At 61.8% G+C, this 56,360-nt stretch carries 51 protein-coding genes, 1 tRNA gene and 2 pseudogenes (1 of these 54 cut by a window edge); 34 read left to right on the plus strand and 20 right to left on the minus strand.

From position 1 onward, the window contains the following. Positions 1 to 9 precede the first annotated feature (9 nt). A complete protein-coding gene (gene rpmH, locus CGZ66_RS08805) occupies positions 10 to 144 on the minus strand; it encodes a 50S ribosomal protein L34 (protein ID WP_008833937.1) in 135 nt (44 codons plus the stop codon). Positions 145 to 422: 278 nt separating this feature from the next. Here rpmH and CGZ66_RS08815 point away from each other — a divergent pair, with 278 nt between their 5' ends. The 10 genes and pseudogenes from CGZ66_RS08815 to CGZ66_RS41700 all read left to right on the plus strand — a co-directional run. Then, entirely contained in the window at positions 423 to 1,913 is a 1,491-nt protein-coding gene (locus tag CGZ66_RS08815) for a sensor histidine kinase (protein ID WP_095083532.1), read from the plus strand. Positions 1,914 to 2,191: 278 nt separating this feature from the next. Next, positions 2,192 to 2,268: transfer RNA gene (locus CGZ66_RS08820), tRNA-Arg, on the plus strand. A gap of 877 nt (positions 2,269 to 3,145) precedes the next feature. Next, positions 3,146 to 3,832, plus strand: coding sequence for a hypothetical protein (locus CGZ66_RS08825; RefSeq protein WP_095083534.1), 687 nt, complete (start codon positions 3,146 to 3,148; stop codon positions 3,830 to 3,832). 325 nt (positions 3,833 to 4,157) lie between these two features. Further along, positions 4,158 to 5,084 carry a DUF3102 domain-containing protein gene (locus CGZ66_RS08830; RefSeq protein ID WP_095083539.1) on the plus strand — a complete coding sequence of 309 codons (927 nt, stop codon included), beginning with the start codon at positions 4,158 to 4,160 and terminating at the stop codon, positions 5,082 to 5,084. A 174-nt stretch (positions 5,085 to 5,258) separates the two neighbouring features. Next, a complete protein-coding gene (locus CGZ66_RS08835; protein WP_143748693.1) occupies positions 5,259 to 6,632 on the plus strand; it encodes a hypothetical protein in 1,374 nt (457 codons plus the stop codon). A 276-nt stretch (positions 6,633 to 6,908) separates the two neighbouring features. Next, a complete protein-coding gene (locus CGZ66_RS08840; RefSeq protein WP_095083543.1) occupies positions 6,909 to 7,160 on the plus strand; it encodes a hypothetical protein in 252 nt (83 codons plus the stop codon). A 159-nt stretch (positions 7,161 to 7,319) separates the two neighbouring features. Continuing rightward, positions 7,320 to 8,807 (plus strand): Rrf2 family transcriptional regulator, encoded by a 1,488-nt coding sequence (locus CGZ66_RS08845; RefSeq protein ID WP_143748694.1) that lies wholly within the window; start codon positions 7,320 to 7,322, stop codon positions 8,805 to 8,807. Positions 8,808 to 9,237: 430 nt separating this feature from the next. Further along, a complete protein-coding gene (locus tag CGZ66_RS08850) occupies positions 9,238 to 9,768 on the plus strand; it encodes a hypothetical protein (RefSeq protein WP_095083546.1) in 531 nt (176 codons plus the stop codon). Between the two features lie 237 nt (positions 9,769 to 10,005). Continuing rightward, a complete protein-coding gene (locus tag CGZ66_RS08855; protein ID WP_095083548.1) occupies positions 10,006 to 10,359 on the plus strand; it encodes a MobC family plasmid mobilization relaxosome protein in 354 nt (117 codons plus the stop codon). Positions 10,360 to 10,499: 140 nt separating this feature from the next. Next, positions 10,500 to 10,745 (plus strand): annotated as a pseudogene (locus CGZ66_RS41700) (relaxase/mobilization nuclease domain-containing protein); the annotation flags it as partial. On the opposite strand, the gene CGZ66_RS39810 reads toward CGZ66_RS41700, so the two are convergent. Further along, positions 10,710 to 11,198: a hypothetical protein gene (locus tag CGZ66_RS39810; protein ID WP_095083549.1), complete on the minus strand. Its 489-nt coding sequence runs from the start codon at positions 11,196 to 11,198 to the stop codon at positions 10,710 to 10,712. The pseudogene CGZ66_RS41700 and the gene CGZ66_RS39810 sit on opposite strands and share 36 nt — an antisense overlap. Here CGZ66_RS39810 and CGZ66_RS39815 point away from each other — a divergent pair. Further along, entirely contained in the window at positions 11,197 to 11,445 is a 249-nt protein-coding gene (locus tag CGZ66_RS39815) for a hypothetical protein (RefSeq protein ID WP_095083551.1), read from the plus strand. The two genes, CGZ66_RS39810 and CGZ66_RS39815, sit on opposite strands and share 2 nt — an antisense overlap. Before the next feature lie 974 nt (positions 11,446 to 12,419). Here the strand turns inward: CGZ66_RS39815 and CGZ66_RS08870 are convergent. Continuing rightward, positions 12,420 to 12,677, minus strand: coding sequence for a hypothetical protein (locus CGZ66_RS08870; protein ID WP_095083553.1), 258 nt, complete (start codon positions 12,675 to 12,677; stop codon positions 12,420 to 12,422). A 754-nt stretch (positions 12,678 to 13,431) separates the two neighbouring features. On the opposite strand from CGZ66_RS08870, the gene CGZ66_RS08875 reads away from it, so the two are divergent. The 3 genes from CGZ66_RS08875 (at position 13,432) to CGZ66_RS41325 (ending at position 14,812) form a co-directional block, all read left to right on the plus strand. Then, positions 13,432 to 13,785, plus strand: a complete 354-nt coding sequence (locus CGZ66_RS08875) for a DUF2958 domain-containing protein (protein WP_095083555.1) — start codon at positions 13,432 to 13,434, stop codon at positions 13,783 to 13,785. Between the two features lie 145 nt (positions 13,786 to 13,930). Continuing rightward, positions 13,931 to 14,494, plus strand: coding sequence for a hypothetical protein (locus CGZ66_RS08880; RefSeq protein WP_143748696.1), 564 nt, complete (start codon positions 13,931 to 13,933; stop codon positions 14,492 to 14,494). A gap of 189 nt (positions 14,495 to 14,683) precedes the next feature. Next, complete coding sequence (locus tag CGZ66_RS41325; protein WP_280952791.1) at positions 14,684 to 14,812, plus strand: hypothetical protein; 129 nt, start codon at positions 14,684 to 14,686, stop codon at positions 14,810 to 14,812. A 201-nt stretch (positions 14,813 to 15,013) separates the two neighbouring features. Here the strand turns inward: CGZ66_RS41325 and CGZ66_RS08885 are convergent, their stop codons facing one another. The 5 genes from CGZ66_RS08885 to CGZ66_RS08905 all read right to left on the minus strand — a co-directional run bounded on the left by CGZ66_RS08885 (position 15,014) and on the right by CGZ66_RS08905 (position 22,476). Next, positions 15,014 to 17,575 carry a class I SAM-dependent DNA methyltransferase gene (locus CGZ66_RS08885; protein ID WP_206073688.1) on the minus strand — a complete coding sequence of 854 codons (2,562 nt, stop codon included), beginning with the start codon at positions 17,573 to 17,575 and terminating at the stop codon, positions 15,014 to 15,016. Positions 17,576 to 18,138: 563 nt separating this feature from the next. Continuing rightward, complete coding sequence (locus CGZ66_RS08890) at positions 18,139 to 18,648, minus strand: hypothetical protein (RefSeq protein ID WP_095083559.1); 510 nt, start codon at positions 18,646 to 18,648, stop codon at positions 18,139 to 18,141. Next, positions 18,645 to 18,917: a hypothetical protein gene (locus tag CGZ66_RS08895; RefSeq protein ID WP_095083561.1), complete on the minus strand. Its 273-nt coding sequence runs from the start codon at positions 18,915 to 18,917 to the stop codon at positions 18,645 to 18,647. Before CGZ66_RS08895 ends, CGZ66_RS08890 begins: the two co-directional genes overlap by 4 nt. A gap of 17 nt (positions 18,918 to 18,934) precedes the next feature. Then, entirely contained in the window at positions 18,935 to 20,449 is a 1,515-nt protein-coding gene (locus CGZ66_RS08900; protein WP_095083563.1) for an anti-phage protein, read from the minus strand. Between the two features lie 314 nt (positions 20,450 to 20,763). After that, positions 20,764 to 22,476, minus strand: a complete 1,713-nt coding sequence (locus tag CGZ66_RS08905) for a site-specific integrase (RefSeq protein WP_095083565.1) — start codon at positions 22,474 to 22,476, stop codon at positions 20,764 to 20,766. Between the two features lie 188 nt (positions 22,477 to 22,664). Between CGZ66_RS08905 and CGZ66_RS40330 the strand changes: the two genes are divergently transcribed. Beyond that, entirely contained in the window at positions 22,665 to 23,249 is a 585-nt protein-coding gene (locus CGZ66_RS40330; RefSeq protein WP_206073689.1) for a hypothetical protein, read from the plus strand. Positions 23,250 to 23,257: 8 nt separating this feature from the next. After that, entirely contained in the window at positions 23,258 to 23,773 is a 516-nt protein-coding gene (locus tag CGZ66_RS40335; protein ID WP_206073690.1) for a hypothetical protein, read from the plus strand. A 709-nt stretch (positions 23,774 to 24,482) separates the two neighbouring features. On the opposite strand, the gene CGZ66_RS08920 is transcribed toward CGZ66_RS40335, so the two are convergent. The 4 genes from CGZ66_RS08920 to CGZ66_RS08935 form a co-directional block, all read right to left on the minus strand. After that, positions 24,483 to 25,730, minus strand: a complete 1,248-nt coding sequence (locus CGZ66_RS08920) for a flavin-containing monooxygenase (protein WP_095084344.1) — start codon at positions 25,728 to 25,730, stop codon at positions 24,483 to 24,485. A gap of 490 nt (positions 25,731 to 26,220) precedes the next feature. Next, positions 26,221 to 26,715, minus strand: coding sequence for a DUF302 domain-containing protein (locus CGZ66_RS08925; RefSeq protein ID WP_095084345.1), 495 nt, complete (start codon positions 26,713 to 26,715; stop codon positions 26,221 to 26,223). 68 nt (positions 26,716 to 26,783) lie between these two features. Continuing rightward, complete coding sequence (locus CGZ66_RS08930; protein WP_095083567.1) at positions 26,784 to 27,644, minus strand: alpha/beta fold hydrolase; 861 nt, start codon at positions 27,642 to 27,644, stop codon at positions 26,784 to 26,786. 143 nt (positions 27,645 to 27,787) lie between these two features. Further along, on the minus strand, positions 27,788 to 28,558 hold the full coding sequence (locus CGZ66_RS08935) for an alpha/beta hydrolase (protein WP_095083571.1): 771 nt from the start codon (positions 28,556 to 28,558) through the stop codon (positions 27,788 to 27,790). Between the two features lie 209 nt (positions 28,559 to 28,767). On the opposite strand from CGZ66_RS08935, the gene CGZ66_RS08940 reads away from it, so the two are divergent. Further along, a complete protein-coding gene (locus CGZ66_RS08940) occupies positions 28,768 to 29,730 on the plus strand; it encodes an AraC family transcriptional regulator (RefSeq protein ID WP_167392041.1) in 963 nt (320 codons plus the stop codon). Between the two features lie 263 nt (positions 29,731 to 29,993). On the opposite strand, the gene CGZ66_RS08945 is transcribed toward CGZ66_RS08940, so the two are convergent. Further along, entirely contained in the window at positions 29,994 to 30,551 is a 558-nt protein-coding gene (locus CGZ66_RS08945; protein WP_095083575.1) for a dihydrofolate reductase family protein, read from the minus strand. Positions 30,552 to 31,201: 650 nt separating this feature from the next. Then, the gene (locus CGZ66_RS08955) at positions 31,202 to 32,653 is read right to left on the minus strand and encodes a LuxR C-terminal-related transcriptional regulator (protein WP_095083579.1); all 1,452 of its coding nucleotides are present in this window, start codon (positions 32,651 to 32,653) and stop codon (positions 31,202 to 31,204) included. Between the two features lie 184 nt (positions 32,654 to 32,837). Here CGZ66_RS08955 and CGZ66_RS08960 point away from each other — a divergent pair, with 184 nt between their 5' ends. Next, positions 32,838 to 33,218, plus strand: coding sequence for a hypothetical protein (locus CGZ66_RS08960; RefSeq protein WP_143748697.1), 381 nt, complete (start codon positions 32,838 to 32,840; stop codon positions 33,216 to 33,218). A 122-nt stretch (positions 33,219 to 33,340) separates the two neighbouring features. Here the strand turns inward: CGZ66_RS08960 and CGZ66_RS08965 are convergent, their stop codons facing one another. After that, positions 33,341 to 35,269: an adenylate/guanylate cyclase domain-containing protein gene (locus tag CGZ66_RS08965; RefSeq protein ID WP_095083582.1), complete on the minus strand. Its 1,929-nt coding sequence runs from the start codon at positions 35,267 to 35,269 to the stop codon at positions 33,341 to 33,343. 345 nt (positions 35,270 to 35,614) lie between these two features. After that, on the minus strand, positions 35,615 to 35,827 hold the full coding sequence (locus CGZ66_RS08970) for a hypothetical protein (protein WP_095084346.1): 213 nt from the start codon (positions 35,825 to 35,827) through the stop codon (positions 35,615 to 35,617). Positions 35,828 to 36,023: 196 nt separating this feature from the next. On the opposite strand from CGZ66_RS08970, the pseudogene CGZ66_RS08975 reads away from it, so the two are divergent. Further along, a pseudogene (locus tag CGZ66_RS08975) lies at positions 36,024 to 36,578 on the plus strand (SDR family NAD(P)-dependent oxidoreductase); the annotation flags it as partial. Between the two features lie 110 nt (positions 36,579 to 36,688). Then, positions 36,689 to 36,778 carry a hypothetical protein gene (locus CGZ66_RS41330; RefSeq protein WP_280952799.1) on the plus strand — a complete coding sequence of 30 codons (90 nt, stop codon included), beginning with the start codon at positions 36,689 to 36,691 and terminating at the stop codon, positions 36,776 to 36,778. 672 nt (positions 36,779 to 37,450) lie between these two features. Here the strand turns inward: CGZ66_RS41330 and CGZ66_RS08980 are convergent. Beyond that, positions 37,451 to 38,152, minus strand: coding sequence for a GntR family transcriptional regulator (locus CGZ66_RS08980; RefSeq protein ID WP_095083584.1), 702 nt, complete (start codon positions 38,150 to 38,152; stop codon positions 37,451 to 37,453). Positions 38,153 to 38,396: 244 nt separating this feature from the next. Between CGZ66_RS08980 and CGZ66_RS08985 the strand changes: the two genes are divergently transcribed. The 7 genes from CGZ66_RS08985 (at position 38,397) to CGZ66_RS09015 (ending at position 46,757) form a co-directional block, all read left to right on the plus strand. After that, on the plus strand, positions 38,397 to 39,431 hold the full coding sequence (locus CGZ66_RS08985) for an extracellular solute-binding protein (RefSeq protein ID WP_167392081.1): 1,035 nt from the start codon (positions 38,397 to 38,399) through the stop codon (positions 39,429 to 39,431). A gap of 82 nt (positions 39,432 to 39,513) precedes the next feature. After that, positions 39,514 to 40,596, plus strand: coding sequence for an ABC transporter ATP-binding protein (locus CGZ66_RS08990; RefSeq protein ID WP_095084347.1), 1,083 nt, complete (start codon positions 39,514 to 39,516; stop codon positions 40,594 to 40,596). After that, complete coding sequence (locus CGZ66_RS08995; RefSeq protein WP_095083588.1) at positions 40,596 to 41,507, plus strand: ABC transporter permease; 912 nt, start codon at positions 40,596 to 40,598, stop codon at positions 41,505 to 41,507. The genes CGZ66_RS08990 and CGZ66_RS08995 overlap by 1 nt, the downstream gene beginning before the upstream one ends. Then, positions 41,504 to 42,304, plus strand: a complete 801-nt coding sequence (locus CGZ66_RS09000; protein WP_095084348.1) for an ABC transporter permease — start codon at positions 41,504 to 41,506, stop codon at positions 42,302 to 42,304. Before CGZ66_RS08995 ends, CGZ66_RS09000 begins: the two co-directional genes overlap by 4 nt. Before the next feature lie 29 nt (positions 42,305 to 42,333). Further along, positions 42,334 to 43,920 carry a gamma-glutamyltransferase gene (gene ggt / locus CGZ66_RS09005; protein ID WP_095083590.1) on the plus strand — a complete coding sequence of 529 codons (1,587 nt, stop codon included), beginning with the start codon at positions 42,334 to 42,336 and terminating at the stop codon, positions 43,918 to 43,920. A gap of 327 nt (positions 43,921 to 44,247) precedes the next feature. Next, positions 44,248 to 45,774 carry an acyl--CoA ligase gene (locus CGZ66_RS09010; RefSeq protein ID WP_095083592.1) on the plus strand — a complete coding sequence of 509 codons (1,527 nt, stop codon included), beginning with the start codon at positions 44,248 to 44,250 and terminating at the stop codon, positions 45,772 to 45,774. Positions 45,775 to 45,776: 2 nt separating this feature from the next. Next, positions 45,777 to 46,757, plus strand: coding sequence for a 2-dehydropantoate 2-reductase (locus CGZ66_RS09015; RefSeq protein ID WP_095083594.1), 981 nt, complete (start codon positions 45,777 to 45,779; stop codon positions 46,755 to 46,757). A 182-nt stretch (positions 46,758 to 46,939) separates the two neighbouring features. Here CGZ66_RS09015 and CGZ66_RS09020 read toward each other — a convergent pair whose 3' ends face one another. Beyond that, a complete protein-coding gene (locus CGZ66_RS09020) occupies positions 46,940 to 47,194 on the minus strand; it encodes a DUF1127 domain-containing protein (RefSeq protein ID WP_095083595.1) in 255 nt (84 codons plus the stop codon). Between the two features lie 253 nt (positions 47,195 to 47,447). On the opposite strand from CGZ66_RS09020, the gene CGZ66_RS09025 reads away from it, so the two are divergent. Next, positions 47,448 to 48,965, plus strand: coding sequence for a winged helix-turn-helix domain-containing tetratricopeptide repeat protein (locus CGZ66_RS09025; RefSeq protein WP_206073691.1), 1,518 nt, complete (start codon positions 47,448 to 47,450; stop codon positions 48,963 to 48,965). Between the two features lie 45 nt (positions 48,966 to 49,010). Here the strand turns inward: CGZ66_RS09025 and CGZ66_RS09030 are convergent, their stop codons facing one another. Next, positions 49,011 to 49,880: a helix-turn-helix domain-containing protein gene (locus CGZ66_RS09030; RefSeq protein ID WP_095083599.1), complete on the minus strand. Its 870-nt coding sequence runs from the start codon at positions 49,878 to 49,880 to the stop codon at positions 49,011 to 49,013. Between the two features lie 92 nt (positions 49,881 to 49,972). On the opposite strand from CGZ66_RS09030, the gene CGZ66_RS09035 reads away from it, so the two are divergent. Then, positions 49,973 to 51,517 carry a 4-hydroxyphenylacetate 3-hydroxylase N-terminal domain-containing protein gene (locus tag CGZ66_RS09035; RefSeq protein ID WP_095083601.1) on the plus strand — a complete coding sequence of 515 codons (1,545 nt, stop codon included), beginning with the start codon at positions 49,973 to 49,975 and terminating at the stop codon, positions 51,515 to 51,517. 6 nt (positions 51,518 to 51,523) lie between these two features. Further along, complete coding sequence (locus CGZ66_RS09040; RefSeq protein WP_095083603.1) at positions 51,524 to 52,033, plus strand: flavin reductase; 510 nt, start codon at positions 51,524 to 51,526, stop codon at positions 52,031 to 52,033. A gap of 29 nt (positions 52,034 to 52,062) precedes the next feature. On the opposite strand, the gene hpaR is transcribed toward CGZ66_RS09040, so the two are convergent. Further along, positions 52,063 to 52,458 (minus strand): homoprotocatechuate degradation operon regulator HpaR, encoded by a 396-nt coding sequence (hpaR, locus tag CGZ66_RS09045; RefSeq protein ID WP_245331082.1) that lies wholly within the window; start codon positions 52,456 to 52,458, stop codon positions 52,063 to 52,065. A gap of 222 nt (positions 52,459 to 52,680) precedes the next feature. Here hpaR and CGZ66_RS09050 point away from each other — a divergent pair, with 222 nt between their 5' ends. The 4 genes from CGZ66_RS09050 to CGZ66_RS09065 all read left to right on the plus strand — a co-directional run. Next, the gene (locus CGZ66_RS09050; RefSeq protein WP_095083607.1) at positions 52,681 to 53,067 is read left to right on the plus strand and encodes a 5-carboxymethyl-2-hydroxymuconate Delta-isomerase; all 387 of its coding nucleotides are present in this window, start codon (positions 52,681 to 52,683) and stop codon (positions 53,065 to 53,067) included. 11 nt (positions 53,068 to 53,078) lie between these two features. Continuing rightward, positions 53,079 to 54,596, plus strand: a complete 1,518-nt coding sequence (gene hpaE, locus CGZ66_RS09055) for a 5-carboxymethyl-2-hydroxymuconate semialdehyde dehydrogenase (protein ID WP_095083609.1) — start codon at positions 53,079 to 53,081, stop codon at positions 54,594 to 54,596. A 14-nt stretch (positions 54,597 to 54,610) separates the two neighbouring features. Next, positions 54,611 to 55,591 carry a 3,4-dihydroxyphenylacetate 2,3-dioxygenase gene (gene hpaD, locus CGZ66_RS09060; protein ID WP_095083610.1) on the plus strand — a complete coding sequence of 327 codons (981 nt, stop codon included), beginning with the start codon at positions 54,611 to 54,613 and terminating at the stop codon, positions 55,589 to 55,591. A gap of 232 nt (positions 55,592 to 55,823) precedes the next feature. Then, positions 55,824 to 56,360, plus strand: partial view of a fumarylacetoacetate hydrolase family protein gene (locus tag CGZ66_RS09065; RefSeq protein WP_095083612.1) — the 5' portion only. Its footprint extends 336 nt past the window's final position; the window shows 537 of its 873 coding nt (coding positions 1–537); its start codon is at positions 55,824 to 55,826; its stop codon lies beyond the right edge, outside the window.

Below are 56,360 nucleotides of genomic sequence, written 5' to 3' on the forward strand. Positions count from 1 at the left end.
GTCTTCCGTTCAGGCGCTGAGCCGCTTGCGACCGCGGTTGCGGCGAGCTGCGACGACGCCGCGACCACCCTTGGTGGCCATGCGGGCACGAAAGCCGTGCCGACGTTTGCGGACGAGTTTAGACGGTTGGTAGGTACGCTTCATTTGTTTTAATACCGCGGGGTGCGGCCCTTCTTGATTCTGTCACTGTGTAACAGGAGCTTTGCCGGGCCGGTTTTGGCGCGATCGAAACCGCGCCGGGACGAATGGCCCGAGCGTGAGCGGGCTTATAGAAAGAAGGGTTTTGGAAGTCAATCCGGAGTCGCCAGGCCGAAGCCGGTCGTCGTCCAGGCCGGTTTTTGTTTCCGGCCAAGGATGAAATTGGTAAAAAAGCCGTAATCGCCTAATCTGCGTTGATCAAGTGATCGTGAAGACATAGCCGCATGAGCGAAACCATACAGGCGGAGGAACGGATCGACACGGCGGCGCCAACCGCTGGGCGCACCGTGCCGCTGTCGCGCGGCCTGTCGACCAAGCTGCTGCTGCTCACCATCGTTTTCGTGCTACTGGCCGAAGTGCTGATCTTCCTGCCGTGGATCGCCAGCTACCGGCTGAACTGGCTGAAGGAGCGGTTGAGCACGGCTGCGGCGGTGTCGATCGTGCTGGTGCAAGGTGAATCCACCTCGCTGTCGCGTGCGGCCCAGAACGACGTGCTGATGGCGATCGGCGCCAAGGCGATCGCGGTGCGCGACGGCGGCGTGTCGCGGCTGCTGGTGGTGGCCGAGATGCCGCCGCAGGTCGACGAACACATCGATATCGCCTCGATCGGCATGATCAAGGGCATGACCGGCGCGCTCGACACGCTGTTTTTCGGCGGCCACAGGATGCTGCGCGTCTTCGGCCCGGTCGGCGACAGCGACAAGGAGTTCGAGCTGATCATGCCGGACAACAGTCTGCGCAACGCCATGCTGCGATATTCGCGCAACGTCGCCTTCGTCTCGCTGCTGATCTCGCTGTTCACCGCAATGCTAGTCTATGCCGCGATCGACCTGATCATGATCGGGCCGATCCGGACGATGACGCGCTCGATGCTGTCCTTCTCCGAAGCGCCCGACGACCCCGGACGCATCATCCATCCCGCCGCCCGCGCCGACGAGATCGGCGTCGCCGAGCGCGAACTGTCGCAGATGCAGGAGCGGCTGCAAAAGATGCTCTCCGAGCAGAAGCACCTTGCCGACCTCGGCCTGGCCGTGTCGAAGATCAACCATGACATGCGCAACATCCTGGCCTCGGCGCAGCTGATGTCGGACCGCCTGCGCCAGGTCAAGGACCCGACCGTGCAGGCCTTCGCGCCGAAACTGCTGCGCGCGCTCGACCGCGCCGTCTCCTACTCCGAAGGCGTGCTTCACTACGGCCGCACCCAGGAGCCGCCGCCTTCGCGCCGCAGGCTCAGGCTGCGCCAGCTGGTCGAGGACGTGCACGGCCTGCTCGACATCGAGCAGGGCATCGAGTTCGTCAATGCGATCGAGCCGGCCTTCGAGGTGGATGCCGATTCCGAACAGTTGTTCCGCGTGCTCACCAATCTGTGCCGCAATTCCGTGCAGGCCATGGCCGCAGACAATGAAAGCGCGCTGGTCCGACGCCTGGCGGTGTCGGCCGTGCGCCTGGGCAGCGTCAGCCGCATCGTCGTCACCGACACCGGCCCCGGATTACCACCCAAGGCACGGGAAAACCTGTTCGCGGCCTTTCGCGGCTCGGCCCGCAGCGGCGGCACCGGCCTTGGCCTGGCGATCGCGCACGAACTGATCCGGGCGCATGGCGGCACGGTGGAGTTGGTCGAAAGCATTGGCGGGCGCACCACATTCGCGGTCACCATCCCCGACCAGCCGGTCCGGCTCGACCAGGCCCGCAACGGCCTGCGCCGCCCGGCGTGATTGTTCGGGCGCTGTTTCGCCCGATGCTCTTCCCCTGCAGGCCCGGTGCCTATTTCCTCTGGGTCGGCGCTATTCCCTCCAGGAATCGCTTTTTAGCTCGGCTTCGGGCCCTTTTTAACATGGCGGAATCCTGACCGCCGTCGCCGGATGACATACTTGCGACAAAACTTTTGCCGGATCGGCTTGCTTTTCGGAAATTCAGTCGCTAGGGAACACGTCTCGTCGCGGCCGGTCGTTCACGATCGGCTAGCGGGGCCATGGAAAGCATGGCCTGTTGCGCGCCCGTAGCTCAGCTGGATAGAGCACCAGACTACGAATCTGGGGGTCAGGAGTTCGAATCTCTTCGGGCGCGCCATTCAATCCTTTGAAAACGCTGGGAAAATCGCGCCTCCCTGGGCCGGGCCCGGAAGGCGTTCATCGCAATTTTCCGTCCAGACCAAGTGCAGACCAAGTTTGTCTGATTTTCCTCGCCTTTTTCGCCCCCGCTAAAGCGGATGCTAAAAACACCGCCTAAGCCGCACGTTAAGGAGTCGGAAACCGAATCGACTCAGAAAAGAAACCGGGCGGCAATCCCGCGAAGAACAACCGCCCGGAAGCTCAGTAGCTAGGCTACCTTACTTTTTGATCGTTTCGACTACGTGAGTGCCGGGTTTGCTTTTCGCGGTTTTCACCGTGGTAAAGCGACCCGACTTCGCGCTGCGACCGATCTTGCGTGTGCCTTTGCTGGCCATCTGACACCACCTCCTTTCCGGGCTGTAGCCCTGCCTATAGCCGAGGCCCGTTGGGATGCGAATCAGATCACGCACGCGAAGAATAGCGCCTTAAAGCGATCTTTGCTTGCGCCTAGCAAGTAAGCGGCGTGCCTTCTGTCTGGGCGTTATCGGTTTCACCAATCCGCCGATTTCCGGCATTCCCGCCATTCTAAAGATCGCTCTTCGGGGTGGGTCGGTCCCGCGTCCCGGCTGGTCGCCGTCGCATACTGACGCTCCTACGGCACACCTGTTAACCGAGCTCGCGACCGCGAATTGGCCTCCACCTGCCATCCGGCTCCTGTTCCCGTTCAGGACGTCTGGCAGACTCCGCTTTATGCGCTGCTCTCTTGTTTGGGCGGGCATGGGACATCTTGACGATGCCGAGATCCCGAGCGACGATTTCATAACGCGTTACGAAATACGAAGGGCGGACAGATCAACGCAGAAATTCGTTACGCGTTACGAATAAGCGAGGGGCCGATGACGATGGCGTCGAAACCAGGAAAGCGGGGGCGCAAGCCAAAGGACGGCGCAGCGGCCATGTCGAACGCCGAGCGGCAGCGCCGTTACCGGGAGCGTGTCCGGCAGGGCGTCCAGCGCGGCGCCGGCGAGGCAGACACGGAGGCGTTGCGAAGGACGCAGGAGCAGATCGCTGCAAAGGCAGTGGACACGCTGGACCCGATCCACGGCTATGTCTTGGATGCTCGCTACGCCGCCACCGATGCCCTCATGTGGATGACCGGTCTGCGAGATGCCATTCTCGCCGGCCAGGACCATGTGCGCGGCCTCTCCCGTCAGGTCGCAAGGCGGGTCTTGGGGGTCGAGCAGATCTTAAGGAAGCTTGAGGCTGCTCTTGAAGAACAGGGGGCGGCGGTGCCCGCGCCGCCCTCATCAGTGGACCTGGAGACCTTGCAGGCCATCCTTGCGCACAGCCGGGAGCGGCTTGGTGTTGCGAACATGCAGGTTGAGTGGCTTCACGAGGGGATCACGCCGGACACGCCCGGTGAGATCACCGGCCCCGCGTGGCAGCTACGCTTCTCCATAGGGGACTGGAAGCAGACTGTCGATTTCGTGGGCGCTGTGCTGGATGGGAAGGGTGCGGAGGTGCCGGGCCACTGGACGCGTCAGGGCAAACCTGCCGCGAAGCGAAGGCGATCCGGGCGTTGACACCCTGATTCCCCGTGGCCCAGTACCCACGGCTACCCCGTCGAGGGTACTAAGTGGCCTTGCAGACACGACAGATTTTTGCCTGAGGACTCGAATTGGCGGGAATCCATCGTTTTACATCTGGCCATCATGGCGTGCTGGCATGCCATGATGGTATCCCAGTCGCCGCCGCGACGGGCGTGAGCCCTCCCATTGGGGAGGGCGGAGCCGGACCAAAGGTCCGGAGGGGGGAACGGGAGAGCGAGGATTCCAAATCCACAATCATTGTGGGTTTCCGCTAATCGTTTGCTGATAAATCGCTTCCGGGCCGTGGGGAGGAAACGCAATGGCGAGTTCAGTAGCGAAGGTCACGACGATGGATCGCGGGGCGGCGGTCGTGGGCTTCAGCTACGATGCTGTGCCCGTCGAGCATCGGGAAGCGGTGCGAGAGGACGCCCGCCAGATTCGAATGCGCCTGATCGAGACGGCCGAGGCGATGATGGACATCGGCGAGCGGCTGCATAGGTCGCGCGGGGCGCTGCCTCATGGCACCTGGCTGCCATGGCTTATTTCGGAAACCGGAATGTCCGAGCAGTGGTCCCGCGATTGCATGAATCTGTACCTTCGCTTCCATGACCAACCCACCCTCATCGAAGACCTCGACATCGCGCTTTCGCCAACCGCAATTGTCCGGCTCGCAAGCGCGCCGGAGGCGGCTTATGAGGACATCATGAGTCGTGTACAGGAGGGCGAGAAACTACGCGTGGTCGATGTCGAAGAGACGATCAAGGAGCACCGCGATCGGGAGCGTGGGATGAAGGGCAAGGGTCCGCGCGCCCGTGCCTTCGCCGAAGATGCCGCACCAGTCGGCGCGGATGCGCTCCAGCTACTTTTCGACCGTGCCAGGGACGAGTTAATCCCGCAGGTCATCGCGCGCGCCCAGGCGGTCCTTTGCGTCCTTGAGGACGCGGAAGAAGCGATGTCTTCCGGAAAGCGCGTCACGGCCAAGGAGTTGCAGAATCTCCGGTCGAACGCGCAATGGCTCACCGATGCGCTGGAGCAGCTCTCTCAGCGACGCGCCGGCGGACAGGCCAAGGTGGTCCATCAGACTTTCCTTGACCGCCCTCCGCTTGATGCTGGCCCGTGGTCCGACGCTGCGGCGTTCCTCCGGGACATCTCGTCGTCCGACGCGATTGTCGCGGCCTTGAAGGCTGGCGTGCCGGCCTTCGTGGAGCGTGGCGCAAAGGCGCTCCGGCTGGCGCTTTTCCGTTGAGCCAAAGGCGCGACCCGACCTTGTCGGTCGAGGTGGACATATCCCAGTGGATGGCAAGAAGGCGGCTGAATCAGGACGCCATGAGGTGCACCAAGGCAGTCGCAATGCGTCGCTGCTCCCGGCGGTCTATTTGTGATAGAGAGGAATCTCTTACCTCGGATGGACGGAGCCACCATGCGCGCGATCCTGATGACAGAAAGCGACGATCAGGGAAACATCTGGATCGATCTGATCCCCCCGGTGGAGGTGCGCACGGAGCATTCCTCACCGCACAGAATTGCTATTAAGGCAGGAGCGCTAAACACTGAGGACGCTCCCGATCCGGCGATCTGGTTGCGGACCACGCGAACTGAAGCTTACCGCTTGATCGATGACCTTAACGCCGCCTTACAGGAGGGCGACAGAGACGGGGCTGCCAAAACTATTAAGAAGACGACGATTATCTCGCCCGTGAACGGCGGAGTGAATTCGGAAACCGGCGAGATGGTTCTCCTTCTTAAGGGAGCATCGGGTCTCGAACAGCAAGTCGAGATACCCTTCGACCAAAGTGGCGCGATGCTGGAAATTCTCGAACGCGCCGCCTCGGCGGCGGGTAAATGGCATGATCAGCGATCAACCGTAACTGCGGACGGTCTCCAGACCATCGATATCCGGCCCCGCGAGACGGAATTCCTGATGCTCGGCGAAGACCCCGCGTCGAGCAGGCCCATTCTCGTCGCACGGCTCGTCGGCGGACATCAGTTCTCATTCGTTCTCGATCAGAAAATCGTCGAGCAACTGCGAAACAGGCCCCGTAAGAACGACGAGCAGGCAGCCCCGTCTACGCATCGATGGGCGACCGTGGCGGAGGATATCGAATGGTTTCAGAGGGAATGGTGCACGCTCTATGAGCCGCCTTCCGACTCAGACCTTCGGCGCGGAAGCGCAGCCTTGCGGCGGCTTCTTGTCGACAACATGTTGCATGCGGCCTGGCGACACTACGGCTTCCCAGACCAGCCGACCGTTACCGGGCCGGACCTCAAAGCTTTACTTGCTGAGCACAGAAGGCCTATCCGGCATGTAGTGTCGCTGATTGCGGGCGGCGCAACCCTCAACGGGATTCAGTTTGCAATGATCGGCGCGGCCCGGGCTGACAATGCAAATACGGGCGTTCCCGCCGACGCGGAAGAAGGCTTTGCGGTAGAGGTATTTAGCGTTTCACGGGATGCGCGCAACGGACCAGGTGACAGCGGGTTGGTCCATCTTACCGAGAAGTCTTTCCGGCTCAATGACTATCTCGACGCGCCGGGCGCGGTCAGGCGGGGGACAGCATTCAAGCGCCGGGACATTATCAAGTATTTTGCGAACTACGCCGGAGGGGTCCATCTGGACGGGGTAAAGATGCGCGGAAAGGAGGATGAATTTTACGAACACATTGCCGAACTCAAACAGAAAATTCACGCGGATACGATGGACGGGCTCTATTTCGAACTGCTGTCCATAGGACAGGCGCTCGGAAAATCCGTCGACCTTCAGGCGCTCGCGGCGAAAATCCGTTCGACCAAGTAGCGGTCGATTAAAGAGATTGGTTCACGGTCATCCGGCAGCCGCCAACGGCGAAGTTCCACCCGATTCAGACCTTCCCATTCTCCCTCCTGGAAGCCACTTCTTTTCCCTCGATTGTCGTGTCCGGCAAGGCCATTTCTCTGACCTTGGAGGCCCCTTTAATTCCATGGGGGTGGGGCGCAGCCCGTCACGGTGTCGGCGGTTGAAATTGGGTGAATTTCAAATTACGCATCCACTGACGGTTGCATATGTCAGCATCCGGGAAAGAGGATTGGAACTATGAAGGTCGAGGAAATTCCCGCCTTTGTGCAGGACGTCATCGACGCGGGGTGTGACATCTGTGCGATCGGACATGAGGGGTACGTCATCGGCGACGCTGATTTATCCGAAGCCGAATACAAGGTCGCTCGTCCGCAACTCGCTCGAATCAAACGCGTCTATGGGGACCGCGATCCTTTGCTCCCGGAGATCGTCGCTTACCTTCGCGCGCTGGGCCGATATATCGAGATTGGAAATTCCCGGGTCCACTGAGACAGGGCTTGACCTGTGCGCCGCCGGCTATGACCATCAATGTCAGCGCAATGAAAAACCCCGCGTCATAGGCCTGGCAGCCTCGGCGGGGTTTCACGAGAATGGTTCGATGTTGAGTTCACTCCTCGCCAGTGTCAATAGTCGACAGGCCCGCTCCAGGTGAGCGCGCGGCTGGCATACACGCCAGCCCTGACATCGCCGACATCCAAGCCAGAGTGTCAACAATTTGATATATCAGCGCCGCCGAAGGCCTTTGGTTCCGGCGGTCGCTACGAAGCCTTCGATGCGCTCTGGCACGTCCGAGCATTGCATCCGATGAACAGCCGCCTGGACGGCGGCCGCCGGACCGGCACGGTCTCTTTCGGGCAGCGCGTCGCGGACTACGAACGACCGTGGAAGGAATGGTCGACGGACATCTCGGAAGCCCCCTTCATCGCCAGGGACTTGGTCAGTCGGGGCGAAGCAACGGACCTTTACGTGTCCCAGAATTCTTTCCGGGGCTGGCGGCGGATCGCGCAGCTTTCCACGTTAGGCGCCCTGTATCAGGATCTGGATTATCAGAAGCGAAAGACCCACGCGGGTAAAGACCCGCGCGTCGTCGCTGAGGCGGCCTTGGAGGCCCTGGGCGAAGCGGGAATCCCCGCCCCCTCTTATGTGATGCGGACGGGGCGCGGCCTGTGCTTGGTCTGGCTGCACGAGCTGCTGCCCCGCGCCGCTCTGCCACGCTGGCAAGCAGTGCAAAAGTGCCTTGCCGAGCTTCTGACCCCTTTCGCCGCTGATAAGGCGGCATTGGATGCTGCGCGTGTCTTCCGCGTGTCCGGATCGATGAACTCCCGCGCGGATCCGATCGACGCGGAAGTCCGGATGATCTGGTGCAACGGCGACGTCGCCGAGCCGTTCCGACATGTGTTTTCAGACCTCGCCGACGAGGTGCTGCCGCATACTCGAGCCAAGCTTTTCAGTCTGTCGGCCGAGCGGGCGATCAGGAAAGCCCAAGGCCGTTGCCCGGGCGTGTCGGCTCGGTTGCTGACAGTTGCCACGTGGGCTGAGACGATGCTGTCGGACCTGCAGCGCCTGCGTGCCCTTCGCTATCCGGAAGGAGCGATCCGCGCCGGCGAGCGCGACAAATGGCTTTTCTGCGCAGCGACGGCCATGGCATGGCTTTGTCCCCAGCAGGTGCTGGAGCGAGAGCTTGCGGCACTGGCGCATGAGGCTGCCGGCTGGCAGGAGACCCAGACCCGCAGCCGCATGTCTGCTGCCCTTGGCCGCGCGCGGATGGCGGCAGCCGGGGTTAAGATCGAATGGAACGGCAAGGAAATTGATCCACGCTACCGCATGCGGGCAGCGACCGTCATGGAGTGGTTGGAGATCACTCCCGGCGAGATGCACGAAGCGGGCCTGCGTATGCTCGTTGATACCGACCGCGCCCGCGAGCTTGCGGCGGAGCGGCAGGCCAAGTCCCGTCGGCTCAAAGGAGCGGCAAGCCGAAGCGAGGGCCGCGCCGCCCGGATCGCGCTTGGTCGCCAGGCGATCTACGTCCAGGCAAGCGAAGGCGCGACGGTCGCGGACCTTGCCGAAAGGTTCGCCGTGTCGCCGTCACATGTCTCAAAAGCCATGGCAGAAGCCCGCAAGGCCGGGAGTCGCTGAAAACCTCAATGAAAACAGCATCTTTCCGGTTCGTCACGGTATATGGTGGCGTAGCCCTACCAGAACGAGCGAAGCGACCCGTCTGAAATAGAATTACTACCCCCGAAGGCATGGCTCGACGGGCAGTGCCGAGCGCAGCCCCCTTTCGCCGACATGCGGCGTTCGATTTAGGCTTGTTCCTAGACTTTTAAGGATTTCCTCCAGAGTTCGGAAAGCTCTGGTCTGTATAGGGAGCGCGACTTCACCGCCGCGTCCAATCGCGGCAACCAAACGGCACGCGACTAGGAAGGAGGGCGCTCATGAATACGACTGCAACATGCTGCGGCTCCTTCGGGACGTCCGGCCTCCTCACGGGACATGTCTCCCCTATCGGCCTCGGAATAGACCCGTTCAAGCGAATACGGGCTAACCGGACGAAAGGAGACATCACATGTCCGATAATAAATCTCCCAAATGGGCGCCGCAGGCTCCCGATGCTTGGGTTCAGCTGATCCCTGACACTGCCGAGGCGCTGGTCGCGCCGCATGGTGACGTGTTCGAGGCGGCTGTGTACGACTACCGCACGCAGCAGGTGGCTTGGCCGCTGGAGGGGGAGGAGAAGTTCTACCTCACTCTCGCCAGTGCCAAGCGTGGGGGTACGGCGGCTCTCAAGCGGCTTGGATATCTGCGGACCGACACCCCGCTGGCCGAGACTGAGGTCGACCAGGTTGAACACGAGCCGAGCGGGGTGCCGCCGGCTGGGCTGGGCATGCCTCAGTCAATCTGGTTGCCCACGGCTCTGCAAGCCGTGGTTAAGGGCAAGGGCATCGCCGTCACGTGCTTCGTCACGGTCAGCGATGGCTGCGTCGAGGGCATCGCGAAATTGGGGAGCTACGTATTCCGTGAGGAATACCCGGATGAATGGTCCGCGAAGCGTGGCGTGCTCCAAAGGGCGAACACACTCATCGACTGGCACGCGTAAGCGGTAGCCATAACACCTGAAAAGGCGGGCGGCCCCCAAGGCCGCCCGCCTTTCGTTTTTGCGCCGCTTCATCATTCGAACCGGGCTGCCGGCGGATTTCAGATTTTGATTCATGCATGAGATGGCGTCACCATCGGAGGTAGCCAGCAATGGGCGGTAACACCGCCACTGGCCAAGGGAGAGGCGAAGCCCTCCCTGTGGAACCCACCCGGCCTGACGGCCGCAGGAGATCGATGAATGCCGGAGCAGCGTCAAACGATCGTCACGACGTTCCGCCTCTCTCTTGAAGAGCGGGCTGCGCTGGACGCATCCGCCGACGCCGCCGGGGTTGGGCCGAGCAGCTATGCCCGTCGCGCCGTCATGGCCGCAGTCGGCCGAGCCGGCGCCGTGCGCCGCAAGCCGGACGGTGCGGCAAAGGCCATCGGGGCGGCGCTGGGCGACCTCGGCCGGATCGGCAACAACATCAATCAGCTTGCCCGACATGCCCATGTCGGCGGCCGTGTCCCGGCCGAGGCGCTGGCAGCCGTCCGCCAGGAGCTTGCCCAACTGACCACCGCCGTCCTTTCCGTCCGGCTGGAGCGGCCACGATGATCCTCACGACGACACGGCACGGACGGACGCAGCGCGATGCCCGCTACCTGCTGGCGCACCTGTCCCGGCAGGACGGGCAGCGGTCGCGTGTTGTCACTCTAGCAGCGCCCGTCGCTGTTGAGGCCGAGGCGCTTGCCTACATGCAGGGGCTCAGGGACGGCAGCCGGGCCAAAGTCGCCTTCCATCACCTGTCCCTATCGCCGTCGGTTCCGCTGTCGCCAGAACAGCGTGACGAAGCCGTTGCGCGCGTCCTCGCAGCGATGGGCGCGGAGGACCATGCCCATGTCGTATGGGAGCACTCGGAGAAGCCCCGGCATGGCAGCGACGTTGATACGCACTACCATATCGTACTATCGCACGTCGGCCCGGACGGCCGCGCGCTTGACGACGGCCGTTCCTATGTCCGCCTCGAAGCCGCAGCGCGGTCCCTTGAATCTGACTTCGGGCACGGCGTGACGCCGAGCCGCCGAACTGTCGCTGTCGTTGCCGAATTGGAGCGCACCGGCCGCGCCGATGTAGCAGCGCGCGTCCGGGGCGAGCAGCCGCCTGAGCCGCCCGCTTCCGCCATGTCTTCTCGTACCCGCGCGCGGGCCGAGCGGGCGAGCTTGTCCCTTCCGGGCGTGCGCGAGGCCGTCCGGAAGGCCTGGGCATCCAGCGATGGCCCGGCGGCGCTGCGGCAGGCGTTGGCCGAGGAAGGACTCGGTGTCGCTTCGGGGGAAAAACCCGGCGTGTGGATCGTCACAGGGGCGGACAACGTGACGCTCGGCGCGCTTGACCGTCTCGCTGGAGAGAAGCGCCGCACCGTTGCGGCGAGAATGCAGCATCAGGAGGAATCCCATGACAAAACCGCCAGCCGCGATGCGGGCCCTGAAAATGGTCCACGACGAGGCCCGGCAGGGCCGCGAGGCGGCGGAGGCATTGACCCCGCTGCTCGCCCTGCTGGACCCGGCGGCCGAGGGCCAGGGCGGACCATTGCAGGAGGTGACGGACCTCCTCACCACGATCTTGACGACGCAGCAGTCGATCCTACAGGTGATCGAGGCGCTGTCCTCGCGCGTGGACGCACTCGGGCAAGGACAGCGCTAGCAGCGCTTATGCTTGCCCATGCGGCGCGGGCTCCCGCCGTTCGGACAGCGGCAGGACGCCTTCGGCGGAGATCAAGGCGGCCCCGTGCCCGAGATCTCCTCGCGGTGCGCCGGCTTGCTAGTGTCGATCTGGATGACATTCGCAGAATGGCGGAGGAAATGGGCCGTAGGGCGGCCGCGCTGCTCGCTCGCCTCATTCGTCCGGCCGATCCGCGCGAGGAGTTGGTTGCCCGTCTACGGGCCGCCCGAGCCCATGTCGGAAATGCGCGGCGAACGGCGTCGACCGGGAAACCCCGCCGCGACCAGGAGGCAGAAGCTGCGGTTCCGACATATCGGCCAAAACTCTAGGGGAGGAAGCAATGAACCGCAAAAACGAGACCAGGGACGGCAAAGGCCGGACGTGCCGCGACCGCTTGAGATACCAGCGACAGCAAAGAAAGCGCCGGGGCGATCCGGCATCATCCGTGTTCCTGCGCCTTCTGGCCCTTGTGCTGGCGCTCTTCGGCCGTGCCCCATTCCTTGCTGTCCCGGCTTCCCGGCTAGCGCCGACGCAAGGCTCGCCTCTCCGAGAACGGGAGGACGTGTCGCCGCAGCAGCGGCAGCGCGAGCGGGGCGAAGGAGGCTATGGCCATCTGCGGCCTGCACCGGGGTCGCGACCGCGCCGGCACGGCCGCTATCGGTCGAAACCGTCATACCGTAGACTTGTCGCCGACCTTCGGCGGCCAAGTCCGGCAGCGCGCGACGAAGCCGCCGCCGTCCTGCGGAGGCGGTTGCCACCCGAAGCGCACGAATGGTTCGATGAGGTGGTGAAACGGCGGGACTGGTCGGCGCTGGCTTGGTGCGCCAGGCCGGACGCGACCGACGAGCAGACCGAGACTGCCATGTTGCGAGCGGCACTCGATTGGACGGAGGCCCGCAAACCGGACGGGGGCGGGGGCGATTCTCCACCCCCGCCCGGCGATGACGACGACGGCCCTAGTGGCAGGACGCCTTAAGGATGGTGGCTGCTGCTGCTTCGGCGGCGCTCTTGGCGCTGCGCAGCGTCGGTGCCCAGCCGTGTCGCAGTACATCGGCGGCCACTACGTCCCATTCGACGCCTCCGGCGGCAAGCGGGGTCGCGACGAGATCGAGCAGCGAGCTTGTTTCACGGTCTCGCATCCGGCCTGCCGTGTAGCCGCTCACGGCCCGTTCGCGCCGCCAGCGTTGTTTCCTGATCTTTACTCGTGCGCTCATCAAATTTCTCCTGTCGGTTGTAAGCGAAGAGAGGGAACGGGAAAGTAAGCGAGAAATCAACTCGTTGATGTAGAAAAGTTTTTCAGCCGTTTGGCGAACATTCGACTTCGAATCCTTACCCCAGAGGATTCGCGGAGTGCGTGAATTCTTCTCCTGGAGGTTGAGTCGTTTAGAGCAAAGGATTCAAGGGTTAGAAAAATATTTCACTCAAGCCCACTAAGGGACATGCCCATGGAGCCGTCATCTTCTCGTTCCGTCCTGGCAGGCCCGTCTCCATGGGGCAACGGGCCAAGGCTCGCTCCGCCGTGCCCGCCCCATTCTTTGCTGCGGAAGGAATGATCTAGGACGCGGCGAGGCACTGATAGTCAGCGCAGGTAAACCGGAAATGGGGCCGCGAGACGCCCAATCGACACCACGCGACCAAGCGAGCCGGCATGCTGCTGAGCTTACCTGTCACCTTGCCAACGCCTTCCGGCAGAGCGGCCCAGCCTTGCCGATTGTCGGCATCGGGATTGCGGCCTGGGAAGTTGCTGTCGGGGCTGCGCCGCCTTCACCGTCCTCGATGAAAGCTTATCTCGCGATGTAGGCATTCCGGCGAGTTCCTGGCGGCGCCAGCGGCTGTTTTGCGGTTGTCGATCAGCAAGGTTGATAAGCCCATAGCCAAGCGCCAGCGTCTCTTTCAGAGAGCCAGGGCCCATCCGCCCTTCTGATCTCTTTCTCCCGCACAGCCGCATAGGGCGGCCGGGAGACCCAGATGATACCGACGCACTTGATGAAACAGCTTCTCGAAAATGGCAGGGCTTCGGCCCAGCGCGGGCGCTCCCTTGATCACCTTCCTGTCGTTCGCGTCATATCGCTCGACACCGGGGCAGAGTGGCTGCTCTCGGAACGGTCGCCGGAAAACGAGAGCTTGGCTTTCGGCGCTTTCATCCCTGCTGATGGCAGTGTGCCTCAGTTGGGCTGGGTCTCTATCCCCGAGCTCTGTTATCACCGCTCGAAGGCTGGGAGGCTGCTCGACGTCGACACCGCCTTCCGGGCCACCCGGACGATCGGAACGATAGCTCCGGAGGTCCGGTTCACAGGCCGGATACCTTCCGCGCCGGGGTGAAACGCGCAGCGGACGTCCTACCGTTCCACCTGGCAGGGCAATCCAGGAACAAAGCGAAATTCGTATTGCTAAATGTTGACACCAAGTGGCCAATCGATAGGATCGTTCGTAAATGTCGCTACAGGGCGATTCGGGCGAAGGCACCATGACCAAGGAACCTCGGCGGGCAAAAACAGAGACACTTTCGCTGCGGCTGGATCCGAAAACGAGATTCATCCTTGAGCTGCTGTCGAAGATCAAAGGCCAGAACATCACGGTGGTCGTGGAGCGCGCCATAAGGGATGTGGCGGGAAACACAGCGATCACGGTGGAGACGAACGACTTCGGAGCTGAGACGAGCAGGACAACTTGGGTTGACTATTGGGACCCAGATGACGGAGTCAGGCAACTAAAGCTCTTGGCCGTAGCAGAGTATCCGACGAATTTCGAAGAGGATGAGCTCAGATCGTTCACCCTAACTCACTGGATGTTCTTCTATCATGATGAGAAAGGCACAAGAATACGGAGGCCGTACGTAGAAATTCTATGGCCGAAGATTGAGGAATACATGACGCGCTGGAAGGAGAAGAAGTCCGAGGATTATTGGGCCGCTGGCGAAGCAATGCAGAAGGCTTTGAGCGCGGCTCGCGTCCAGCCGCCTGAATGGCCGTACAAAGCAAAATCGAAGCCCAAGGAAGCGAGGGAACTAGACGACGAGATACCGTTTTAGAAGCAAAGGCCGCATGGACTGCAATCCATACGGCCTTCTTTTTTGGAAACAAAGTCGCAACGGTAAGAGCGCTTCTGTAGCGACCCTCCCGAAGCTCCCCTGTCTCGCCTCGCATCGGGATAGAATCACACGGGAGCCAAGAGGACAAGAGAAAACAGCGCTCGCAACCTCGTTGAAGGAGGATTGCCTATGAGCGATCTGCCCGAACCGCCACCCGGCAAGGTGTGGATCTGTCGCCCGTACATTACCGTACGCGGTCGCCGGATTTTCGCCGCAGCCTATGGCCTCAAGGCGTTCTGTTTCCTGGTTGACGCCTAGCCAACGACAGGGGGGCGGCCGGACAGCCGCCCCTCTACCTGAGTAGCTGCCACGGTCACGCTGATAGAAGCCAGTGGAGTCATCTATCAAGACAGCCGACGCAACTCCAAGAAGGAGCGGTCGCCGCCGGCCCACCGCCAAGCGATATATTCACGCCATCCCAGGGCGGCCTTCCATTCCCGGTACGCCCAAGACCTAGCTCTACTTCGCTGCTCGCTCTTGGTTGAGGGTGAAGAGGTGGGAGAGGACTTCCTCGTCTGGAAAGTTAGCGGGCCAGCCATAAGCTGCGGCCACGGCCTCGTCCAAGACGCGATGGGCATGGTCCAGCCAGGCAGGGCGCTCGTTGTAGAGATTGGTCAGCGTCCGCTTCCTCAAAACCTGCGCGGCTTCCTCGCTCACCGGAAGGGTTCGATCCGGGAAACCGGGCACGACCTCGGGCTCTCGTCGAACAAGATCCGAAGGGTTCAGCCAATTCTCGCGAAGTTCATTGAGCCGACGCGCGGCATTGGCGATGGCAATAGCTCTCGGATCATCGGCATAGGCGGCCGCAGAGACATCCGGCGTAAGTCCTTCAGGAAAAGGAAATGTTTCAAAGGTCGTAGTCGGCGTGTAACGGGGATCGTTCCCAACACCGAGCCAAGTTCCCATGCCGAGCGCCCATAGCTCATGGAAGCGCGAATGAAGGATCCCAAAGATCGTGTCGTCGTCCCGCGCGATGGCAATTGTTGCACTGTCGGCAACAGTGGGAAGTTCTCTCCACGCGAACACCCGATGCCGTGACACCCGGGGTGTAACGATGAACCGCGTACACCCTGTCAACGCTTCCCACATTCCCTGTCGGGCTTCGACGTGCCTCCACCAAAATCGCCGATAGAGTTCGCGATTGTTGCTGGCGCGTATGGGCTTCACGTTGTCGAGGACATGGGCGAACGGCTTCTCGAAAAGCGAGGCGTCCGCCTCTGGCATCTCCCAACCGAAGTCGACAATCCACATGTCTCGGGGTCGCCGGGTGACGTCGAGACCATTGATCCATGGTTTTAGAACGTCGCTGTTAGCCCTGCCGTTAGGATTCAACGGCAGCCGCAGCCAGTGGCGGGCAAGGTCTCCGGGGACGTCGAACGCCCCGCCCTTCGTATCTCCCATGAACGCGACATTGGTGTTCTCAGTAAGCCGCGCCGCCTTCGTTAGGTCGAAGTCCGTCGCCGTCAAATCGGCGTTGATCCGTGAGACTGGCTTTCCGTCCAGGTGGGGGATCTCGCCCTCTCTCAACCTGCCGAACGCCAACATGGAGACGCGAACGGCTGCTCCTTCAATCGTCCATGGCTCGTCTGCCCATGCGGCGGCGATGGACATGTCATCCGTGATGTCGTCCAGCACTCGGCGATTAGCGCCACCGCGTATGGAATTGGTGGTAACGAGCCCGGCACGCGTCGTTTTCCCGTCGCGAATGGCGGACGCCGCCTTCTCAACCCAATAGACGACAAGGTCGGCCTCGGCTGGAACCCGTCCCCTATACAGGTTGAACAGCCGATCAACTACATCGCCACCCAGCTCGGATCGGATCAGCTTGCCGCCGAGAAACGGAGGGTTGCCGACGACGGCATCGGCCTCAGGCCATCTGGCCTCGATCCATTCGCCGCCGCCGTTGTCGTTCGGAACCCATGTCATCAAGGCGTCACGGCATTCAATATTGTCGAGAGGCTTCAGGATTGGGTTCTGGCTGGCCGCGAAACCGTTCTTCAGCATCCACTGAATTTCGCCAATCCAGACCGAAACCCGCGCCAACTCAGCGGCATAAGGATTCAGTTCGATGCCCTTTACGACCTCCGGGCCGATCTGCGGGAATCCTCTGGGCAAGCCCAACGCCTCGGCCTCTACCTGCGCCCGGTGTTCCAGATCCTTCAGAGCTCTCAAGGCGAGATAGAGGAAATTGCCGGAACCGCAGGCCGGGTCGAGAACTCGGTAGTCGGCGAGGCGTTTCAGGAAGCGGTCAAGGATTCCCTGCGCCTGATTCCTAGCTCGTGTACCTGTCGCTCCTTTGGACGTCGCCGCCTTCTCCATCAGCGCGGCGATTTCCGCCTTGGCGACCTCCCACTCGGCTGTCAGGGGCTCAACGATCACAGGATTGATGATCATCAAGATCTTGTCGCGGTCGGTATAGTGCGCGCCAAGCTGGCTGCGTTTGTCCGGGTCAAGGCCGCGCTCGAACAAGGTGCCTAGGATGGACGGATCAATGTCGCCCCAATAACGCGACGCCGCATGGTGGACGATCTTGATTTCCTCCTTGGTAAGATCGAAGGCAAGATCGTCGTCGAACAAACCGCCGTTGAACCACGCGACCTTTTCGAAACCTATCCGACCGCCGGCCTTCATGGCGATGAACAGGTCGCGTGCAAAGGATTGGAACTCGGCAGGGTCTTCCAGCGCTCGGTCCAACATGCGGGTAAAGATCGCGTCCGGGAGGAGTTTCACGTCCTCGGCGAACATGCAGAAGACGAGGCGGTTGATGAAATGCGCCACCTGTTCCGGAACATTGCCGCGCTCGCGGAGTGATCGCGCCAAGTGGGCAAAGTCTCCGGCGACTTCCTCAGTGAGTTCCTGCCGAGTCTTTGTCGGCCGCAGCACGTCCGGATCGGAAAAGGCCGCCTTTAGCCAGCCGCGCTTCTCTGCGTCCTCAAGATCGGCGATGGCGATCTCGTAGACTTTGGAAACGCTGTTGGTCCAGTTGGTGTGAATCCTGATCATCGTGCCGATGTCAGACACGATCAAGAGCGGCGGGTTGTCGAGCGCGACGGCGTAGCGCTGGAGTTGGGCGAATGCCGTATCGAGATTCGCCTTTGTTCCCTTATATTCCCAACCGAAATGCCCGCGCTTGAAAACGTCGGCGAATCCATTGCCGCCTGTCGTCTTCGAGGCGCCTACCTCAAAGCCGTAATCCTTCCCTGTGGGGTCGACGTCGGCCGGCGCGGCTCATTCAGCAGCTTGCACAGATCCAGGAAGTGCGCCTGCGCGCCGGCTCGCTCCTTGATCGGGGAGTTCTGCCACTTCGTGATGAATTCTCTCGGCGTCACTGCGATCTATCCCCCAGCCCTCGACCGTGACCACAGGACAGCAGGGCAAGCTGCGGCGAGTGCGGAGTGCCTCGCGGCCCTGCCCGAATAGCATACGAAAACTTCCGGCGTAACAAGGGATGGCTCGCTCCGCCATGGGGATGCCGTGTGCTATCCCGCTCCGATCGCCCAATCCCCGGCTATATCGCCCAATCCCCAGCTATAGGGTCTCCAGGTCTGGCATGCTTCTGTTCGCTTCAAAGATTACATGTCGGCTTAAGCGGTCATCGCTTTCGCGATGGTGATCGACTTGTCGAATAGCCCCGCCAGTTCATGCCACTCAGCACGGACAGCAGGCATCAGTTCCGCATGACGGGAACGATCCGGGTGGCTTTCCGCCGCCAATATCCCATCCACCAGCTTATCTTCGGGAAGATTGCGGGGGTCAAGCTGGTCGATCGGCAGGCCAGTTGGAGATATTTCCTTCTCGCCAATGCCCTCTCTAAAAAGCGCTAGTTTCATTCCGATCTCGGAGAGAAACTCCCTGACCCGCTCATCATGTTCGAACATCAATTCGATCCGGAAGGCGTTGACCAATGCATTCTTCGGGCCGGGTAGCATCGCGACATCCCGGATTTCGAATCCTATGGGATTACGTTCGAGATATTCGTCGTAGGCATCCACGGCGGCCTTTGCGACCCGAACCATTTCCGCATCCGCGTCCGAAAGGTGGAAGGGAGTCGTCTTTCGGTTTGGCGGTTTCTTCTTGAAAAGGCCTAGGATCATTCTTGCCTCTCAATTAGCAGGGCCTTTCGATCTTTGCCGATTCCGTAGCGGTTTCCAAGGAAACCGAACAGGAGCGGGAACACAATGAGCCCAGGCAGCCCTATCGCCTGACCGAAAGCAGCGACACCTACACCGCCGAAAACAAGCCCAAACAGGATGCCCAATGTTGCCCCCGCGATGGACCATTTTGTCTCGTACGGCCGATCAAGCGCAGCAGCTCGTAAACCGGAGCGCACCCTGCCCGCTAGCTCGCGAAATCGATTGTCCATCCCACCTCCCATCGCTTTCACAAGTTGCTCTTGATGATCTCAAGTGAGTGGTTCCTAGCGTGGACAACTTTCGGGTCCCTAATTCTGTAGTTGATATTGCCGCCCGTTGAACCATCTTTCTCAATTAGGCCGAGGTTTTCCATGCCAACGCAGTAGTTCAATGTAGAGCTACCTGTGCCCGCTGCATCGTTAAGCTGGTTTCGCGTGAAATTACCCGAGCCAAGTTTAAGTAAGTGCTTTATGTAACCATAAACATCCATAGATGACGCTTTTGCATTGGACCGACGCGGGTAGTTCTCGTAGTAATTAAAATTTTGAACAAACTCGTTGAAACCAGTCATCATGGCCTCATACGAAATATGGCTTGATGCATTGTCCATCGAATATTGAGCCTTCATTATATAATCTAGGACATGCCAAAGGTCGCGGGGGTTCTTGTTCGCAAGGTTAAACATGTAGGCAAGCGTATCGCTAGTAACGTCCTCACTAAATAGACTCCTGAAATCTTTCACGTTCCCTTGTGAAAAAACTTCCGCACGACGATTAAGCGCTGCCTCCAAGTCGCGCGCGCTCCAATCAAGAGGCGCGCAGTGAACCTTCTGAGTCCGGATTTTATCTTTGACCATATTGAAAGGCGCGATCCAAAGGGAAATGATGACCTGCATCTCCTGATTCAATAGAAACTTGGTATCGGCAACCATCGGCATTACGAATGCCGCAACGTCTTCAGCAGCACTATGGAAGCGGGGATCTTCATCGATCTTGTCCATGATAAATACGACGGCCTGGAAGCCCAACCCTCTGCAAAGGCTGAGTAGTTCGTTCAACTTGGCATATGTTGCCTCCGCCTCGTTGAAGTCAGACTTCGCTGTAAGCTCTACGTCCGGAAGGTACTCCCGAAAGGTCGACTCCATCGGCACGGTGGTGCCGAGAGCTTTACCTAGAGCATCTCCCAAGAAATGGGTGGCTGCGTTAAGACCAACATTTGCAGGAAAACGAATAATTCGATAGCACCACGTAAGCGTTCGCTTTAGTCGGCCTATCTGTATGGCCTCTATCTTCCGCTTCAATTCTGCCTTCGTATGCGTTGGTACGAAGTGATGCAGGAAGTATGTGAGGCTTACCTTGTCCTCTTGGGACAAGCGGGACACTTGAACCGCTTGCGCAGCAATCTTCTCGAACAATTCCTTAGCGACTGCTTGAATTGTAAAGCGGTAGAGATCGGTAGCCTGATAGGCGGTCGGCAGCCCAGAAAAATCACTTATATTTACAATCAGTTTCTTGACTAGTCGGCCGTCTGTTTTCGCTTTCCGTATGAAATCAAGGATGATTGCTGTCTTTCCAGACCCGCGATCACCAGTGATGATCAACGTACCGCCGCTAACAAACCCCTCCATGATTGGGCCGTACTTGGATGTCGAGATAAACAGGTCAGAACCTTTGTCACCTTCATTTTCGGCATTCAGAAGCCGGAACGGGTATTCCGAAAGCCCCAAGCGCTTATAAAAGTCTTGAAAGGAAACGTCAGTCATCGGGCCCCCCTTTTTTATTGACGTGATAATTACAGCCGGGGGGTGCAGTCAAGACATCATATGCCGTTAATCTCAGGGAATACCCGGTAATCATGTTTTGATGGAGATGGGACAGAAAAATGATAATAAAACGCATACCGGGCGGGGTTAATTGTCGCTTCATTCCTCAGGATGTCCGCGCTTGGCAAGCCTTTCCCAGAGGAATCCCGCTACGACCCCGAGATCGCTTGCCGGGTCGCCAGCGACCAGATTGAACCTGCAGGCCGCTGCGACGGAAAGCGCGGCCAATACAACGCGCTATAACTTCGAGGCCTTTATTCGTCGCTCGATTTCCGGAGTTCGGACAGCTGGGCGCGCGGTTTCGATTTTTCGATGGCCTCTTTCGATTCCATTTCCTGATACCAGAGCGGGGTATGAGTGCTGGACTTTTTGGAGGCAGTGCCGCCATGGTCGAGAACCAACACATGGTCAAGCGGCAGCACCTGCCGGAAGGCTTTGAAGGAAAAGGGACGATGCTTTGCCCACTCCTTTTCCACCGCATCGAATAAGGCCGTCGTCCACGCTTCCATCGCGATCGCTTTGAGTTCCAGCTTTTGGCTGAAATCATATGCCTGCCGCGTGATTGGCGCCGCGAACCGTGGCGCGTCCCCCGTCTGGATGCTTTGATGGTCGAGGACCGCCGATATGGCATCTCCCCGCACCGTCAAGTTCCCGCCTTCGGTAGCGAAGGTGGTGCGGAAGTCGTGGGTGGAGAATTCCTCGATGTCTCCCAGGAGGTCTGGCATTTCGGGAAATTCGATCCCATCTTTTTTGGCTTTCTTTCTCGCCTCCGCGTGGGCTTTTAGGTCCGCAGGGCGTCCGCGCAACCGTTGGATGAGGAGGCGAGGCGTTGACCTCGACAGGTGCGCGTCGACCTTCCCACCCTGGAGCCTGGTTGCGGGGAAGACGTACTCGGAATCCCTCGCCGTTGCGGTGGCTGCCCTTTGGAGCAGTAGCGCCACGCGCGGAGGGATCGGCAAGGAATGCGCCCGCTTCCCTTTCATCGTATGCGCGGGGAAGAATGCGATCTTCCAGTCTTTCAAATGATCCGGCGCGCCGGGCCACGGCAGAATGTTCTTCTTCAAGAGCTTGAGGCCCGCGCTGGCCCGTTGCCCTGTCAGGGCGAGCCACCATAGGGAACAGACCGCGTTCAGGGAGGTTTCCCTTTCAACTCGCCGCTCTGGCATGACGCGATGCTTTTCCGCTAGGTACAGGAGCGTTGCGGTTTCCGCCAGGGACGGGTGCCGCGTCTTCGCTTGAGGAATCGTCTCCTGTCGCTTTTTGAGCTTGTGCCACCAGAGATTGTCGTCATCGAGCCCAGAGGCATCGGAGTCGTTCTCCTCGGCATAGGAGAGGGCGGCTTTCGCGTAGGCGACGAACTGCCGGGAAGGGGCCATCTTCCCGGCCTCCGCCAGCGCGTTCCGGACTTTTTCCAGATCGCCACGGCGCAGCGTGGAAAGGAGGCGGTTGTGTAGGTGATGCGTTTCGGGGATTTTCAGCAGATACCGCTTCACTTCCTTGACCGACTCCAGAGAGGGGGTTTTCGTCTCTCCCCGCGAGTTGGTACGCGGGTTCGACAGATAGACATCGGCATACTGCCGAACCATTTCGGCCCATGTCCACTTGCCGTCTTTCCGCGCCGTTGAGGCGGTTGCCGTCACGGCGGCGGCTTCCGTGCCCTCGCCGGCGAGCCGCGCGGCGACATAGGCCTTCGCGTCTTTTCCGGCTTTCAGCAACGTCAGGACCTCCCGCGTCATCTCGCGGGCCATGTCGGCATCGCCAACATCATCGACCGTTCCAAGCTTCACCGTTTGACCGTTCCATTTCACAATCCAGGCAGCGGTTGCACCCTGCACCCGAAGCTTCAAATTGATTTCGCCCGTGTCGGCGAAGATGAGCGAGCCGGACGTTCCATACGTCCGCGCCTCCGCCGCCTTCCGTGCTTCCTTGATGTGTTTCGCCCCTATGCGAACGCGTTCCGTTGGCATGCTGTCGCCCCTGCCTTGTTTCGATACAAAAGGCTCTAGACCAAGTGCCAGACCAAGTAAATCTTCTTCGGGAATAGCATTGCCGGGTTCAGTTTTTGGCGACGTCAAATCTCAAATTCAGGTTAATACATTGATTTTTTGACGATTATCGCCTCATTTTCGAAACATCGGGCGGCAACCGATCAGATGTGAATTTCGCCATGACACGACTACGAATCTGGGGGTCAGGAGTTCGAATCTCTTCGGGCGCGCCATTTCCGGTACAATGCCTCATGGCTCCCTTTAAGCAATCCAGCTTCACCGCAACCGGCATAAAGTCGCTGTGTTGGCGCGGCGATGAACTCATCGATTGGGTTGGTGGCGGCCGTGCCTTCGCAGCCGATGGCACCGAGCGGCCATCGACCGTAAGGTATGGCTACCGTTTCGACGCCGCGACGGCATCGCCGGATGGCCGCTTTGCCGTGATCTACGAAAGGCTGGGAACGAAAGGGCTTCTGCTTTGTGACGGACGGGTTCTTCGTGAGCTTGATCGCAGCTTCTACCATGCGGACGCGTACGAATATCCCGTTGCCCTGTTCAGTGGCTCCGACGGCCGCGTCCTGCTCGCGCATCGCCCCCGAGACTATTGCCGCATCGACCTGGAGGACGCCGAAACCGGTCGATTGCTCACGGAATCGCTAGACCGCAAGCCGTCTGATTTTTTCCATTCACGCTTGGCATTGAGCCCCAATGGAAAGCGGCTGCTTAGCGCCGGTTGGGTTTGGCATCGTTAGGTCTCGTGGTGTCCTTCGACGTGGCGCAGGCCCTTGTAGATCCGCGTCACCTTGATGAGGGCCAGGATCTTCCCACGTCGCCGAATTCAGGGTTGGTTGAAGAGAGTTCGGCCTGCTGGCTCGACGATGACCGCATCGCAGTTGCGACCTCGACCCAACCCAAAGCCGAACCCGAGGACGACGAACCACGCGCTGGGCTGGCTGTCTACGATGCGGTTCAACGAATCCGCCTTCAGGCATTCCAGCTGGAGGAGCCTGCTGGAACAATCCTAGCGCTCGGGAAACACTTTGTTCTTTCGCTCTATCGGCATCCAAAGCTGATCGATCTTTCGACCGGCAAGATCGTCCACGTGTGGACTGAGTTGCAGTCAGGCCTTCAGGACGGCAGCATTATGTGGGGTCTCGATGGTGATGCGATACCGCCGCCCATGGCCTTCGATCCTGCAACCAAGCGGTTCGCAATCGTGAACGGCGAGACCGTCTCTCTGATCGAATTCGATGGTTCTGTAGTCGGTAACGGGTAGCTGTCCATCGAAAACGGACTGCTGTGTCAGGCTGCGGCTCGGATTGGCCGGTCTCTTTTGACCATTTCTGCGGACCCGAACGTCGAGCCCGGCTTATAGAGGCATTCACGCCGGGCAACCCTGGTCACGCATCGTCGATCACTTGACCTTCCGGTACCAACATCGGAGCGAGGTCGATCGACTTCTTGCTTCTGCCTATTGCCTGCGACGCCTGGTTGACGAGGCAAGATAACCAAGAGCAACCGCCACAACGGCGACCGCGATACCGGCGCTGATCACGCCTGCCGGCGTTATCCTGGCACTGCCTTGCAAGATAACATGCTTGCCCAAACGCAGATCGAAAACGGACTTGATTTCCTCAGGGTGCTGGGGGGCCGCGGGCGAAGGTTCTTCTTGAACACCTGACATTTGAGCCTCCGGTTTGAATGTGTCGCCGCTCGTACGGCGGCCGGCGACTGGCACACTGATACTTGCCACGCCGAGTGCGTTTGGTGGTGAGTTGTATGAATTGATGGGCGCTAAAATAACATAGCAGTACCCAGTTTCATCTCCTCCGGCGCGCCATTACACCACCACCCCAGAGCAACACTGGGCACTCGGGGTCCGCGATCGACCCTCAGCGGCCATTCACCTTCGTGGCTTGGTCCTCGCGAGAGGAGGAAGCCGCCTGCCGGATGATCGCTCAGAGTCCGCACACTGAATCGGGACGTCAGAGGCAGGTGTCTGCTAAACGACTCTGGATATCCTCGACCAACAGGGCTGCTTCTTGCGCGATTGCCAATATTGTGCCCGACCGTCGCGAGATCGCGAAAGGCAGGCCGGCAAAATACACGCCAGGGGCGCCCGCGAACACGCCCTCGTGCAATGGTTGCCCTTGGGCATCGAGCACATTGGGAACGCGCACCCACCCGAAATCCCCTCTGAACCCGGTGCACCAGATCACCGTTGTGATCCCCCGCGCGGCGAGGTCAATTGATCGGACTGGTGGATTCGGCAGAAGCGCGCCAATCACCTCCGCCGGGTCCGGCTCAGCCCTCGGGGCATCGATCCCGTTGCGCGCGATGTACTCGTCGATATGGCTTCGAATTCTAGCGGAGCCCTCGTCTGCATAGCGAACATGCTCCTCTGCATCGTCGCTGAACGAGAGGCGGCCGTTGTCGACGCCGGTGAGGCGACCCAGCAAGACAACGCCTTGCGCACTGAGGGACTGCAGGCTGATCGTATGGAGCGCACCTGTCAGCGGCCTTCCAGGGATGGGTCCCTGCTGAAGTATTTCGCTGCGCGTCACATCTATCAGTCCGCTAAGAACCATCCAGACGCTGATGTGACTGCCTCGGTACATTCGGGGCAGTCGGCCGACCCGGCTCGTTGCAAGAAAGACAGTTCGCCCCGCCTGGACCAAGTCCTCGGCTATTTGGCCGCCCGACTGGGCGCTACCGACCACCAGCACGGCTCCGCTGTCGAGACGAGATGCGTTGCGGTAGGCCGATGCATCAATCTGTTGGACTTCCGGCGGCAGCAACGCAGAAAAAGGCGGGCGCGCCGGGCAATTCTGGTTACTGCTTGCGATCACCACAGTCCTCGCCCACAAGGGGCCGTCCGGAAGGGCCAGCCGATACAGGCCGCCGCTCGCAACAAGTTCCGTCACCGGCGTGCCGGTTTCCACCGGGAGGCCATACCGGACTGCATAGTCCTCCAACAGCGTAACAAACTCACCGCTTGTCATTGCACCGTCGGGATCGGGCCCAACATAGGTATCCCCTGGCATGACCGTTTGGCTGTTAGGTGTGTTTACCCGAAAGGAGTCCCAGCGCTGGGTCCGCCAGGTCTCACCGATGCGACCTCGCTCCAACACTCTATGACGCAAGCCGCGCTGCGTCAGCGCATGACTGACGCCTAGACCCGCCCAACCGGCACCGATGACGGCGGCATCAAGAATGTCCGTTCCGCTCGTCATTGGGCCCCCTCTGATTGTCACCCTATTGTACTTTGTCAGATTAGCAAATGGCCTGCTTTCTAGTGCTGCTTGCTCTCACGCGACAAGATCGAACACGGCAACACTTAGCGAGGCGATGACTAAGATGTCGCGTCTCGTGCAAGCCGCGCCTCTGAGAACGCCTGTCAACCGAACGTCCGCCATTGGCGCAGAGCTGCGGGTGAGTTCGATCGAGCTCGCGAGTTCCCTAGGGAAAAGCGCAGGTCGCGTCGTGACGCAAGTGGTGCCGCCGAGACGGAACGCGCTCGCTCGCGGGGCTGTCACGGTCTCTCGAAGCGATACCGTACCGAGCCGCTCCGCACGACCCGGAAGGATGCCGAGCCACCATCGCTTCGGCGACCGCTTTCCTCAACGCCGTCGCCGCCATGGTTCCCATTCGCCGCATCGCGAGAAGTAATGCGTGTTCGGGACGGACTCTCACTTCCATCCGTCTGAAGCGTCATCAGAGAGTTTAGCTTGCGCATTCGCGTAGCAAGGTTGTGATTTTCGCATCAAGATCGCGGGCGACAGCGAGAGCCTCCAAACTGCCATAAGAGAGCAGATAACTCTCCATTTTGTCATAGGAGACATGCACGCCATCGGGACGTTGATCAAGAAGGACTGTGACTGGGGCGTAGGATCCAGCATCGGGAACGTGCTTGACCATTTCTTTCATGATAAGTGGATTGCCCACCAAAAACCGCATGCTCTTAGGAGTGTCGCGTCCAGTCTCGCGGCGCAGAATGGCGCCCAAGTCGAATTCCGCGAAGAGCATGAGACCTGTGCGGCCTTGGCCGTTTTGCACAACACGCTCCAAATCCGAGAAGGAATTTGCAGCCCTCGTCTCCTTGAAAAATTCGACCATGTCAGGTTGCCCGACCGCTGACTTGAGCGCGGCCACAACGGCGTCGAATGGTTTGGAACACGTCAGGCTGAAACGCTCAACCTCGACCTTTGCGATTGTCATTTCTTTCTCCGCAACAGCTCTCAGGAACAAAGGCGCGACCGATCGCGCCGGGATTATGCAACCGCCGATCACGCTTCCAGGAAGGTCCGGACGTGGCTGACGAACAATTCGGGGTACTGAAACAGCGCGCCATGGCCGGAATCGGGATAGAGGACCAGCTGGGCGTTGCTTAGAGCCTTGAACATTGCGTAGGCGTTGTCCGCCGGCAGCATGGTGTCGTGGCTGCCGCTGACCACAAGGACGGGCTGGCGGATGGCGCGCAGAATGGCGTGCTCGGGATCAGGTGTGGCGCACCAAGTAATAAGCGCCTTGGCCTGCGGATCCGTCACCGCGCCGCCGTTATCGGTGTCCCGATCTTCCTTACGTACCTTCGCCCGCTTCAGGAACGCCAGGCCGGCCGACTGGCTGGCCGACGACTTCGTAAAGAATAGCGGCAGGCGGAGGTCCGGCGCCTCGGTTTGGGAGAACGCATCCTGGAGAACCGTCAACAGGTGTTCCTCTCCGCCTTTCGGCGCGGTGCCGACGAGGATCAGCTTGCGGACCAGCCGTCCGTGCTCGGCAGCGATCTGCTGGGCGACGAAGCCGCCGAGGGAAAAGCCCAGAAGGTCGACTTCGGAGAGGCCGAGCAGTTTGATAAAAGCGACCGCGTCTCGGGCCATCGCCGCGATATTGTCGGGCGTTTGGCCTGTCGAGCGGCCGACCCCGGCGTTATCGAAAACGATCACCGGTCGATCGGCGGCCAGAACATTCACGACGGCGGGGTCCCACGCGTCGATGTTGCCCGAGAAATGCTGCAGGAGAACCAGCGCGGTTCCGGTCGATGGGCCGAGACGGCGATAGGCGAAGCGGATTCCGCTGCCTTCGATGTAACGGGTGGGCGCCGTTTCCAGCGTGGCGGCGTCCTGGCTCGCGGTGTCGAACTCAGTCATGTCATCCTCCGGATGCTTGGCAAATAATCGAGTGGGATTAGCTGGTGCGGTTTTGGCTAGGTCTGAGCCGCTCGCGGTCCAAGGCATTCCGTAGTCCGCCGAGCACGCGTGCTCCCGGCACGAAAGTGCCGGGAGCGGTATCGTCACTTCACGAGTGCGGCCTTTTCAATCACGGCGGCGACTTCCTTCGCGTGGACGACGAGAGAGGCGTGGCTGCCGGCGACCTCCGTCGTCTGGGCCTTCATCCTGTCGGCGAACATCTTCTGGACCTCGGGTGCGATGACCTTGTCCTTCGTGCTGATCACATAGAACGTCGGCTTGTCGCGCCAAGCTGCCTTATCGACGGGAGCCTCGAACGCCGTGTGGTTCAACGGGAGCTGATGGTTTGCCAAGGATTCGGCGATCTCCGGAGGAAGGTCAGCCGCGACTGCCGAAGGAAACACTTTGGGATCGATGTAGAGGTTGCCCTGTTCGTCGGGATGGATCGCCGCGGCGCCCTCGGTTGCCGGACCGCTCTTGGATAAGCTCGCCAGAGATTCCCCCACGTCGGGTGCGAATGCGGAGACGTAGACGAGCGCCGAGACGTTTGGATCGTCGCCTGCTTGGGTGATGACCACACCGCCCCAAGAGTGGCCAACGAGAACGGTCTTGCCGTTCTGTTTCGCGAGCGCCTGTTTGGTGGCATCGACGTCCGCTGCGAGGGAGGTGAGCGGGTTTTCGACGAGCGTTACGTTGTAGCCCTTCTTCGTCAGGATATCGGCAACCGGCTTCCAGCTCGTCTGGTCGACGAAAGCGCCATGGACGAGCACGATATTGTGAGCCGCGCCCTTGGGCAGTTGAGCTGATTGGGCGGGGGCGGCAAGTGTTGCTCCGGCCATGAGGACGGTGGCGACTGAGAGTAGAAGATTTCGCATTGATTGCTCCTGTTGAGATGACGGACGACGCGGGTCCGGGGCAGGCGTGTCGGCAAAAGTCGTGGTTCTCCCATCTGCCATTTGCGCAATGGTTTGCCGCGCGACCTGTTGGCTCGACTTGAGATCAGGTAGTACATGGAGTATTCGGACGTTAGGCATCAATCGTCCGAATATTGTGTCTGACCGTCCGTCGTATTAACATCGGGAGGATGGACATCCTCGCCCAAGTGCTCGATCGCATTCGCCTCGGTGGGACTCTGCTCTTCCACTTCGAGCTCGGCCATCCGTGGAATCTGGCATTGCCAGCGCGCCCCTACGCCCTGTTCCATTATCTCAGTCGCGGCTCAGCTACCCTCGCGCTCGATGAGGGACGAGAACTCCACATGACTGCGGGCGACTTTGTCGTCGTCACACGCGGCGAGCCTCACCTGATTTATTCGGATCGCCGGACGACGCCGTTACCGATTGTGGACCTCGATCGACTGCCCGGACGTCTTGGCGTCGTTCGTCATGGAGGCAACGCGCAGCCGCTCTCGACGATGATCTGTGGCAATTTCACTGTGGAGCGGCCCTCGCGCGGCAGCGTGTTGGAATTACTTCCGCCCCTGCTTCTCCTGAAGCCGACGGAAGACGGCGGATGGCTCGAGGCGATTCTGCAACGCATGGTGAGCGAGTCGGCGCTTGCGCGTCCCGGCCAAGACGTCGCACTCTCACGACTGACAGAAGTGCTCTTCGTTGAGGTGTTGCGAAGCTGGATCAAGTCTCTCGATTCCGGAGAAGGCGGGTGGCTGGGGGCGATGGCGGACCCGCACATAGGACCGGCGCTTCAGTTGATTCACGAACGGCCGGGCCAACCCTGGACCCTTGGCGACCTAGGGCAACGCGTGGGGCTCGGTCGCTCGGCGTTTTCAGCTCGCTTCACCAACCTCGTCGGCCAGTCCATGTACCGTTATCTGATCGCACGCCGGATGTCGGAGGCTGCGTTTCTGCTCGAAACAACCGACGAGGCGATTGCAAGGATAGCGACCCGTGTCGGCTACGAGACCGCGGCCGCGTTTTCGAAGCTGTTCCATAGGCATCATGGCCTATCGCCTGGCCGTTATCGATCAACTCGCCGGCCTGACGGTGGCCGAAGGCAAGGGGACGTCCTGGAAGCAGAAGTCGCCGATTGACCTCGACCAAGCTGGCTACTGGAAGGTCTAGCGATGGGCGGCGGGGCGCCTCTGGCAAGAGTGTCCAGTTTTGTTCACAAATGGCGCGCAGAATCCTCACCCCGCCAGTACGCGCAGCCAGCCGAGGTCTCCGCTACAGACGGCCCGGCGCTTGGGTGCATCTGGTCTCATCCAGGCCGCCAGGCGACCAAAGCCGACTGTTAATCGGCGGCGCTCCTGCGACACGCAAGCCTCCGAGCTGGGTGCGTTGAGGTTGCTCGGAGTCAGCACTCGCGCCGATAGTGCAAAGCGACCGCGCCGCTGCGGAGCGGCTTCGCCGAGACCAGCTCGAGCCGTCGCGCACTGGGCAGCCCGCCCTGGTACAGGGTCGGGCCGTGGCCAGCGATCCTGGGATGGACGAGGAGCTGATATTCGTCGATCAGATCCAGCCGGTCCAGCTCGGTCGCGAGTTTGCCGCTACCAAGGAGCACGCCGGCCGGAGTCGCGTCCTTGAGCCTCTGTACACCTGTTCGCAGGTCGTCGGCGATGTGGTGGCTGTTGGCCCACGGGAAGTCCGTTCGCGTCGACGACACCACGTACTTCGGTTTGGCGTCCAGCTTGACCGCCCACTCGCGTAACGCCGGCGGCGCCTCCACGTCGCCGCGAGCCACCGCCGGCCAGTAGCTCTCCATCATCTCGTAGGTGATGCGGCCCCACAGCATCGCCCCGCCCTCGTCCATAAGGCGGGTGAAGAACGCGTGCGTCTCGTCGTCAGCGATTCCCTCCTCATGATCGACGCAGCCGTCCAGGGTGACGTTTATGCTGAAGGTCAATAGTCCCATGCGACGAGCCTAAGCCATCCGCTCGAAAAAACGTAGGGCTATTGCTCGCGGTTGATGTTCAACTTCCGCCGTGAGAAAGCGTTTCCCACCCGTGATCCGCTACAACCGGGCTCGGGGGCTTTCGTTTCCCCGTGCGAGGTCATCGATCGGCTCGGATTCCGTCGGCCTTGGCAAGAGTAATAGTCAGCCCACTTGCATCAATGTTTCAGCTCGCCACTTCTTGACAAAAGGGCGGTCGATTTGTGGTCATTGTCCTATTCTCAACATCACCTTGCGCCCGTCGGAAAGGGTTCCCGCTCCTGTGCCAGCTACGGGTTGTCTGCTGGTCAGCGAGAACACGAACCGGGATGAGAGTTGCCCGCAAACGATCGTCCCTTCTCCATGCGAGAACGTAAGATTGACGATAGCCGTCCCTCGGCATTCGGCCCCGGTATTGGTCTGTCCGCTAATAGTTCCGCGCCGTGTAATGCTGTTGACGAAAGCCTTCCCGGAAAAGGAGAGCGTTCCATCGGCAGTCTGACCGGAGACTGGTGCGATGATTGTGAGCAGATTTTGCGCCTGCGCGTAGCCGACAGCCTCTACGGCACCATACGCAATCAACATTGCGGCTAGGATTCGCCTGGTCTCGCCGAGGTCTCCGCAATGGTATCTCAATTGAAGCTTGCCAGCCCCGCGCGGCGGGCACCCTCCCGGATCGCGGCAATAGCGGGAGGATTGGTGACTGGATAGGAGCCGATAAACCCTTCGGCAGAAGTGTTTGGAAATTCTCTCGCCAACCGGTTGGCAATCTTTATTGCCTGAGGTGTTTCACCGAGCATGGCGTGCGCCATGGCCTGGAACAGCAGCGTTGCAGGCGAGTCCGGCGGTGCTTGGCTGAACGCGGTCAGGCACTCCCTGTGGAGACCTACAACGAAGCTCGATCGGCCAAGCATGCTATAGTACCAGGAAACATACGGATTGAGACGGATCGCGCGCTTGGCCAGTTCATATCCTTCCCGCGGGTCGCCTGTCACGAACGCCTTTCCTCCGGCAAGCAAGGCGAGGGTATCGGCATCGTGCGGTGCGGCCGCCAAGGCAAGATCATGTTCTCTTGCTGTGGCATCGAGATCGCCCTGCAAGGCTCGAAGCTCGGCTAGACATATGCGTGCATGGGTATCACCAGCGTCGAGCGCCAACGCTCGTTCGAGGCACAGTTTCCATTGCTCCTTTGCGGCGGAAGGGTCGTTGGTAAACGCATTGATGGCGGCGACGGCATGCGCCAGCCCCAGTACTGTCCAGGCTCTGGCAAGTCCAGGGTCGAGCTCGATGGCACGCGTCAGAAGCCGCACCGCTTCCGCATTCGAAGCGTGCGTGTACAAATTGTGCTGCTCGACGCCGAGCAGATAGTAGTCATAGGCACGTAGGCTGGCGGGGTGTTTTCGGCGGACAACATCGCGTCGAAGTTTTGCGAGCTTGCCGCAACAGCTAGCAAGGACGTTGACGACGTTTTCGGTGACCATGTCCTGCATCGCAAACAGGTCTTCCGCTGATCGATCATAGCGGGCCGTCCACAAATCGACTCCAGTGCGCGCGTCGACGAGTTGGACGCAGATCCGCAGCTGCTGCGCTGCCGCCTGCAAGGTCCCCTCAAGTAGATAATCCGCATTCAGTTCCCGCCCGATGGATAGCACGTCATCGCGCCGTCCCTTGTACGAGAGCATGGTCTGGCGGGCGATGACCGCAAGGTCGGGGTAGCGAGCGAGGTCGACCATGATGTCCGCCGACAAGCCATCGGCCAAGCGGTTCCATCGCTCGTCCGCGCTCAGATTGTCGAAAGGGAGAACCGCAACGACTGTTGGCCCAGAAGCCTTCACCGAAAGGCCACCGGATGATGCATGGCCCGTGTCTTGCTCGCGTTGGTCGGCAAGCAAGGTTGCAAGCGCAACTTTGCTGCGAATATCGAGTTTCCGATATATGGCCGACAGATGGGTCCGAACGGTAGTCGGCGCTATGAAGAGCGTCTCGCCGATTTCACGGTAGGTCATCCCCTCGGCGAATTTTGCAGCGACCACCCGCTCCCGGTCCGACAGACTGGTCAGAGGATTGCTCACGGCGCGAAGCATCGCTTCAAGTCTCCGATCCGCTACGAGTTGTGGCCGACCCGGCACGGCAAAATACTACAGATGCGATCTCGAAAACACTGCATTTGCACGATGCCATCCGACCGACACCAATTCTAGGCTTTCCTGTCGACGGGGTTTGGTCGGGTCGCAGAATCCCGATCCATTCAGGAAGCAGGAGGTGTCCATGACAAAGTCATCTATCTTTGCCGCAATGCTGGTGCTGCCTCTGTCGGTTGGACCGTGCTTGTCCGAAGGCACGCAATCTGGCGGCAAGCTGATTTCCGAAGATGCTGTGAGAGCCGTTAGTGCCGAATTGTATTCCGACATTCTGATCCGGGCGTGCAGGAACGGATGGCGCTACCCTCGGAGCCAAATCGAGAACGGCTTCAAACGGCATCTCAGCGAGCTGAAATTGCAACTGGTCGATCAGGGTTACACGATCCTGCCTGGTGTGAAAGCGAACCGCTCGCCCCGGAGTCTCTTCGCACTGGCATTTGTCGCCAAGCGCCAATCTGTCGCTTCGCGCCAGTTCGGCTGTCCCCGCCAATACTGGCTCGACGAGTGACCGTTCTGGAGCCCGCAACTGGGGCAGGAATAGCCGCCACTGGCCAGACTTCACTTGCCGAGCCGGCTTTCACCGTAGAGATGCTCATTTCACCGGGCGGTCAGCGCTCAAGCCGAGCTGTTCTATGGCTGCCCGAGAGGCTGCGCCTCCCCCGTCTCGCATTCCGGTAGTCGCACTGGTTTGGCGAGCTTTGCCAGCCCCTCGGGCTTGGCGCAAAGCGGGAAGCCGGCGAGCGGCATTGTCTCGATTAAACGACCGCGTTCCCTCTTGCTCGAGCTGAATTCATTGACCAGGCCCTCGATGGTCAGGTCCGGATACCGTTTGAGGGTTTCCCTGACTGAAGCATCCGCCTCATCGGTTCGACCCAGTGCCGCGAGGGAGCTGCTACGCACCACCCAATCCCCTTTGCCGTAGTTGTCGGGCGTCTTGCGCTCCAGCATCTTCGCGGCGTCCTCATAGCGGCCAGCCATAAAATAGGCCGTGGAGTAGAAACTAGTTGCCCACATCGGGTAATTCGGGTCGAGCCGTATAACTTGGTCGACCAACTGAGCGCCGCGTTCGGGTTCGTCGAAGCCTGCCGCGTAGCCGGAATAGAATGTCAGGATTTCGGCCGAACCCGGAGCGAGGCGGAGGGCCGTGTCCATCTCGACCTTGGCGCGGGAGTTGTCGCCCTTTTCTTTGAGGCTCATGCCAAAAACGGCGTGGGCCTCGGCGTCGCTCGGATCGAGCCGCACCGCGCGTTCGGCTACATCGGCAGCCGCCTTGATCTCACTCTCGGGATTGATACCGAAGCCAGCCAATATGTTATGAGCATGATAAAGTTCCACCCAGGCGCGGGCGAACCCGGGGTCCAGCGCGACAGCGAGGTTGAGCAGCCTGATAGCCTCCTCCTCATCCGCTACGGTAATCTTTTCAATCCTTTCGGTTCCGAGCAGATAGTAATCATAGACAGTCAAGTTGTCCGGCCGTTTACGCTTCGCTGCAGCCCGCCCCGCTCCCTGAATCAGCCCCACGCCGTTGCCGAGACGGTTGGTGACTTGCTCTGCAATCTCGGTCTGGACGGCGAACACGTCCTCAGCGGGCCGGTCCCAACGATCCGACCAAAGATGGTTGCCGGTTTGTGCATCGATCAACTGCGCGGTAACCCGCACCCGCCCATTTTGCCGCTGGATAGAGCCTTCCAGCACGAAGCCGACATGGAGCGCACTTGCGACCTGGCGGGCATCCACCGGCTTGCCTTTGTAAACTTCCGTCGAATTCCGGGCCACGACCTCAAGTTCGGGAAACCGTGCGAGGTCGGTGATGATATCCTCAGTCAATCCATCGGCCAAACGACCGGTGACCTCGTCGTCGCCATAATTATTGAAGGGCAGCACCGCGACCGACGGCTTGGCCCCCAGTGGCGCGGGCTGAAAGAACCACCAGGTCCCTCCACCCGCCAGAGCCAGCACCACGACGGCCGCCGCAGCCGTCTTGGTCCAGCGCGGCATCGCCTTGCGTAAGGTCCAACGCACCCGCTTGCCATCGAGCCTCACCCGGTACATCCGCACGGGGCGGTTGATGTTCTTGACATGCTGCTCGCCAACGAAATCGAGTGGCCAATCAAGCTTGCCCTGCAAATGGTCGTAGGCCGTACCTGACACCATTACTCCGCCCGGCTCGGCAAGCTGCTCTAGGCGAGCGGCGATATTGACGCCGTCGCCATACACATCGCCATCCACCAGTGCCACATCGCCAAGATTTATCCCGATGCGGAACACAATCCGCTCATGCTCCGGCAATCCACCATTGCGAACGGCCACAGCTTTCTGAATTTCGGCTGCGCAGATCACCGCATCGACCACGCTGTCGAAGACGACAAGTGCGCCATCTCCTAACAGCTTGACAATTCGACCCTGGTGCAGAGCGATCGCCAAATCGGTCACATCGGCCCGGATAGCCCTCAGGCGTGCGATGGTGCCAGCTTCGTCGATCTCGATCGCTTTTGAATAGCCGACCATGTCCGCTGCCAGGATCGCCAGCAGTTTCCGGTTCAATGGAGGGACGATCATCACCCGGCCCCGGACCAACAGGGCCAAAATGGTACACCTAATGCTGTGCCCTGACGAGAGGCCCGCCCCGCGGCGCGGACTTTGCGGTGCGTCGGACTCTTTCAACAGAATCGGCGCAAAGCGGTCCGCACTACGCTGGACGCAAGGGGCCGCTGTTTTGCCCAGCCTGAAAGCTGACAGTCGCTTCCGGCCCCATTGAGATGTTCATTGCCTCGGTGCCAAGCGTCGGCTCATGCCGCCAAGCGGGCCTAACACTCCGAGCGGGTGATCTCAGAAACCAACAGGCGCAGCAATGATATAGCTGCGCCCAATTTCCTTTCGGCCGGCGCGTCAGCTGGGTCTCGCCTATTGCCTGCGACGCCTGGTCGACGAGGCAAGATAACCCATCGCCAGCGTCATCACGGCGACCGCGATGCCGGCGCTGATCACGCCTGCCGGCGTTATCCTGGCACTGCCCTGCAAAGTAACATGCTTGCCCAAGCGCAGGTCGAAAACCGACTTGATTTCCTCTGGATGTGAGGGGACCGCGGGCGAAGCTTCTTCCTCGACAACTGACATTTGAGCCTCCGGTTCGAATCTGCCGTTTCGCGCAGCGGCGGGCGACTGGTGCACCAACATTCTGTGCAATGGCCGAGCCTATTAGAACTGATAGGCGCCAAATAACACAGCAGTACCAATTTCATCTGATCCGGCGCGCCAAATCCATTCATCGACTATGGTGCTTTGATAGCGACCATCGGAGGCTGATTTGACCATGTCCCCTGCCACCATCAAGCGTGCGTTGATCACCGGGGCCGGTGCGTCTGACGGCATCGGCTTTGCCATTGCCCGGCAGCTCGGCCATGCCGGCCATACCGTTGTCCTCACTGGCGCCAGCGCGCGTGTGCTTGATCGCGCCGCCGAGCTTCGTGCCGAAGACATCGATGCCGTTGCCGTGGTCGCCGATCTCACCATCGCTGCCGATGTCGAGCGGCTGCGGGCAAGCACCGGCACCATCGATATCCTGGTCAACAATGCCGGCATGGGCTCGCTGGCATCGCCCTCGGTCGACAAGGCGTTCCTCTCGATGACCGAGGCCGACTGGGACCAAGGGATCGACGTCAGCCTGAAGACAGCGTTTCTGGTCACCCGTGCATTTCTGCCGGCGATGGTCGAAGCGGGCTATGGGCGTATCGTCAACGTGGCGTCGGTCACCGGGCCGCTGGTGTCCTTCGAAGGCACCGCCGCTTATTCCGCCGCCAAGGCCGGAATGGTCGGCCTGACCCGCACGCTGGCGCTCGAAGTGGCGAAGAGCGGTATCACCGCCAACGCCGTGGCCCCCGGCTGGATCGAGACGGGGTCGTCGAGCGAGATGGAGCGGACCGCGGCCCTGCATACGCCGCCAGCGCGGGCCGGCCGGATGAAGTGGCCGCAGCGGTCGTGTTCCTGGCATCGGAAGGCGCCAGCTATGTCAACGGCGCCCTGCTGGTGGTCGACGGCGGCAACAGCCTGCAGGAACGCAAGGGCTGAAGGGTCAAAGGCGCTTCGCCGGAACGAGGCAGCGTGTCCTTCCGACAGGTTAGAATTCGGTGCATAACACCCGATCGATGCCCATTAGTCCTTGCTGATATACCGTCCGAAGCGGATAATATCCGTTGGGGCTTTCAGCAGGCGAAATGCTAAATCGGATCGTAGCTTCCACAACGTCGCGCCAATTCAACTTTCTTGTTCCCGATGACGTCACTGACGCTATCGCTGGATATATCGACTCCTCTGCTCCCGGACGCATCATCTCGACCTTTTCGGCAGTTCAGTCAGTGCGAGATAAAGTCCCTGATTGCGAGCTGTCGGACGATCAGCTTGAGCGGTGCGCTGTATTGGCAGCAGTCAACGAAGGCCTAGCGGTCCACTTCGATCGGCGGGGACGCCAGCCGGATCCATATTCGTCGCTAAGTAGGAGCCACTGGCATCTCGTGCCTATTTGGAAAACCAGGACGCGACTGGCTGTCATGGCATTCCAGCGGCCGAATGCAGCCGGGCTCGCCGGCTGTACCCCTCCGCCCGTTATCGTTGGCCGGCCGCAGGTCCGACCGCAGCGCATAGAACTCAGCCCATGATAGGCGCCGGCCGCTAAGGTGTTCGAACTTCTTCGGACGTGCCAATGAAGGCCGGCCAGGCGCTTCATCCCGTTAGCCGGCGTTTTCAAGACGCCTTGGCGAGGAAACTCTGGTAGTCCGATTTGGCCTGCAGCAGGCGCAGCACGTTGTCGCGGGATCCCCGCACATGGGCGCGCGCCAGCGTGCCGGCCCGGCTGGCATCGCCGGCGCAGATCGCGTCGACGATTTCGGCATGCTCGTCGCGGGCGATCTTCCATTCGTCCAGCCACAAGAGCTCGGTCCAGACATAGTGCTGACACTTGTCGAGGATGCCGCACAGCATGCCGTGCAGCATGACATTGCCGCTGATCTGCGCGATGACGCGATGCAGGTCGATGCCAGCCTCGAGCTCCTGGAATTTCTCCCTGGTGGTGCGATCCGGTATGGCGGCCAGCCGCTCGCACTCAGTCAGAATGGCGCGCAGCCGCGCCTTGTCCTGCTCCGTCGCCACGGCCGCGGCCAACTCTGTCGCATGGCCGTCGAGCAGTTCGCGGATCTCGAAGGCCTCGCGGAACATGCTGATGTCGAACTCGGTGACGACATAGCCCTGGCGAGGCCTGCCGGTGACCAGGCCATCGCGCTCGAGGCGGTTGAAGGCCTCGCGCACCGGCGTGCGGCTGACATTCAGCTTTGCGGCGATGTCGCTTTCGGTGACGCGCGAGCCCGGTGGAATCTGGCCGGTCACGATCATCGCCTTGAGCGAGGAATAGACCGAGTCGCGCAGCGTATTTTTGGTTTCCTTGGCCAAGGTTTCGTCCCCAGTTCTCCGGTCTTTCAGCCGGGACACGCACAGCTGTAGTCGCAGTCGGCGTAATTTGCCACGCCCCAGCGAGGCCGTCTCTTTCCATCTTTGCCCTGCTCGATACGCCTGAATTCGATCGCGCCGGACGGTGTTGACATCACTGATCGCTAGGCTACACTCAAAATTGTATACAAGATAGCATGCGAAATTAAAAACAATGGGAACACCGGTTGGAGAGCCGAAAATGAACATGACCCGAAACGTTAGCGTTGTTGCGATTGCCGCCCTCATGGCGTCGCTCGCAGCCCCCGCCATGGCGGGCGATACCATCACTGTCGCCTCATGGGGCGGCACCTACCAGGAGGCGCAGACCAAGGCGTTCTTCAAGCCGACCGCCGATGCGCTCGGCATCACCATCAAGGAAGACACCACCAACGGCCTCGACGACGTGCGGCTGCAGGTCACGGGCAATGCCGTCAAATGGGACATCACCGAGCTAGGCGCCGACGAATGCGCGCGCGGCTCGAAGGAAGGCCTGTTCGAAAAACTCGACTACGGCATCATCGACAAGAGCGGCATCAACCCGAAGCTGGTCCATGACGACTGGGTCGGCATTTCCTACACCTCGGTCGTGCTCATCTACCGGACCGATGTCTTCGGCGACAAGGGCCCGAAGACCTGGGCCGACTTCTGGAATGTCGAGAAGTTTCCGGGCCGGCGCGCGCTGAGTGGCAGCCAGGCGACGGAGACGCTGAGCGTCGCGGCTCTGGCCGAGGGCATTCCGATCGACAAGGTCTATCCGGTCGATATCGACGGCGCGCTGAAATCCGTCGACAAGATCCGTGGCCATGTCGATGCCTGGTGGACCTCCGGCGCCCAGGCCATGCAGTTGGTCAAGGACGGCGAAGTCGACATGGCGAGCATCTGGAACGGCCGCGCCGGCACCTTGAAGAAGGAAGGCGCGCCGGTCAGCTTCTCGTTCGACCAGGGTGTCCTGACCGCCGACTGCATGGTCATCCCGAAGGGCGCCAAGAACAAGGAAGCCGCCATGAAGGCGCTGGCGATGTTCGTCAGCCCGCAATTGCAGGCCAACCTGCCGCTCTATGTCGACAACGGGCCGGTGAATGAAAAGGCCTTCGAGACCGGCAAGATCCCGCCGGAGAGGATCAAGGACATCAATTCGGCGCCCGAAAACGTCAAGAAGCAGGTGCTGCAGGACGCCGAATTCTGGCGCGACACGCTGGTCGAGGCGACGGAAAAGTTCAACAATCTGGTCCAGCAATAGGCCCTGGCCAGAACCCAAACCACGGCAGGGCGGCGCAACCGCTCGCCCTGCCTCTGCCGCCTCAGTTCAGGAGACGATGATCTTGTCCATTGCGCCATCCGCGCTGCCGATCAGCATGCGCCGGATCGAGAAACGATTTGGCAGCGTAGCGGTGCTGCGCGACCTCAACCTCGATGTCGAAGCCGGCGAGTTCCTGACGCTGCTGGGGCCTTCCGGATCCGGCAAGACGACGCTGCTGATGATCCTGGCCGGCTTTGTGCGCGCCAATGCCGGCAGCATCAAGGTCGGCGACGACGAGATCATCACTACGCCGCCGCACAAGCGCAACATCGGCATGGTGTTCCAGAACTACGCGCTGTTTCCGCATATGAACGTCTTCCACAACATCGCCTTTCCGCTGAAGCAGCGCGGCGTCGCCAGCACCGAGACGGCCGAGCGCGTCGAGAAGGCGCTGGATCTGGTCAAGCTGCAGGGCCTCGGCGAGCGCCGGGTCAACCAGCTCTCCGGCGGCCAGCGCCAGCGCGTGGCGCTGGCGCGCGCCATCGTCTTCGAGCCGCGCATCGTGCTGATGGACGAGCCCTTGTCGGCGCTCGACAAGGGCCTGCGCGAGCATATGCAGATCGAGCTGCGCAGCCTGCATCGCCGGCTTGGCATGACCACCGTCTATGTCACGCATGACCAGCGCGAAGCCATCACCATGTCGGACCGCATCGCGGTGATGAATGGCGGGCGCATCGAACAGCTCGATAGACCGGAAACCCTCTACGCCACGCCGCAGACGCGGTTTGTAGCCGGCTTCATCGGCGAATCGAACTTCATTCCCGTCGAATGCCGCAATGGTTCGGTCTGGTACGAGGACAGGAGAATCCATACCGCGGCGCCGGCGCCGGCATCGGGCCAACACCTGATGGTGGTGCGGCCGGAAAAGTTGCGGCTGCTGGCAAATGCCGAGCCGCAAAGCGGCGTCAATGTGATCACTGCGACGGTCGGTGACATCATCTACCAGGGCGACAGCTTCGTCTGCTACGCGGCGCTGCGCGACGGCCGCCAGCTGGCGCTGCGAGACTATTGCCGCAGCGACGTGCTGGCCAGAATGCCGGCTCCCGGCCAGCCGATCAACCTCGGCCTCGACGCGCAGGACACGATCCTGGTGGCATCAGACTGATGAGCGCGCAATCCGCCTTCCACGCATCTGCCGGCGATCTGAATGCGCAGTCGTTGCGGGCCGACGCCCGGCGCGAGTCGCTGCGGCTGCTGGCGCTGCTGTCGCCAAGCCTGTTCCTGGTCTTTGCCATCATCGTCATGCCGATCGGCTGGCTGTTCTGGCTGTCGCTGTTCGACGAGGCCGGCGTCCTCAGCTCCGCCAATTATGCGCGCTTCTTCGAGCAGGCCTCCTACATCAAGACCTTCGTCACCACCTTCAAGGTCGCCTTCATCGTCACCGGCGCCTGCGTCCTGCTCGGCTATCCCCTGGCCTACATGCTGTCGCAACTGCCGCGCCGGGCAGCCTCGATCTGCCTGATCTTCGTCATCCTGCCGTTCTGGACCTCGGTCCTGGTGCGCACCTATGCCTGGCTGGTGATCCTGCAGCGCAAGGGTCTGATCAACAGCTGGCTAATCGACCTCGGTGTCATCAGCCAGCCGCTGTCGCTCGCCAACAATCTGTCGGGTGTCGTCATCGGCATGACGCACATCTTGTTGCCCTTCCTGGTGCTGCCGCTCTACGCCTCGATGAAGACCATCGACGGCGACTGCCTGCGCGCCGGGATGAACCTTGGCGCGGGTCCGGTCGCCACCTTCCGGCAGATCTTCTTTCCGCTGTCGCTGCCCGGGCTTGCCTCGGGCGTGGTCATCGTCTTCGTGCTTTGCCTGGGGTTCTTCGTCACCCCGGCGCTGATGGGCGGCGGCAAGGTGATTATGTGGGCAATGCGAATGGAACAGACCACCAGCCTCTACTCCAACTGGGGAGCCGGAGCGGCCCTCGGCGTGGTGCTGCTGGTGGTCACGCTGGCGCTTCTTGGGCTGTTCCAATGGCTGCTCGGCGCGCGCGCCACCGGCGTATGGAGTTCGCGATGAGCGAGGATATCGGCCTGCCGATCTCGCACCGGCAACGTCTGTGGCTCTACGCCCTCGGCGGCCTCGTGCTGTTGTTCCTGATCGCGCCGTCGATCATCATCGTCATCATGTCGTTTTCGGATTCGACGCTGCTGCAATTCCCGCCGCAGCAATGGTCACTGCGCTGGTACCAGACCTATTTCCAGTCGCTGGAGTGGCGCGACGCGACGATCGTCTCGGTCAAGGTGGCGATCATGACGACATCGGTGGCAACGCCGCTCGGCACCGCCGCCGCCTATGCGATCAACCGCGGCACGCTGCGCTTCAACGGCACCATCAACGCGCTGCTGACGGCGTCGCTGATTGTTCCGGTGATCCTGATCGGCATCGGCACTTTCTTCCTCTATGCGCGGATCGGGCTCAACAACACGCTGACCGGCCTGGTCATCGCGCATACCGTGCAGGCCTTGCCGCTTGTGGTGCTGACGGTGCTGTCGGGCTTGCGCTCCTATGACATGAACCAGGAGCGGGTGGCGCGCAGCCTGGGTGCCGGACGGGTCGCCGCGTTCTGGCAGGTGACGATGCCGCAGATCCGCTTCTCGATCGTCTCGGGCGCGCTGTTCGCCTTCATCACCTCCTTCGACGAAGTGGTGGTTTCGCTGTTCATATCGGGCGGCGATACGACGACATTGACGCGCCGCATGTTCAACGCGCTGCGCGACCAGATCGACCCGACGATCGCCGCCATCTCGACCTGCCTGATCGTGCTGTCGGTCGTCCTGTTGTCGGTCGGGCAGATGTTCGGGCGCAGGAATTGATTCAAGTGACCATGGGATATCCAGACAGAATGCGTGATTTTCAGTTTCCCGGCCGCTCGCCGGTCCGTGCCACGGAAGCGGTTGCCGCGACGTCGCACCCGCTTTCGACGCTTGCCGCAATCGAGATGCTGCGCTCCGGCGGCAATGCCATGGATGCAGCCGTCTGCGCCGCCGCCGTGCAGGCGGTCGTCGAGCCGCAGTCGACCGGCATCGGTGGCGATTGTTTCGTGCTCTACTGCCCTGCGGGACAAGGCGACGTGCTGGCCTTCAATGGCTCCGGCCGCGCCCCGGCCAAGGCAACGGTCGACTGGTACCTGGAAAAAGGCTTCAACTGCATCCCGCTGCAGGGACCGCATGCGGTCACCGTGCCGGGTGCTGTCGACGCCTGGGCCCGGTTGCTGGAGGACCATGGCCGCAAGGGCCTTGCCGAGGCGCTGGCGCCGGCCATCCACTATGCCGAGAATGGATATGTCGTGCATGACCGCGTCGCCTTCGACTGGGCCGAACCGGAGACCGATCTGTCGGCCGACGAGCATGCCGCGCGCATCTTCCTGCCCGGCGGCAAGGCGCCGAAGGCCGGCGATGTCCACCGGCAACCGGAACTCGCCGTCACGTTGCGGATAATCGCTAAACACGGCCGCGCCGGATTCTACGAAGGCGCTGTTGCCGACGATATCGTGCGCCGGCTCAATGAACTGGGCGGGCTGCATTCGACCGAGGATTTCGCCGCAACCAGGGGCGACTATGTGGCGCCGGTCAGCACCTCCTATGGCGGCCACGACATTCACCAGATGCCGCCGAACAATCAGGGGCTGACGGCGCTTTTGATGTTGAACGTGCTGTCTGGTTTCAAGCTCGGCGGGCTCGACCCCAACGGCGCCGAGCGCCTGCATCTGGAGATCGAGGCGGGGCGGCTGGCCTATCGCGACCGCGACCGCTTCGTCGGCGACCAGGATCATGTCCCGGTGCCGGTGGCACAACTCCTGTCCAGCGCCTATGCCGACCGGCTGCGTGCCGAGATCGACCACGAGCGTGCCATGACGCATCTGCCCCGCCTGGACCTGCCAGGCAGCGACACGGTTTACATCTCCATCGTCGACCGCGACCGCAACGCGGTCTCCTTCATCAACTCGACCTATTATTCGTTCGGCAGCGGCGTTGTCGGGCCGAAGACCGGTGTCGTGCTACAGAACCGTGGCTCGAGCTTCCGCCTCGACCCGGCCCATCCGAATGCCATCGCGCCCGGCAAGCGGCCGATGCATACGATCATGCCCGGCATGGCAACCAGGAATGGCCGCGTGGTGATGCCGTTCGGCGTCATGGGCGGCGGCTACCAGCCGTTCGGACATGTCCATCTGCTGACCAACATGCTCGATTTCGGCATGGACCCGCAGCAAGCGCTGGATGCGCCTCGGGTATTCTACAATGATGAAACCGTGGAGGCCGAACGCAACGTGCCCGCCGAAGCAATCGAGGGCCTGCGCCGGCGCGGCCATCGCGTGGCCGAGCCGCATCACCCGCTGGGCGGCGGGCAAGTGGTGCTGATCGACTGGGAGAAGGGAACGCTGACCGGCGCCTCCGATCCGCGCAAGGATGGTTTGGCGCTTGGGTATTGAAATGATCGGTAAAGTGGTGGCGTGGTCCGGAGTCGGGCGATTACATCACCGGGTGTTGGCGCAGCCCCTCATTGCCCTGCCAGGCATTTCTCCCCGTATGGTGACGGGGAGAAAGACGATTTCATCGATGGTTTCGCCAATCGCCAGCGTTACGAGAAATGCACAGAGGGCGCGGCTCCCTCTTCTCCCCGTCTCTATACGGGGAGAAGGTGCCGACAGGCGGATGAGGGGCGGCGCTAACGTCAACTATCGGTCCGAGGTGATTTGCGCGGTGGCCGGAATCGCCGCTGGACTTTGTAAGCGGTCGCTTGAAACATAGGCGGTGACATGACCCACACTGGAAAAAATGCAGACCTTTCCCACCGTCTCGTTGCCGGCGCCGATGATGCGTCGGCGATTTCGGCGCCCGAAAGAGCCACGCTGACGCATGGCGCACTGCGCGAATTGATCGCCGACACGGCTGCCGCGCTGCATGCGCGCGGTATCGGCCGCGGCGACAGGGTGGCCATCGTGCTGCCGAACGGGCCGGAGATGGCCACAACCTTTGTCGCGGTGGCGGCAGCCGCCTCCACAGCGCCGCTCAATCCGGCCTACCGGGCGGACGAGCTCGATTTTTACCTGACCGATATCGGCGCCAAGGCGATCCTCGTTGCGCAGGACGAGAGCGGGCCGGCGGTGACGGTGGCCGAACGGCTCGGCATCGGCGTGCTTCGGCTTATCGCCTTGCCTGACGCGCCGGCCGGAAGCTTTATCATCGAGGGCCCTGCGATCGGGCCGCAAGCCGCGGATGAGATGGCGCAGGACGGCGACATCGCGCTTTTGCTGCACACCTCCGGCACCACGTCGCGGCCCAAGCTGGTGCCGCTCAGCCATGCCAACATCGCGGCCTCGGCCGCCCATATCGGCGCGACGCTCGGCCTGACGGCGGACGATCGCTGCCTCAACATCATGCCGCTGTTCCACATTCACGGCCTGATCGCGGCGGTGCTCTCCTCGCTGGCCGCCGGCGGCAGCATCTACTGCACGCCGGGCTTCAACGCGCTTCGCTTCTTCCAGTGGCTGAGCGATGCGCGGCCGAGCTGGTACACGGCGGTGCCGACCATGCACCAGGCGATCCTGCCGCGGGCGGCACGCAATGCCGAGGCGCTGGCGGCGGCGCATCTGCGCTTCATCCGCTCGTCCTCGGCGTCGCTGCCGGCGCAAGTGATGGCCGAACTGGAGGCGACCTTCGGCTGCCCGGTGATCGAATCCTACGGGATGACCGAGGCGGCGCACCAGATGGCATCGAACCGGCTGCCGCCCGGCCTGCGCAAGCCGGGCAGCGTCGGCGCCTCCGCCGGACCGGAGGTGGCGGTGATGGCGCCAGACGGGCGGCTGCTCAAAGCCGGCGAAACCGGCGAGATCGTCATTCGCGGACCCAATGTCACGGCAGGCTACGAGAAGAACCCGGACGCCAACGCCACGGCGTTCGCGCATGGCTGGTTCCACACAGGCGACCAGGGCGTGCTCGACGAGGATTTCTATCTGCGCGTCACCGGCCGGCTGAAGGAGATCATCAACCGCGGCGGCGAGAAGATCTCGCCGCTGGAGGTCGATGACGTGTTGATGGACCATCCGGCGGTGGCGCAGGTCGTCACCTTCGCCATGCCGCATGACAAGCTCGGCGAGGAGGTGGCGGCGGCGGTGGTGCTGCGCGAAGGCATGGCCGCCAACGAGAGCGATATCCGTGGCTATGCGGCGACGCGGCTCGCCGACTTCAAGGTGCCGCGCAAGATCCTGATCCTGGACGAGATTCCCAAGGGCGCCACCGGCAAGCTGCAACGGATCGGGCTTGCCGCCAAACTCGGACTTTGACGATGAAGATCACCATCTTCGGCGCTGGCGCGATCGGTGGCTATCTCGCCGCCAAGCTCGCCATGGCCGGCCGGACCGAGCTTTCGATCGTCGCGCGCGGCGCGCATCTCAATGCGATCAAGGCAAATGGGTTGCGCCTGATCGAAGACGGTCAGGAATCGGTGGCTTCCGTTCGGGCCGCGGCGAGAGCAGAAGAGCTTGGCGCCCAGGATTATGTGGTGCTGGCGCTGAAGGCCCATTCCCTCACCCCTGCGCTCGATCAGATCGCGCCGCTGCTCGGGCCGGACACCGCCGTCGTCACGATGCAGAACGGCGTGCCGTGGTGGTATTTCCATGACGTCGGCGGGCCGCTGGAAGGCACGCGGTTGAACGCGGTGGACCCCGGCGGCAAGATCTGGGAGCGGATCGGGCCGCAGCGCGTCATCGGCTCGGTCGTCTATCCCGCCGTCGAGGTCGACGCGCCCGGCCTGATCCGCCATGTCGAGGGCAAACGCTTCTCGCTTGGTGAACCCTCCGGCGAGCGCAGCGAACGGGTCACGCTTCTGGCTGACGAGATGGTCAAGGCCGACCTGCAGGTTCCGGTTCGCGACGACATCCGCAGCGAAATCTGGGTCAAGTTATGGGGCAATCTCTCCTTCAACCCGATCTCGGCGCTGACCGGCAGCACGCTGGCGGCGATCGTTGCCGACGAGGCAACCCGAACGCTTGCCCGCACCATGATGCTGGAGGCACAGGCGATCGGCGAAAGCCTCGGCGTGCGTTTTCCGATCGCGGTCGACCGGCGTATCAAGGGCGCCGGCGATGTCGGCGAGCACAAAACCTCGATGCTGCAGGACCTGGAACGCGGCCGACCGATGGAGATCGACGCGCTGGTCAGCGCGGTGCAGGAACTTGGCCGGCTAACAGACAAGCCGACGCCCACCATCGATGCCGTGCTGGCGCTGGTGCGGCGGCTGGCCATCGAGCGCGGCTGCTATTCCTGAACCGCCCGGATCGATTGCGGTCAGTCCTTCGCAGCCGGCCAGTCCTTTGCTGCCGGCTTCAGAAGCCGCACACAAAGTTCGCCGACGATGCCGCGCCGCCCGACAACTGCTGGCCAGCCCAGCCAATGCCGCCAGCATGACGAATGGCATGGCCGCGATCCGGTGCCCTTGCAGTCTTCGCGCTATCGTTGCCAGAACGGCTTGGCGAGCTCTGCCTCGACCTGCCGGTCCGTCAGACCGATATCGTCGATCAGATAGGGATTGTCCCTCGCCATTTGCGCAAGCTCCCAGCGAAAGCGGATCCGCTCGCGCCAGGTCCGATCGTGCCAGCTCGCAATAATGCTCTGCAGGGTCGTCAGATGCCGACGCGCCATCGGCGCCACGGGCGTTCCCGACCGCGCTGTCTTGTGCGGGGCAAATTCAAGAATGTTGGTCATGACAACCTCAATATGGTTTGAGGGTCCAGAGGCCCTCGACCTGAAAGAGGCCGAATTCTGCAGGTTACGGACAGCGCCGTAATTAAGCCTTCCCAAATAGTTCTCAAAAGTTCCAAATGGGTAGAGCCGTTCACCGATTCACGGAACCGGCAACCTGCCCTAACTCTTTGTTTTGACGCGATTCCCTGAGGAAAAGCGCTACGCGCTCTTCCCGGGAAAACCGTTTCACACTGTTCCTGAAATTGCTCTATAGATGCGCCCTATGCAGGGATCGCGCTTTGCCTTTGGTCCGTTCGTGCTTGATTCCGGTGCGGGAACGCTGCTTCGGAACGATGTGCCCGTTGCCGTCGGCTACCGCGGGCTCAAGCTGCTCGCGGCGCTCGTCGGACGGCCCGGCGACATCCTGAGCAAGGCCGAATTGATGGACGCGGCATGGCCTGGCACGGCGGTCGAGGAAGGCAACCTCACCGTCCAGATCGCGCAGCTGCGCAAGCTGCTTGGTCCGGCCGGGGATGGCGGCGAATGGATCGTCACCGTTCCACGCGTCGGCTACCGCTTCACGGGGGCCATCGAACAGCTTGGTGACGCGAAGCGAAAACCTTTGCCGCTACCCGGCAAACCATCGATAGCCGTGCTGCCCTTCGTCAATGTCAGCAACGATCCCGAGCAGGACTCCTTCGCTGACGGGTTGACGGAAGACCTGATCACCGACCTGTCGAGGATATCCGGCCTGTTCGTCATCGCCCGCAACTCGGTCTTTGCCTACAAGGGAAAGGCGATGGACGTGCGCGAGATCGCTGGCGATCTTGGCGTGCACTATCTGCTGGAGGGCAGTGCACGACGCGCCGCGGGGCGCGTGCGCATCAACGCGCAACTGGTCGACGCCGTGAATGGCGATCATCTCTGGGCGGAACGCTTCGATCGCGGCCTGGAAAATATCTTCGCCGTCCAGGACGAGGTTACGGCCAAGATCGTGGAGGCGCTGCTCGGCCGGCTGCGCGCACCGCCGCCGCGCAACCGGCCGAGAAATATGGAGGCCTACGATCTCTGCGTGCGGGCGCGCAAGCTGATGGATGATTCGCCGCAGATGGCGCAGGAAGCGCATCTGATGCTGACGCGCGCGGTGGCGCTCGATCCCGAATATGCCGAGGCCTATCGCTGGCTTGCCATGAACCACTGGATGGGATCGGTGCATTCCGGCGGACCAAGTGAGTCTTCCCGCAGCGTTGCCCTGAAACTGGCGCGCAAGGCCGTGGCGATGGATCCCAACGATGCCGGCTGCCGCTGGGTCCTGGCTTACCTGCTTGCCTATGAGCGCAGCTTCGCGGATGCGGATGCCGAGTTTGCCAAGGCGTTCGAGCTCGACCCGAACGAGGCCGACGCGTGGGCGGCTTTGTCCGACATCGCGGCGCTGGCCGGGCGGGTCGAGGAGGCCCTCGAGCATATTCGCAAGGCGTTTCGCCTGAACCCGTTTCCGTCAAGCTGGTACTATCTGACCCTCGGCGCGGCGCAATATGCGGCCCGCGATTACGAAGCCGCTGTCGAGACATTGCGCCGGGACGAGACCTATCGGACAAGCTCACGCCGTTTCCTGGCGGCAAGCCTCGCGCAACTCGGCCGGCTCGACGAAGCGCGCGCGGAGGTCGAACTGTTCCTCGTCGGCAACCCGCATTTCACGACCCGGCACTGGGCCACGACAGAGCCCTTCCGCGACGCAGCGACGCTTGAGCATTTCGTCGATGGCTTCCGCAAGGCCGGTCTTCCGGACTGACGCGCCGGCGTAACCTCCCGCAAGGCCCGCATCCAGATCACCCGGTCAAGGCTCCCGCAACTGCTTGCGGCGCCAGGCGGCCGGCGCTTCGCCGATCCGTTCGCGGAAGACCCTCGAGAAATAGGCGGGGTCGTCAAAGCCGATCTCGTAGGCGATGTCCTCGACCGTACGCACGGTGAACAGCAGCAGTCGCTTCGCCTCCAGCAATCGCCGCTCGCTCACTACCCGCTTGACGCCAGTGCCGAGCACCGCGCGGGCCGCCTTGTCGAGCAAATGCGGTGTCGTGGCCAGCGTCTCGACATAGCGGTCGACCGGCCAGTTGTCGCGGAAATGCATGTCGACGAGCCGACGCAGGCCCAGTGCCAGCGAAGCCTCGGAAGAGGTTGTGGCGGTGGTCCCATCAGGGCCGAGGCGGGCTATGTGGGAGAGCGCGACGGCGATCAGCGCCGGCAGCACCTTGTCGTTGCCAGCTTGCGCCTCAGCGTATTCGGCAGCGATCATCTCCAGCACCGCCGCCAGCCTTTTCCACGCGGCGTGGTGCGGCGGGCCGTCGGCAAAGACCGGCCCGTCCAGCGGCAGCAAGCTCTGGCCGGCAATGGCGGCGAGCGCGTCATCGGCAACCGAAACGACGATGGCGTCGGTGCCGGGGCCGATCGAGAAGCCATGCACGACATTGCTTGGCACGAAGCTGACGGCGGGCGCCGAAAAGTCCCAGGAGCGGTCTTCAATGCGGTAGGTACCTGAGCCACCGGTCCAGTAGGTGATCTGGCCCATCTGCGGATGCTTGTGCGCGGCGACCTCGCCGAGATGGATGTTGCTGCGGGCAAGGACTGTCTCGACATGCAGGAAGCCGACATCGAGCGGCCGCACCGGCTCGCCATAGACGAAGAAGTCGGGGATGGAACTCTGGCTCATGGCGCCGGAAAAAGTCCAATCAGTTTTGTGGTTCCGTCCATAACCGATCCCCGGCCCAGGCGCTACAGTCGTCACGCAAGTGGAGGAACATCATGCGCTCAGAAGACTTCCGTGCCGACAAGGGGCGTCCGTTCACCGGGGCCGAATATTTGGAGAGCCTGCGCGACGGCCGCGAGGTCTACATCAACGGCGAACGCATCGCCGATGTCACCACGCATCCGGCGATGCGCAATTCGGCGCGGTCGCTGGCGCGCCTTTATGATGCCCTGCATGACGCCAAGCAGCAAGACGCGCTGATCTCGCCAACCGACACCGGTTCGGGCGGCTACACTCACAAATACTTCCGCGTCGCCAAATCCTCCGCCGAGCTTGTCGACCAGCAAGCAGCTATCGCCCAGTGGTCGCGCATGTCCTATGGCTGGATGGGGCGCACACCCGATTACAAGGCGGCGCTGATGAACACGCTTGGCGCCAATGCCGACTGGTACGGGCCGTTCAAGGACAACGCTCTGTCCTGGCACAAGCGCGCCCAGGAGGCGGCGCTGTTCATGAACCACGCCATCGTCAATCCGCCGATCGACCGCCACAAGCCGGCCGAACAGGTGAAGGACGTCTTCGTCCACATCACTGGGGAAACCGATGCCGGCATCACCGTGTCCGGCGCAAAGGTGGTGGCGACGTCCTCGGCGCTAACCCACTACAATTTCCTGGCGCAGGGTTCGGCGACGGTCACCGAGGATCCGTCGCTGTCGGTGATGTTCATCGTGCCGATGAATGCACCGGGGATAAAGATGTTCTGCCGCGTCTCCTACGAGCAGACGGCCAATACCGTGGCGGCACCCTTCGACTATCCGCTGTCGTCGCGCTTCGACGAGAACGACGCGATCCTGGTACTCGACAACGTCTTCATCCCCTGGGAGGACGTGCTGGTGCTGCGCGACGCGCAGAAAATCCTGTCGTTCCACCCGGCTTCCGGCTTCATGCACGGCTATTGCTTCCAGGGCTGCACGCGTTTCGCCGTCAAGCTCGACTTCCTCGCCGGCTTGCTGGCAAAGGCGCTGCGCGCCACTGGCGGCGATGCCTTCCGCGGCAACCAGGCGGCGCTGGGCGAGGTCATCGCGCTGCGGCACATGTTCTGGAGCTTTTCCAATGCCATGGCCTACAACCCGATCCCGTGGGCGAACGGCGCGGTGCTGCCCAACCTGGAAGCCGCCCTTGCCTACCGGACCTTCATGTCGGAAGCCTATCCGCGCGTCATCGACACCGTGCGCCGGGTGATCGCCTCGGGGCTGATCTACCTGCCATCGTCGGTGCGCGATTTCAACAATCCCGAGATCGACAAATATCTGGCGCAGTATGTGCGCGGCTCCAACGACATGGGCCATATTGAGCGCATCAAGATCATGAAGCTGTTGTGGGACGCGACCGGCACCGAATTCGGCGGCCGCCACGCGCTCTACGAGCTCAACTATGCCGGGGCGCCGGAAGAGGTGCGGCTTCAGGTGCTGAAGGGCGCCGAACGCGGCGGGCGGCTGAAGGCGATGGAAGAGCTGGTCGACACCTGCATGGCCGACTATGACGAGAACGGCTGGACGGGAGATACCTGGTTCAATCCGCTTGCTTCGTCGGCTGAGTGAACCCAGATGGCCACGCAGATTTCGAAAGCCGATTTCCGCGACGCCATGGCGAGGGTCTGCGCGCCGGTCAACATCGTCACCACCGACGGCCCGGCCGGACGCGGCGGCTTCACCGCCACTGCCATGTGCAGCGTCTCCGACGAGCCGCCGACACTGCTGGTGTGCATGAACGGCCGCTCGACGCAGGCCGCCATGTTCCTGTCCAACCGGCGCTTCTGCGTCAACGTGTTGACCCATGACCACATGCATCTGGCGGGGAAGTTCGCCGGCGCGACCAGGGACATGGAAGCCCGCTATTCGGCGGCACGTTGGCAGACGCTGACTTCAGGTACGCCGGCACTGTCGGATGCGATCGTCAATTTCGATTGCGAGATCGAGGATGTGCATATCGTCGGCACGCATAACGTCATGATCGGCCGGGTCATCGATGTCCGGCATGGCAGCGGCGGCTCGGCGCTGCTCTATGTCGACCGCAACTATACGCAGCCGACGCGGCTTGGCAGCTTTGGCGGGTGAGCCCAAGCGATACCGCCCGGACCGAACGGTCAGCTCTCGCCGTCGATGAGGTTTTCCAGGAGATCGAGCAGCTTTTCCAGCCTGTCGTGGCCGAAGCGCTGTTCGATGTCGTCATAGATGACGCGACGCTCGGGTGAGAGCGCATCGATAAGGGCGGAACCGGCCGGGGCGATTGTCAGCACGACGCGGCGGCCGTCGCCTTCGGCCTTGTTGCGGGTGATGAACCTGCGCCCCTCGAGCGCCTTGATGATGCGCGTCAGGCTGGGCGGCAACACCGATGCGCGATCGGCAAGCTCGGTCGCCTCGACCGGGCCGGCTTCGCTCAGCACGCGCAGCACGCGCCATTGCTGTTCGGTCACATCGTGGGCCGCGAGCATCGGACGAAACCGCGCCATCACCACTTCGCGGGCGTGCAGGAGCGCCATTGGCAGGGAACGACGGGTGTTTTCAGGCAGCAAGAAAAAAGCCTCCCACGCTGGCTTGCGATCGAAAACAGGCCTTCCTTTAGCCGAATCCGCCCACCGAAAGCCCGTTCCAGCCATCCCCGTATCGCTGCGCCAAGCCCGATGCAAGACTTGACTTCATGGGCGCCTCATGTAATTAACGCGTTAACTACAACAAGACAAGTGATTGGGGAGCGAAACGCGATGCCGCACTTCTCCATCGAGTATTCGGCCAATCTCGATGCCAAGGTCGATATGGCCGAATTGTGCGCGCTGGTGTTGCGCACAGTGCTGGACACCGGTCTGTTCGAAACCGGCGCCGTGCGGGTGCGGGCGTTTCGCGCAGAGGCCTATGCGGTGGCCGACAGGCTGCCGGAAAACGCCTTCCTCGACATGTCGTTTCGCATCGGAATCGGGCGCAGCGCCGAGGAGAAGAAGCGGGCCGGCGAAGCCGTCTTCGCGGCGGTGAGCGAATACCTTGCCGGCCTGTTCGAGACGCCGCATTTCGCCCTGTCGCTCGAGATCCGGGAAATCGACCCGGTGCTGAGCTGGAAGAAGAACGCAATCCACCCGCGACTGCGCGGCAAGTGACGGAAGCTAAGATGTCCGACCTGCAAGGCAATCTGAAGAAGGCCGAGGCCTATCTGGCCCGTTTCAAGCGCGACGGTGTGCTGAACCAGATCGGCGGCGAAGCGGCGCCGGCGCTCGACGGCACGACGTTCGAAACGCTGTCGCCGGTCGACCTCAAGCCGCTGGCCAAAGTCGCGCGCGGCGGTGCCGTCGACATCGACCGCGGCGCCAAGGCGGCGAAGGCGGCGTTTCCGGCCTGGGCCGCGATGCCCGGCGAAGCGCGCAAGAAGCTGCTGCACAGAATAGCCGACGCGATCGAAACACGCGCCGAGGAGATCGCCTTCGTCGAATGCATGGACACCGGCCAGGCGCTGAAGTTCATGGCCAAGGCGGCGTTGCGCGGTGCCGAGAATTTCCGCTTCTTCGCCGACCGTGCGCCAGAGGCGCGCGACGGCGAGACGCTGCGGACCACAGGCCAGGTCAATATGACCACACGGGTGCCGATTGGCCCGGTCGGCATCATCACGCCGTGGAACACGCCGTTCATGCTATCGACCTGGAAGATCGCGCCGGCACTGGCCGCCGGCTGCACCGTGGTTCATAAGCCGGCTGAGTTCTCGCCGCTGACAGCCCGCCTGCTGGTCGAGATCGCCGAAGAAGCCGGCCTGCCGAAAGGTGTGTGGAACCTCGTCAACGGCCTCGGCGAGCACGCCGGCAAGGCGCTGACCGAGCATCCCGACATCAAAGCGATCGGCTTCGTCGGCGAAAGCCGCACCGGCTCGATGATCATGCGGCAAGGCGCCGACACGCTGAAGCGCGTCCATTTCGAGCTTGGCGGCAAGAATCCGGTGATCGTCTTCGCCGACGCCGACCTGGAGCGCGCGGCCGATGCGGCGGTGTTCATGATCTATTCGCTGAACGGTGAACGCTGCACCTCCTCGTCACGGCTGCTGGTCGAAGCGTCGGTCTACGACGAATTCACCGATCTGGTGGCGGAGAAGGCAAAGCGCATCAAGATCGGCCATCCCCTGGACCCCGCAACGGTGGTCGGCCCGCTAATTCATCCGGTGCACGAGGAAAAGGTGCTCTCCTATATCGAGATCGGCAAATCGGAAGGCGCGGTGGTCGCAGCCGGCGGCGGGAAGTTCGCCGGCCCTGGCGGCGGCTGCTATGTCAGCCCGACGCTGTTTACCGGCGCCACCAACAGGATGCGCATTGCCCAGGAAGAGATCTTCGGGCCGGTGCTGACTGCCATTTCCTTCAAGGATGAGGCGGAAGCGCTGGCGCTGGCCAACGACACGCAATACGGCCTGACCGGCTATCTCTGGACGTCGGACGTCACCCGCGCCTTCCGCTTCACCGACGCGCTGGACGCAGGCATGATCTGGGTCAATTCGGAGAATGTGCGCCATTTGCCGACGCCGTTCGGCGGCGTCAAGAATTCCGGCATAGGCCGCGACGGTGGCGACCATTCCTTCGACTTCTACATGGAGACGAAGAACATAGCCTTCGCCACGACGGCGCACGCGATCCAGAAACTCGGCGGCTGATCAGAGGAAATCAAATGCCCTTGCCCAAGCCCAATCTCTACCCTGAATTCAACATCGTGCGCCTCAGCCATGTCGAACTGGCCGTCACCGACCTCGCCAGGTCCCGCGCCTTCTATGTCGACACACTCGGCCTGCAGGTCACCGACGAGACCGCCGATACCATCTATCTCAGGGCATTGGAGGAGCGCGGGCATCATTGCATCGTGCTGAAGAAGGCCACTACGGCCGAAGCGCGCGACCTCGGCTTCAAGCTGTTCTCCGAGGAGGATCTCGACAAGGCCGAGCATTTCTTTGGAGGAAAAGGCCTGCCGGTGGAATGGGTCGAGCGGCCCTACCAGTCGCGCACCTTCCGAACCCGCGATCCGCACGGCATACCGCTCGAATTCTACGCTCAGATGGAGCGGCTGCCGCCGATCCATCAGAAATATGCGCTCTATCACGGCGTCAAGCCGCTGCGCATCGATCACTTCAACTGTTTCTCGCCCAATGTCGACGAGTCCGTCGCCTTCTACAACGAGCTCGGCTTCCGCGTCACCGAATACACAGAGGATGCGAGCAGCGGAAAGCTGTGGGCGGCGTGGACGCACCGCAAGGGCGGCGTCCACGACATCGCCTTTACCAACGGCATCGGGCCGCGCCTGCACCACGTCGCCTTCTGGGTGCCGACGCCGCTCAACATCATCGACCTGCTCGACCTGATGGCGACGACCGGTTACCTGCCAAACATCGAACGCGGCCCCGGCCGACACGGCATTTCCAACGCCTTCTTCCTCTATATCAGAGACCCCGACAACCACCGCATCGAGATCTACTGTTCGGACTACCAGACGGTCGACCCGGACCTCGAGCCGATCAAATGGGACCTCAAGGACCCGCAGCGGCAGACGCTGTGGGGTGCGCCAGCACCCAAAAGCTGGTTCGAGGAGGGTAGCGGCTTTGCCGGGGTTGCGGCGCGCCAGCCGGATCTAACGGCTTCGCCGATCATCGCGCCATGAGTGTTTCGAAAATGATGTCTGCGTTCCTTCGCGCCCCCCTCTGTCCTGCCGGACATCTCCCCCACTTGGGGGGAGATCGGCTGGCCGCTCGGCCGGCGCCTTTCTTGCAGCGTTGGAAATTGGCGAAAGCGGAGGTGACATCCAATCTCTCCCCTCGTGGGGGAGATGTCCGGCAGGACAGAGGGGGGCGCCGTAAAGCTCCAAACCAGCAGAAGCCCACCGGAGTTGCAGCATGAGAAGGGCACAGCTCGCCACCTTCACCGTCGGCGGCAAGGCACGGTATGGCGCGATCACCGGCAAGGGCGTCGTCGACCTGTCGGCGCGTCACGGCCAGTGGCCGACGCTGCGCGAGGTGATCGAGGCCGGCGCCTTGCTGCGGCTGGCGGAAGAGGCCGATGCCTTGGCCGCCGATTTCCCGCTCGACGCCATCGCCTACGACATCCCTGTCCCGGTTCCGGAAAAGATCATCTGCGTCGGCGTCAACTATCCCGACCGCAACGAGGAGTACAAGGACGGGCAGGCGGCGCCGGCCAATCCGTCGCTGTTCGTCCGCTTCCCCCGCTCGTTCGTCGGCCATTGCGCGCCGCTGGTGCGGCCGCCGGAATCCCCACAGCTCGACTATGAGGGCGAGGTCGTCATCGTCATCGGCAAGGGCGGCCGGCGCATCGCGGAGACCGACGCCCTCGGCCACATCGCTGCACTGTCGCTGTGCAATGAGGGCACCCTCCGCGACTGGGTGCGCCATGCCAAGTTCAACGTCACGCAAGGC

Origin of the sequence: Mesorhizobium sophorae, assembly GCF_002270415.1 — a bacterium.
GTDB classification, from domain to species: Bacteria; Pseudomonadota; Alphaproteobacteria; order Rhizobiales; family Rhizobiaceae; genus Mesorhizobium; species Mesorhizobium sophorae.

Bases quoted from the DNA above. Each gene is read 5' to 3' on its own strand.
- CGZ66_RS08945 (WP_095083575.1), bottom strand. From the start codon at position 30,551: ATGGGACTATTGACCTTCAGCATAAACGTCACCCTGGACGGCTGCGTC.
- CGZ66_RS08875 (WP_095083555.1), top strand. From the start codon at position 13,432: ATGATACCGACGCACTTGATGAAACAGCTTCTCGAAAATGGCAGGGCT.
- CGZ66_RS08855 (WP_095083548.1), top strand. From the start codon at position 10,006: ATGCCGGAGCAGCGTCAAACGATCGTCACGACGTTCCGCCTCTCTCTT.
- CGZ66_RS09010 (WP_095083592.1), top strand. From the start codon at position 44,248: ATGACCCACACTGGAAAAAATGCAGACCTTTCCCACCGTCTCGTTGCC.
- CGZ66_RS08880 (WP_143748696.1), top strand. From the start codon at position 13,931: ATGACCAAGGAACCTCGGCGGGCAAAAACAGAGACACTTTCGCTGCGG.
- CGZ66_RS08870 (WP_095083553.1), bottom strand. From the start codon at position 12,677: ATGAGCGCACGAGTAAAGATCAGGAAACAACGCTGGCGGCGCGAACGG.
- rpmH (WP_008833937.1), bottom strand. From the start codon at position 144: ATGAAGCGTACCTACCAACCGTCTAAACTCGTCCGCAAACGTCGGCAC.
- CGZ66_RS08830 (WP_095083539.1), top strand. From the start codon at position 4,158: ATGGCGAGTTCAGTAGCGAAGGTCACGACGATGGATCGCGGGGCGGCG.
- CGZ66_RS08890 (WP_095083559.1), bottom strand. From the start codon at position 18,648: ATGATCCTAGGCCTTTTCAAGAAGAAACCGCCAAACCGAAAGACGACT.
- CGZ66_RS08940 (WP_167392041.1), top strand. From the start codon at position 28,768: ATGGACATCCTCGCCCAAGTGCTCGATCGCATTCGCCTCGGTGGGACT.
- hpaE (WP_095083609.1), top strand. From the start codon at position 53,079: ATGTCCGACCTGCAAGGCAATCTGAAGAAGGCCGAGGCCTATCTGGCC.
- CGZ66_RS09025 (WP_206073691.1), top strand. From the start codon at position 47,448: ATGCGCCCTATGCAGGGATCGCGCTTTGCCTTTGGTCCGTTCGTGCTT.
- CGZ66_RS09050 (WP_095083607.1), top strand. From the start codon at position 52,681: ATGCCGCACTTCTCCATCGAGTATTCGGCCAATCTCGATGCCAAGGTC.
- CGZ66_RS08925 (WP_095084345.1), bottom strand. From the start codon at position 26,715: ATGACAATCGCAAAGGTCGAGGTTGAGCGTTTCAGCCTGACGTGTTCC.
- CGZ66_RS09015 (WP_095083594.1), top strand. From the start codon at position 45,777: ATGAAGATCACCATCTTCGGCGCTGGCGCGATCGGTGGCTATCTCGCC.
- CGZ66_RS08935 (WP_095083571.1), bottom strand. From the start codon at position 28,558: ATGCGAAATCTTCTACTCTCAGTCGCCACCGTCCTCATGGCCGGAGCA.
- CGZ66_RS08960 (WP_143748697.1), top strand. From the start codon at position 32,838: ATGACAAAGTCATCTATCTTTGCCGCAATGCTGGTGCTGCCTCTGTCG.
- CGZ66_RS08905 (WP_095083565.1), bottom strand. From the start codon at position 22,476: ATGCCAACGGAACGCGTTCGCATAGGGGCGAAACACATCAAGGAAGCA.
- CGZ66_RS08825 (WP_095083534.1), top strand. From the start codon at position 3,146: ATGACGATGGCGTCGAAACCAGGAAAGCGGGGGCGCAAGCCAAAGGAC.
- CGZ66_RS09035 (WP_095083601.1), top strand. From the start codon at position 49,973: ATGCGCTCAGAAGACTTCCGTGCCGACAAGGGGCGTCCGTTCACCGGG.
- CGZ66_RS41325 (WP_280952791.1), top strand. From the start codon at position 14,684: ATGAGCGATCTGCCCGAACCGCCACCCGGCAAGGTGTGGATCTGTCGC.
- CGZ66_RS08835 (WP_143748693.1), top strand. From the start codon at position 5,259: ATGCGCGCGATCCTGATGACAGAAAGCGACGATCAGGGAAACATCTGG.
- CGZ66_RS08995 (WP_095083588.1), top strand. From the start codon at position 40,596: ATGAGCGCGCAATCCGCCTTCCACGCATCTGCCGGCGATCTGAATGCG.
- CGZ66_RS09000 (WP_095084348.1), top strand. From the start codon at position 41,504: ATGAGCGAGGATATCGGCCTGCCGATCTCGCACCGGCAACGTCTGTGG.
- CGZ66_RS08815 (WP_095083532.1), top strand. From the start codon at position 423: ATGAGCGAAACCATACAGGCGGAGGAACGGATCGACACGGCGGCGCCA.
- CGZ66_RS09020 (WP_095083595.1), bottom strand. From the start codon at position 47,194: ATGACCAACATTCTTGAATTTGCCCCGCACAAGACAGCGCGGTCGGGA.
- CGZ66_RS09040 (WP_095083603.1), top strand. From the start codon at position 51,524: ATGGCCACGCAGATTTCGAAAGCCGATTTCCGCGACGCCATGGCGAGG.
- CGZ66_RS08930 (WP_095083567.1), bottom strand. From the start codon at position 27,644: ATGACTGAGTTCGACACCGCGAGCCAGGACGCCGCCACGCTGGAAACG.
- CGZ66_RS39810 (WP_095083549.1), bottom strand. From the start codon at position 11,198: ATGGGATTCCTCCTGATGCTGCATTCTCGCCGCAACGGTGCGGCGCTT.
- CGZ66_RS08965 (WP_095083582.1), bottom strand. From the start codon at position 35,269: ATGATCGTCCCTCCATTGAACCGGAAACTGCTGGCGATCCTGGCAGCG.
- CGZ66_RS08895 (WP_095083561.1), bottom strand. From the start codon at position 18,917: ATGGACAATCGATTTCGCGAGCTAGCGGGCAGGGTGCGCTCCGGTTTA.
- CGZ66_RS08985 (WP_167392081.1), top strand. From the start codon at position 38,397: ATGACCCGAAACGTTAGCGTTGTTGCGATTGCCGCCCTCATGGCGTCG.
- CGZ66_RS08900 (WP_095083563.1), bottom strand. From the start codon at position 20,449: ATGACTGACGTTTCCTTTCAAGACTTTTATAAGCGCTTGGGGCTTTCG.
- hpaR (WP_245331082.1), bottom strand. From the start codon at position 52,458: ATGGCGCTCCTGCACGCCCGCGAAGTGGTGATGGCGCGGTTTCGTCCG.
- CGZ66_RS09030 (WP_095083599.1), bottom strand. From the start codon at position 49,880: ATGAGCCAGAGTTCCATCCCCGACTTCTTCGTCTATGGCGAGCCGGTG.
- ggt (WP_095083590.1), top strand. From the start codon at position 42,334: ATGCGTGATTTTCAGTTTCCCGGCCGCTCGCCGGTCCGTGCCACGGAA.
- CGZ66_RS08970 (WP_095084346.1), bottom strand. From the start codon at position 35,827: ATGTCAGTTGTCGAGGAAGAAGCTTCGCCCGCGGTCCCCTCACATCCA.
- CGZ66_RS08955 (WP_095083579.1), bottom strand. From the start codon at position 32,653: ATGCTTCGCGCCGTGAGCAATCCTCTGACCAGTCTGTCGGACCGGGAG.
- CGZ66_RS08850 (WP_095083546.1), top strand. From the start codon at position 9,238: ATGTCCGATAATAAATCTCCCAAATGGGCGCCGCAGGCTCCCGATGCT.
- CGZ66_RS39815 (WP_095083551.1), top strand. From the start codon at position 11,197: ATGACAAAACCGCCAGCCGCGATGCGGGCCCTGAAAATGGTCCACGAC.
- CGZ66_RS08840 (WP_095083543.1), top strand. From the start codon at position 6,909: ATGAAGGTCGAGGAAATTCCCGCCTTTGTGCAGGACGTCATCGACGCG.
- hpaD (WP_095083610.1), top strand. From the start codon at position 54,611: ATGCCCTTGCCCAAGCCCAATCTCTACCCTGAATTCAACATCGTGCGC.
- CGZ66_RS08920 (WP_095084344.1), bottom strand. From the start codon at position 25,730: ATGACGAGCGGAACGGACATTCTTGATGCCGCCGTCATCGGTGCCGGT.